Annotated in this window: 47 protein-coding genes (1 of these 47 running past the window's edge); 25 read left to right on the forward strand and 22 right to left on the reverse strand. The window is 72.1% G+C overall.

The window, feature by feature from the left end; translation table 11 throughout:
- Positions 1–448, forward strand: partial view of an alginate lyase family protein gene (locus ODJ79_RS33550; protein ID WP_263027656.1) — the end only. The gene continues 656 nt to the left of window position 1, outside the view; 448 of the gene's 1,104 nt are visible here — the last part of the coding sequence; its start codon lies off the left edge, out of view; the stop codon is at positions 446–448.
- Positions 449–462: 14 nt separating this feature from the next.
- On the forward strand, positions 463–2,634 hold the full coding sequence (locus ODJ79_RS33555; RefSeq protein ID WP_263027657.1) for an RICIN domain-containing protein: 2,172 nt from the start codon (positions 463–465) through the stop codon (positions 2,632–2,634).
- Here ODJ79_RS33555 and ODJ79_RS33560 read toward each other — a convergent pair.
- Positions 2,621–3,526, reverse strand: a complete 906-nt coding sequence (locus tag ODJ79_RS33560) for a zinc-binding alcohol dehydrogenase family protein (RefSeq protein ID WP_263027658.1) — start codon at positions 3,524–3,526, stop codon at positions 2,621–2,623. The two genes, ODJ79_RS33555 and ODJ79_RS33560, sit on opposite strands and share 14 nt — an antisense overlap.
- A gap of 74 nt (positions 3,527–3,600) precedes the next feature.
- On the opposite strand from ODJ79_RS33560, the gene ODJ79_RS33565 reads away from it, so the two are divergent.
- The 3 genes from ODJ79_RS33565 to ODJ79_RS33575 are packed head-to-tail and all read left to right on the forward strand — an operon-like array spanning position 3,601 to position 4,610.
- Positions 3,601–4,062, forward strand: a complete 462-nt coding sequence (locus ODJ79_RS33565) for a MarR family winged helix-turn-helix transcriptional regulator (protein ID WP_263027659.1) — start codon at positions 3,601–3,603, stop codon at positions 4,060–4,062.
- Positions 4,059–4,226, forward strand: coding sequence for a hypothetical protein (locus ODJ79_RS33570; RefSeq protein ID WP_263027660.1), 168 nt, complete (start codon positions 4,059–4,061; stop codon positions 4,224–4,226). The genes ODJ79_RS33565 and ODJ79_RS33570 overlap by 4 nt, the downstream gene beginning before the upstream one ends.
- 21 nt (positions 4,227–4,247) lie before the next feature.
- Positions 4,248–4,610 (forward strand): group I truncated hemoglobin, encoded by a 363-nt coding sequence (locus tag ODJ79_RS33575; protein WP_263027661.1) that lies wholly within the window; start codon positions 4,248–4,250, stop codon positions 4,608–4,610.
- Between the two features lie 275 nt (positions 4,611–4,885).
- Here ODJ79_RS33575 and ODJ79_RS33580 read toward each other — a convergent pair whose 3' ends face one another.
- Entirely contained in the window at positions 4,886–5,482 is a 597-nt protein-coding gene (locus ODJ79_RS33580; protein ID WP_263027662.1) for a TetR/AcrR family transcriptional regulator, read from the reverse strand.
- Between the two features lie 49 nt (positions 5,483–5,531).
- Between ODJ79_RS33580 and ODJ79_RS33585 the strand changes: the two genes are divergently transcribed.
- The gene (locus ODJ79_RS33585) at positions 5,532–7,202 is read left to right on the forward strand and encodes an FAD-binding dehydrogenase (protein ID WP_263027663.1); all 1,671 of its coding nucleotides are present in this window, start codon (positions 5,532–5,534) and stop codon (positions 7,200–7,202) included.
- A gap of 185 nt (positions 7,203–7,387) precedes the next feature.
- Here the strand turns inward: ODJ79_RS33585 and ODJ79_RS33590 are convergent, their stop codons facing one another.
- From ODJ79_RS33590 to ODJ79_RS47045, 3 genes are all read right to left on the reverse strand, one after another.
- Positions 7,388–8,323, reverse strand: a complete 936-nt coding sequence (locus ODJ79_RS33590) for an RICIN domain-containing protein (protein ID WP_263027664.1) — start codon at positions 8,321–8,323, stop codon at positions 7,388–7,390.
- A gap of 106 nt (positions 8,324–8,429) precedes the next feature.
- Positions 8,430–11,087 carry a VIT domain-containing protein gene (locus tag ODJ79_RS33595; protein WP_263027665.1) on the reverse strand — a complete coding sequence of 886 codons (2,658 nt, stop codon included), beginning with the start codon at positions 11,085–11,087 and terminating at the stop codon, positions 8,430–8,432.
- Positions 11,084–11,929, reverse strand: a complete 846-nt coding sequence (locus ODJ79_RS47045) for a MerR family transcriptional regulator (RefSeq protein WP_317620722.1) — start codon at positions 11,927–11,929, stop codon at positions 11,084–11,086. Before ODJ79_RS47045 ends, ODJ79_RS33595 begins: the two co-directional genes overlap by 4 nt.
- 117 nt (positions 11,930–12,046) lie before the next feature.
- On the opposite strand from ODJ79_RS47045, the gene ODJ79_RS33610 reads away from it, so the two are divergent.
- Positions 12,047–12,781, forward strand: a complete 735-nt coding sequence (locus ODJ79_RS33610) for a cyclase family protein (RefSeq protein ID WP_263027666.1) — start codon at positions 12,047–12,049, stop codon at positions 12,779–12,781.
- Positions 12,782–13,230: 449 nt separating this feature from the next.
- Here ODJ79_RS33610 and ODJ79_RS33615 read toward each other — a convergent pair whose 3' ends face one another.
- The 3 genes from ODJ79_RS33615 to ODJ79_RS33625 all read right to left on the reverse strand — a co-directional run bounded on the left by ODJ79_RS33615 (position 13,231) and on the right by ODJ79_RS33625 (position 16,914).
- On the reverse strand, positions 13,231–15,342 hold the full coding sequence (locus tag ODJ79_RS33615; RefSeq protein ID WP_263027667.1) for an immune inhibitor A: 2,112 nt from the start codon (positions 15,340–15,342) through the stop codon (positions 13,231–13,233).
- An 86-nt stretch (positions 15,343–15,428) separates the two neighbouring features.
- Complete coding sequence (locus tag ODJ79_RS33620; protein ID WP_263027668.1) at positions 15,429–15,698, reverse strand: hypothetical protein; 270 nt, start codon at positions 15,696–15,698, stop codon at positions 15,429–15,431.
- A 37-nt stretch (positions 15,699–15,735) separates the two neighbouring features.
- On the reverse strand, positions 15,736–16,914 hold the full coding sequence (locus ODJ79_RS33625) for a dipeptidase (protein ID WP_263027669.1): 1,179 nt from the start codon (positions 16,912–16,914) through the stop codon (positions 15,736–15,738).
- Between the two features lie 175 nt (positions 16,915–17,089).
- On the opposite strand from ODJ79_RS33625, the gene ODJ79_RS33630 reads away from it, so the two are divergent.
- The 5 genes from ODJ79_RS33630 (at position 17,090) to ODJ79_RS33650 (ending at position 22,577) form a co-directional block, all read left to right on the forward strand.
- Positions 17,090–19,636, forward strand: a complete 2,547-nt coding sequence (locus tag ODJ79_RS33630; RefSeq protein WP_263027670.1) for a putative bifunctional diguanylate cyclase/phosphodiesterase — start codon at positions 17,090–17,092, stop codon at positions 19,634–19,636.
- Positions 19,637–19,861: 225 nt separating this feature from the next.
- Positions 19,862–20,173, forward strand: coding sequence for a YciI family protein (locus ODJ79_RS33635; protein ID WP_263027671.1), 312 nt, complete (start codon positions 19,862–19,864; stop codon positions 20,171–20,173).
- A gap of 3 nt (positions 20,174–20,176) precedes the next feature.
- Positions 20,177–21,340, forward strand: coding sequence for an RNA polymerase sigma factor (locus tag ODJ79_RS33640; RefSeq protein WP_317620723.1), 1,164 nt, complete (start codon positions 20,177–20,179; stop codon positions 21,338–21,340).
- A 245-nt stretch (positions 21,341–21,585) separates the two neighbouring features.
- The gene (locus ODJ79_RS33645) at positions 21,586–22,185 is read left to right on the forward strand and encodes a hypothetical protein (protein WP_263027698.1); all 600 of its coding nucleotides are present in this window, start codon (positions 21,586–21,588) and stop codon (positions 22,183–22,185) included.
- Positions 22,182–22,577, forward strand: coding sequence for a MazG nucleotide pyrophosphohydrolase domain-containing protein (locus ODJ79_RS33650; RefSeq protein ID WP_317620724.1), 396 nt, complete (start codon positions 22,182–22,184; stop codon positions 22,575–22,577). The genes ODJ79_RS33645 and ODJ79_RS33650 overlap by 4 nt, the downstream gene beginning before the upstream one ends.
- A gap of 124 nt (positions 22,578–22,701) precedes the next feature.
- Here ODJ79_RS33650 and ODJ79_RS33655 read toward each other — a convergent pair whose 3' ends face one another.
- Both ODJ79_RS33655 and ODJ79_RS33660 read right to left on the reverse strand, forming a co-directional pair.
- Positions 22,702–23,913, reverse strand: a complete 1,212-nt coding sequence (locus ODJ79_RS33655) for a benzoate/H(+) symporter BenE family transporter (protein ID WP_263027672.1) — start codon at positions 23,911–23,913, stop codon at positions 22,702–22,704.
- A gap of 66 nt (positions 23,914–23,979) precedes the next feature.
- Positions 23,980–25,965 (reverse strand): glycosyltransferase family 39 protein, encoded by a 1,986-nt coding sequence (locus ODJ79_RS33660; RefSeq protein WP_263027673.1) that lies wholly within the window; start codon positions 25,963–25,965, stop codon positions 23,980–23,982.
- A gap of 137 nt (positions 25,966–26,102) precedes the next feature.
- On the opposite strand from ODJ79_RS33660, the gene pgi reads away from it, so the two are divergent.
- The 3 genes from pgi (at position 26,103) to ODJ79_RS33675 (ending at position 30,239) form a co-directional block, all read left to right on the forward strand.
- Positions 26,103–27,737, forward strand: a complete 1,635-nt coding sequence (gene pgi / locus ODJ79_RS33665; RefSeq protein ID WP_263027674.1) for a glucose-6-phosphate isomerase — start codon at positions 26,103–26,105, stop codon at positions 27,735–27,737.
- Positions 27,738–27,769: 32 nt separating this feature from the next.
- Positions 27,770–28,834, forward strand: coding sequence for a winged helix DNA-binding domain-containing protein (locus ODJ79_RS33670; RefSeq protein WP_263027675.1), 1,065 nt, complete (start codon positions 27,770–27,772; stop codon positions 28,832–28,834).
- Between the two features lie 67 nt (positions 28,835–28,901).
- Positions 28,902–30,239, forward strand: a complete 1,338-nt coding sequence (locus ODJ79_RS33675) for a carbohydrate-binding protein (RefSeq protein WP_263027676.1) — start codon at positions 28,902–28,904, stop codon at positions 30,237–30,239.
- Positions 30,240–30,362: 123 nt separating this feature from the next.
- Here ODJ79_RS33675 and ODJ79_RS33680 read toward each other — a convergent pair whose 3' ends face one another.
- The 3 genes from ODJ79_RS33680 to ODJ79_RS33690 form a co-directional block, all read right to left on the reverse strand.
- Positions 30,363–32,063, reverse strand: coding sequence for a SulP family inorganic anion transporter (locus tag ODJ79_RS33680; RefSeq protein WP_317620725.1), 1,701 nt, complete (start codon positions 32,061–32,063; stop codon positions 30,363–30,365).
- Entirely contained in the window at positions 32,060–32,425 is a 366-nt protein-coding gene (locus ODJ79_RS33685) for an ArsR/SmtB family transcription factor (protein WP_263027677.1), read from the reverse strand. Before ODJ79_RS33685 ends, ODJ79_RS33680 begins: the two co-directional genes overlap by 4 nt.
- 99 nt (positions 32,426–32,524) lie before the next feature.
- Positions 32,525–33,364, reverse strand: coding sequence for an alpha/beta fold hydrolase (locus tag ODJ79_RS33690; RefSeq protein ID WP_263027678.1), 840 nt, complete (start codon positions 33,362–33,364; stop codon positions 32,525–32,527).
- Between the two features lie 36 nt (positions 33,365–33,400).
- On the opposite strand from ODJ79_RS33690, the gene ODJ79_RS33695 reads away from it, so the two are divergent.
- Positions 33,401–33,937 carry a helix-turn-helix domain-containing protein gene (locus ODJ79_RS33695; RefSeq protein ID WP_263027679.1) on the forward strand — a complete coding sequence of 179 codons (537 nt, stop codon included), beginning with the start codon at positions 33,401–33,403 and terminating at the stop codon, positions 33,935–33,937.
- On the opposite strand, the gene ODJ79_RS33700 is transcribed toward ODJ79_RS33695, so the two are convergent.
- On the reverse strand, positions 33,923–34,885 hold the full coding sequence (locus tag ODJ79_RS33700; protein ID WP_263027680.1) for an FAD-dependent oxidoreductase: 963 nt from the start codon (positions 34,883–34,885) through the stop codon (positions 33,923–33,925). The genes ODJ79_RS33695 and ODJ79_RS33700 overlap by 15 nt on opposite strands.
- A 298-nt stretch (positions 34,886–35,183) precedes the next feature.
- On the opposite strand from ODJ79_RS33700, the gene ODJ79_RS33705 reads away from it, so the two are divergent.
- Positions 35,184–36,101: an SCO2521 family protein gene (locus ODJ79_RS33705; protein WP_263027681.1), complete on the forward strand. Its 918-nt coding sequence runs from the start codon at positions 35,184–35,186 to the stop codon at positions 36,099–36,101.
- Positions 36,098–37,048, forward strand: coding sequence for a DUF6879 family protein (locus tag ODJ79_RS33710; protein WP_263027682.1), 951 nt, complete (start codon positions 36,098–36,100; stop codon positions 37,046–37,048). Before ODJ79_RS33705 ends, ODJ79_RS33710 begins: the two co-directional genes overlap by 4 nt.
- On the opposite strand, the gene ODJ79_RS33715 is transcribed toward ODJ79_RS33710, so the two are convergent.
- Genes ODJ79_RS33715 through ODJ79_RS33730 form a run of 4 tightly spaced genes read right to left on the reverse strand, consistent with a single transcriptional unit; the run spans position 37,029 to position 41,582 of the window.
- Positions 37,029–37,976 (reverse strand): SCO2522 family protein, encoded by a 948-nt coding sequence (locus tag ODJ79_RS33715; protein WP_263027683.1) that lies wholly within the window; start codon positions 37,974–37,976, stop codon positions 37,029–37,031. The genes ODJ79_RS33710 and ODJ79_RS33715 overlap by 20 nt on opposite strands.
- Entirely contained in the window at positions 37,973–38,881 is a 909-nt protein-coding gene (locus tag ODJ79_RS33720; RefSeq protein ID WP_263027684.1) for an SCO2523 family variant P-loop protein, read from the reverse strand. Before ODJ79_RS33720 ends, ODJ79_RS33715 begins: the two co-directional genes overlap by 4 nt.
- 42 nt (positions 38,882–38,923) lie before the next feature.
- Complete coding sequence (locus ODJ79_RS33725) at positions 38,924–40,771, reverse strand: SCO2524 family protein (protein ID WP_263027685.1); 1,848 nt, start codon at positions 40,769–40,771, stop codon at positions 38,924–38,926.
- A gap of 34 nt (positions 40,772–40,805) precedes the next feature.
- Complete coding sequence (locus tag ODJ79_RS33730) at positions 40,806–41,582, reverse strand: SCO2525 family SAM-dependent methyltransferase (protein WP_263027686.1); 777 nt, start codon at positions 41,580–41,582, stop codon at positions 40,806–40,808.
- A 361-nt stretch (positions 41,583–41,943) separates the two neighbouring features.
- Here ODJ79_RS33730 and ODJ79_RS33735 point away from each other — a divergent pair, with 361 nt between their 5' ends.
- The gene (locus ODJ79_RS33735) at positions 41,944–43,023 is read left to right on the forward strand and encodes an LLM class flavin-dependent oxidoreductase (RefSeq protein WP_263027687.1); all 1,080 of its coding nucleotides are present in this window, start codon (positions 41,944–41,946) and stop codon (positions 43,021–43,023) included.
- Between the two features lie 85 nt (positions 43,024–43,108).
- On the forward strand, positions 43,109–43,744 hold the full coding sequence (locus ODJ79_RS33740) for a CE1759 family FMN reductase (RefSeq protein WP_263027688.1): 636 nt from the start codon (positions 43,109–43,111) through the stop codon (positions 43,742–43,744).
- A 106-nt stretch (positions 43,745–43,850) separates the two neighbouring features.
- On the opposite strand, the gene ODJ79_RS33745 is transcribed toward ODJ79_RS33740, so the two are convergent.
- From ODJ79_RS33745 to ODJ79_RS33755, 3 genes are all read right to left on the reverse strand, one after another.
- On the reverse strand, positions 43,851–44,333 hold the full coding sequence (locus ODJ79_RS33745; RefSeq protein ID WP_263027689.1) for a hypothetical protein: 483 nt from the start codon (positions 44,331–44,333) through the stop codon (positions 43,851–43,853).
- A gap of 196 nt (positions 44,334–44,529) precedes the next feature.
- Positions 44,530–45,912, reverse strand: a complete 1,383-nt coding sequence (locus tag ODJ79_RS33750) for an MFS transporter (protein ID WP_263027690.1) — start codon at positions 45,910–45,912, stop codon at positions 44,530–44,532.
- A gap of 27 nt (positions 45,913–45,939) precedes the next feature.
- Positions 45,940–46,503, reverse strand: coding sequence for a histidine phosphatase family protein (locus tag ODJ79_RS33755; protein WP_263027701.1), 564 nt, complete (start codon positions 46,501–46,503; stop codon positions 45,940–45,942).
- Between the two features lie 147 nt (positions 46,504–46,650).
- On the opposite strand from ODJ79_RS33755, the gene ODJ79_RS33760 reads away from it, so the two are divergent.
- Genes ODJ79_RS33760 through ODJ79_RS33770 form a run of 3 tightly spaced genes read left to right on the forward strand, consistent with a single transcriptional unit; the run spans position 46,651 to position 48,095 of the window.
- Positions 46,651–47,079, forward strand: a complete 429-nt coding sequence (locus ODJ79_RS33760) for a hypothetical protein (RefSeq protein ID WP_263027691.1) — start codon at positions 46,651–46,653, stop codon at positions 47,077–47,079.
- Positions 47,076–47,708: a class I SAM-dependent methyltransferase family protein gene (locus ODJ79_RS33765; protein WP_263027692.1), complete on the forward strand. Its 633-nt coding sequence runs from the start codon at positions 47,076–47,078 to the stop codon at positions 47,706–47,708. Before ODJ79_RS33760 ends, ODJ79_RS33765 begins: the two co-directional genes overlap by 4 nt.
- A gap of 24 nt (positions 47,709–47,732) precedes the next feature.
- Positions 47,733–48,095 (forward strand): Mth938-like domain-containing protein, encoded by a 363-nt coding sequence (locus ODJ79_RS33770; protein ID WP_263027693.1) that lies wholly within the window; start codon positions 47,733–47,735, stop codon positions 48,093–48,095.
- 17 nt (positions 48,096–48,112) lie between these two features.
- Here ODJ79_RS33770 and ODJ79_RS33775 read toward each other — a convergent pair whose 3' ends face one another.
- Positions 48,113–50,503 (reverse strand): beta-glucosidase family protein, encoded by a 2,391-nt coding sequence (locus ODJ79_RS33775; RefSeq protein WP_263027694.1) that lies wholly within the window; start codon positions 50,501–50,503, stop codon positions 48,113–48,115.
- Positions 50,504–50,539: 36 nt separating this feature from the next.
- Here ODJ79_RS33775 and ODJ79_RS33780 point away from each other — a divergent pair, with 36 nt between their 5' ends.
- Both ODJ79_RS33780 and ODJ79_RS33785 read left to right on the forward strand, forming a co-directional pair.
- Positions 50,540–51,544 carry a LacI family DNA-binding transcriptional regulator gene (locus ODJ79_RS33780; protein WP_263027695.1) on the forward strand — a complete coding sequence of 335 codons (1,005 nt, stop codon included), beginning with the start codon at positions 50,540–50,542 and terminating at the stop codon, positions 51,542–51,544.
- 110 nt (positions 51,545–51,654) lie between these two features.
- Positions 51,655–52,120 (forward strand): hypothetical protein (locus ODJ79_RS33785; protein WP_263027696.1); only part of this gene is annotated, 466 nt, incomplete at its 3' end.

A 52,120-nucleotide genomic window follows, 5' to 3' on the forward strand; every position in this document is an offset into this window, starting at 1 on the left:
GAAGTATCCGCCGGTCGGCAGCGTGGACACGCCGAGCGAGCTGATCAGCTACTGGCAGGGGCAGAGCACGTTCGTCGACGGACTGGCGCAGGAGACGTGCCGGGACTTCACGCACACCGGGTACGGGATCTCGGCGATCGGCCACGTCGCGGAGACCACCCGGATCCAGGGCGAGGACCTGTGGCCGTCGCTGCAGGAGCGGGTGCGGCAGGCGCTCGGCTTCCACACGAAGTTCGAGAACGGGACCGCGGTGCCGTCGAACATCTGCGGCGGCAAGGTCACCAAGGGCCTCGGGCCGGTCACCGAGGTGGCGTTCAACGCGCTGCACAACCGGCTCGGGATCGCGATGACCAACACCCAGCAGTACACCGAGTCGCACCGCCCGCAGGGCACGAACAACCTGTTCGTCGCCTGGGAGACCCTCACCCACGCCGGCAACCCGGCCTGATTCGGAGTCCTTTCATGAGATCTCGCAAGCTTCTGGCCGGCGCGGTGATGGCCGTGGTGATGGGCGCGCTCGGCTTCGTCGGCATCACCGACGCCCTCGCGGCCTCCTCCGGCACGCTCGTGTCGTCGCTGAACGGCAAGTGCCTGGACGTCACCAACGGATCGACCGCCAACGGCAACCAGCCGCAGATGTGGACGTGTACGTCGGGGAACGCGAACCAGCAGTGGACCCTCGCCGACAACGGTTCCGTGCAGGGCCGTGGGAAATGTCTGGATATCGCCAACAACTCGACGGCCAACGGCGCCGTCGTGCATTTGTGGGATTGTTACGACACGGTGGCCACACAGAAGTGGACCCTGGGTGCAGCCGGCGACCTGGTCAACAACGCCGCCGGGAAATGTCTCGATATAAAGGACAATAACGCGGCTGATGGGGCGAAGCTCCAGATCTGGGACTGTGCCGGGACGGCCAATCAGAAGTGGACGTTCTCCGGGGGCACGACCACGCCGCCAACTACCGTACCTACGAATCCGACAAATCCGGATCTGGGGCCTAACGTTACTGTCTTTGACCCGTCGATGGCGGCGAGCACGATCCAGAGCAAGCTGACCAGCGTCTTCAACGCGCAGGTCAGCAACCAGTTCGGCAACGCACGGTACGCCCTGCTGTTCAAGCCGGGAACCTACAACGTGGACGCCAACGTCGGCTTCTTCACCCAGGTCGCCGGCCTCGGCCTCACCCCCGACCAGGTGACCGTCAACGGCCACGTGCACGTCGAGGCCGACTGGTGGCCGGACGGCTCGCAGAACGCCACCCAGAACTTCTGGCGCTCGGCCGAGGGCCTGTCGGTCACGCCGGGCGACGGGCTCGACCGGTGGGCGGTCTCCCAAGCGGCCCCGTACCGCCGGATGCACCTGCGCGGCAACCTGGCGCTCTCGGACGGCGGCTGGTCGTCCGGCGGCTTCATCGCCGACTCCAAGGTCGACGGTCAGATCCAGTCCGGCACGCAGCAGCAGTTCCTCACCCGTAACACGCAGATGGGCAGCTGGAGCGGCTCGAACTGGAACCAGGTCTTCGTCGGCGACCCGGGCGCGCCGGCGCAGAGCTTCCCGTCCCCGCCGTACACCACGGTCGCCTCGGCCCCGGCCATCGCCGAGAAGCCCTACCTGTACGTCGACAGCACCGGTGCATACCAGGTCTTCGTTCCCGCCCTGCGGTCCAACGCGAGCGGCACGACCTGGGCGAGCGGCTCGCCGGCCGGCACTTCGCTGCCGATCGGCACGTTCTACGTGGTGAAGTCCGGCGACACCGCCGCGACGATCAACGCGGCCCTGGCGGCCGGTAAGAACCTGCTCGTCACGCCCGGCGTCTACCACCTCAACCAGACGCTCAACGTGACCCGGGCGGGCACCGTCGTGCTCGGACTGGGCCTGGCGACCTTCGTGCCGGACGGCGGGGTCGACGCGATGCACGTCGCCGACGTCGACGGCGTACGGCTGGCCGGGGTGCTCTTCGACGCCGGCACCACCAACTCGAACATCCTGCTGCAGGTCGGCCCGGCCGGGTCGGGCGCGTCGCACGCGGCCAACCCGACCGTGCTCTCCGACGTCTTCGTCCGGATCGGCGGCGCCATCGCCGGCAAGGCCACCGAGAGCGTCGAGATCAACAGCAACAACGTGATCGGCGACCACGCCTGGATCTGGCGGGCCGACCACGGCAACAGCGGCACTGTGGGCTGGACGATCAACACGGCCCGCAACGGCCTGATCGTGAACGGCCAGAACGTGACCTTCTACGGCCTGTTCGTCGAGCACTACCAGCAGTACCAGACGATCTGGAACGGCAACGGCGGGCGGACCTACTTCTACCAGAACGAGATGCCGTACGACCCGCCGAACCAGGCCGCCTACATGAACGGGTCGACCCAGGGCTGGGCGGCGTACAAGGTGGGCGACTCGGTCACCTCGCACGAGGCGTGGGGCCTGGGCAGCTACTGCTACTTCAACGTCAACTCGTCGGTGGTGAACGCCCGCGCCTTCGAGGTGCCGGTGAACTCCGGGGTCAAGTTCCACGACCTGGTGACGGTCTCGCTCGGCGGCACCGGCACGATCAGCCACGTCATCAACAACACCGGCGCGGCGGTGAACAGCGGCCACCAGGTGACCAGCATCGTCAGCGGCCCGTAACGAGGACCGTGCGCTCACCCGGTGCGTCCCGGTGCGCCCACGCGGTCTCGACCTCGGACAGCGGAGTGGGGCGGGGCACGATCGCGATCGTGCCCCGCCCGATCTCGTCGATCAGGGCCGGCAGCTCGGCGAGGTACGCCTTGGCGGAGACCGCGCCCTGCCCGTTGCCCTGGAGGCGGAAGTTCGCCGAGCGCAGCGCCACCGAGGGCAGCTGGATCGTCGGCCCGGCCACCGAGCCGATCTGCACCCAGTTCAGCTCGCGGCCGCGGTCGGACCGGGCGGTCAGGATCGCCATGATCGCCTGCTCGGCGGGCTCGCCCCACAGGTAGTCGAGGACCAGGTCGACGTGGCCGGCCCGGGCCACCTCATCCAGACCGAGGATGCCCTCGCCGGGACGACGGGCGGCGCCGAGCACCTCGCCCGCGCCCAGCAGCTTGGCGACCCGCATGGCCATCGAACCGGCGTTCCCGGCCGCGCCCAGCACCAGCACGCTCTGGCCGGGCCGGACCGGCACCCGGCGGCGCAGCGCGACCCAGGACGACATGGCCGGGTTCATCGCCGCGGCGATCCGGGCCGCGTCGACGTCGTCGGGCAGCTCGACCGTGCGGCGCGGGTCGACCGCCACCTGCTCGGCCATCGTGCCGAGCACGTCGTCGCCGCCGACGAAGTAGACCAGCCTGCCGTCGGCGCGGCGGCCCACGCCGTCGATGCCCGGGATCATCGGCAGCCGTCCGGTGCTCGTGTAGTGGTTGCCGGCCGCGCCGCTGCGGGTGCGGGGGTGCAGCCCGACGGCGACCACGTCGAGGGTGATCTCGCCGTCGCGCGGCCGGGGTGCCTCGAAGTCCCGGTAGTGCGGCGGCTCGGCGAACGAGGTGACGACGGCGGCTTTCACGGGTACCTCCATTTAGTTGGTGACACGAACTAAACTAGTTTGTGCCACGTACTAAATCAAGTAGGCTTTCCCGCATGCCCAGCCTCAGCCCCGTTGACGGCCTCGCCCAGCTGTCGTTCCTGGTCCTCGGCGCCCTCGAGCGCCGCGCCGCCGAGCACGACGTGTCGATCGTGCAGACCCGGCTGCTCGGCGTCCTCCGCGATCGCCGGCCCACCATGCAGGAGCTGGCCAGGCTGCTGGGGCAGGACAAGTCGAGCGTCTCCGGCCTGGTCGACCGGGCCGAGCGCCGGGGCCTGGTCGCCCGGGTCCCGTCCGCGGCCGACCGGCGCTCGGTACTGGTGAGCCTCACCGACCAGGGCCGGCGGCTGGCGGCGTCGGTCGAGGAGCAGTTCGAGGCCGACGTGACGGCGCTGCTGGCGCATCTGCCCGCGGCCGAGCGGGCGACACTGTCCCGGCTGGTCAGTGGCATGCTGGTCGCGCACGCCGCGGCGAACGGCGTGGACCTTTTCGACACCTTGCTGCCGTCGCCCGAGTGATCGAGACGACGACCAGCGACCATCGCCACCGGGCCGGCGACGAGTGCGGGTTCACCGCCGCCGACCTGCTGACCGCGGCGGACGCGGTCGACGCGGTGGCCGACGACGCCTGGCGCCGATTCGGATATCCTTCCGGGACAACGGCATCGGGGCCGGTCGGCTAGGTTGAGGGCCGGGAGGCCACTGTGGACGTGAACGTCAGCTTCTACGAGCGCATCGGCGGCGAGCCGGCCGTGAGCGAGGCCGTCGACCGCCTGTACCGCGTGATCCTGGCCGACGACCGGTTGTCGCCATACTTCGTCGACGTCGACATCGCCCAGCTCAAGGGCCACATGATCGCGTTGCTGAGCCAGGTGCTCGGCGGTCCCGAGGACTACTCGGGGCGGGAGCTGCGCGCCGCGCACACCGGCCTCGGCATCACCGCCGAGCACTACGACCTGGTCGGCGCCTACCTGGTCGGGGTGCTGGCCGGGCTGGGCGCGGACGACGAGATCCTCGCAGCCGTGCGCGGAGTGCTGGCCGCCGCGGCCGACGACGTCATCGCCTGACCGACCCACACCCGACCGGTCGTCGGCCGGTCGGCCCGTCGTCGCCCACCCGGCACGTCGGCCGCCCGGCCCGTCGTCGCCCACTCGGCCCGTCGGCCGCCCGGCCCGTCGCCGCCAGACTCCCGGCCCCGCAACGTGCGGGCCTGTCCCCAACGCCAGCCCTCCTATTTCTGGCTCAGCCACCGCGAAAGTGGGGAGTTCGTGCGCACTCCGAGCGGCGAACCTCCTCGATCTGGCGTCGGTGTGCCAAAGAGTGGGGAGTTTGTGCGCCCCGGTCAGCGGATGAGCAGGGCGGTCAGCAGCTGGGTCAGCCAGTCGCGGGCCGCCGGTAGGTCGTCGTCGAGCAGGAGTTGGACGGTCACTCCGTCGTAGGCGGCGACCACCGCGTGGGCGGCGGCGGGGACGTCGGCCACCCCGGCGGGCAGGCACAGCCGGCCCTGCACGGCGCGCAGCCGGGCCTCGATCGCGGTGCGCAGGTCGGCGCGGTGCGAGGCCAGGCGGGTCGCGACTTCGGGGCGCCGCGCGGCGTACAGCAAGAAGTCGGTTTTGACCAGGAGCCAGTCGCGGTCGAGCAGCAGCGTCGCGGCGGTCCGCGCGATGACCTCGTGGATCGAGGGCTCGATCGGCGTCGCGTGCTCCGCGGTCAGGGCGTCGGCCACTTGGCTCGCGATGAGGGCGGCGCGCTCGTCGTAGAGGGCGAAGAACAGCTCGTCGAGCGAGCCGAAGTTGGAGTAGAACGCGCCGCGGGTGTAGCCGGCCGCCTCGCAGATGTCGTCGATGCGTGCGGGGCCGAAGCCCTTGGCCGCGAAGACCCGGAACGCGGCGTCCAGCAGTCGCGCCCGCGTCTCCGCCCGCCGCTTGGTGACCCGCATGCGACCAACCCTACCCAATACGATCATGCATCCGATACATTTCTGTATCGTGAATGCGGACGTCATCGTCGTCGGCGCCGGCCTCGCCGGGCTTGCCGCCACCCATGAGCTCACCGCGGCCGGCAAGAAGGTCGCCCTCGTCGATCAGGAGAACGCGGCCAACCTCGGCGGGCAGGCGTTCTGGTCCTTCGGCGGCTTGTTCCTCGTCGACACGCCGGAGCAGCGACGGCTCGGCGTCCGCGACTCGTTCGAGCTCGCCTGGCAGGACTGGCTGGGCAGCGCCCAGTTCGACCGTCTTGCTGATGAAGATCAATGGGCGGCGAAATGGGCTCGCGCGTACGTCGAGTTCGCGGCGGGGGAGAAGCGCTCCTGGCTCTCGTCGCTCGGCATGAGCTGGCTGCCGACCGTGGGGTGGGCCGAGCGCGGCTCGCTGCGCGCCGACTCGCACGGCAACTCGGTGCCCCGCTTCCACGTCACCTGGGGCACCGGCACGGGCGTGGTCGCACCCTTCGTCGCGTCGGTCCAGCGGGCCGCCGAGGCCGGCCTGGTGACCTTCCATCACCGGCACCGGGTGGATGAGCTGGTCGTTTCGGCGGGGGCGGTTTCCGGCGTACGGGGAAAGGTGCTGGCGCCGGATGCCGGGGCGCGCGGGGTGTCCTCGAACCGCGACGAGGTCGCGGACTTCGAGCTCACGGCCCAGGCAGTCGTCGTCACCACGGGCGGTATCGGCGGCAACCATGACCTCGTGCGACGGTACTGGCCTTCCCGGCTCGGGTCACCGCCGCGGACCATGGTCACCGGGGTGCCCTCGTATGTCGACGGGCGGATGCTCGACATCGCCGACGCGGCCGGGGCACGCCTGGTCAACCGGGACCGGATGTGGCACTACACCGAGGGCATCCGCAACTGGGACCCGATCTGGCCCGGGCACGGCATCCGCATCCTGCCGGGCCCCTCGTCGATGTGGTTCGACGCGCTCGGTCGCCGGCTGCCCGACCCGTGCCTGCCCGGTTACGACACCCTGTCGACGCTGCGTCACCTGCGCACGACGCCGGACATCGCTTCCTTCGACCACTCCTGGTTCATCCTCACCCAGAAGATCATCCGCAAGGAGTTCGCGCTCTCCGGGTCGGAGCAGAACCCGGACATCACCGCGAAGGACCGGCGGGCGTTCCTCCGGTCGCGGATCCTCGGCAAGGCGGCGCCGGAGCCGGTCGAGGCGTTCAAGCGCAACGGCGCCGACTTCGTGGTGGCGGGCGACCTCGACGAGCTGGTGGCCGGGATGAACCGGCTGACCGATCAGCCGCTGCTCGACGCGGCCCGGATCCGGCAGCAGATCGAGGCGCGCGACCGGCAGGTCCGCAACCCGTACAGCAAGGACGCGCAGATCCAGGGCATCCACAACTCGCGGCGGTACCTGGGGGACCGGATCGGCCGGACGGTGGCGCCGCACCGCCTGCTGGGCCCGGCGGCGGGGCCGCTGATCGGGGTCAAGCTGCACACGCTGACCCGCAAGTCGCTCGGCGGCATCCAGACGGACCTGGAGTCACGGGCGCTGACGCCGGCCGGGGTCGTGCTGCCGGGCCTGTACGCGGCGGGCGAGGTGGCCGGGTTCGGGGGCGGCGGGGTGCACGGGTACAACGCGCTGGAGGGCACCTTCCTTGGGGGTTGCCTGCTCAGCGGGCGGGCGGCCGGGCGGTCGCTGGCCGCCTCCCTTTAGGGCACAGGGCAGCGGCCGGTGTCGGCTGGCTCCCAGCGGGCGCAGGGTCGGCGGTCGTCAGGTGGGGCACAGCGCAGCGGCCGGCGTCGGCCGCCGCTCGGCGGGCGCAGCGATCAGCGTCGGCCGCCTCTGGGTGAGGCACCGGCCGCGGCCGGCGTCGGCCACGTCCCGGAAGGGGTGTGCCGTCAGGGGAGGGACCAGCGCTGGCCGGCACTGCCGTCGCAGGTGGCGACCTTGACGGCGGTGCCGGACCGGTTGCCGCCGGACGGGTCGGCGAGGCATTCGCTGTCGGCGGCGTTGACCAGGAGTTGGCCGGACACGCGCCACTGGGCGGTGGTGCGCCCGTCGCAGGTGACGATCTGGACGGAGCCGTCACCCACGACCAGCGCGCACATGCCCTCGACGCGCAGCGTGCCGTCGGTGGCGAGGGTCCAGATCTGCGCGGCGGTGCTGTTGCAGTCGGCGACCTGGACGTGGTTGAAGTCGACCGCCACGCCGCCGTTGAGGTCGAGGCACAGGCCGTTCTGACCGCGGATCGTGCCGGTGCGCGCGGCAGGCGGCTTGGGTGCGATCGCGGCGGGCGGTGCGCTCGTCTTGCCGTTGACCGCCTGGGCGGACGCGGTGCCGGCCGGTTTACTGGTGCTCCCCGTGCTCCCCGTGCTCGCCGCGCTCGCCGCGGTCGAAGGGGGCGAGCGGCGGCCCGAGGCCCGGTGCGTCGGCGTCGCCGCGGCACTGGTCGGCGCCGCGGCCGGGGAAGCCGGGAGCGGCCCGGTCAGGGCCGGCACCGGGGCCCCCGGCTGCCCGGCCGCCGTGACCGCCGGCTGGGTGGCGCGCATCGCAGCGAACCCGGCGGCGGCCAAGCCGAGCAGGCCGACGGCACAGACGGCGAGCACCACGAGCAGGCGGCGCGGCACACGACGGCGGACCGCATCGGGTGGCACGATCGGGAAGATCGCGGTGGGGTCGTCGGCACCCTCGAGAGCGCGCTGCGAGCGGACCTCGCGGGTGGTGGCCGACGGCCAGGTCTGAGTGGACCGGTCGGCGGCGGGGGCCTCGGCGTCTTGGTGCAGGTAGGGACGGACGAGCAGAGGATCCTGCACCTCGCCGTGGTCGTCCGTCACGATTCACCCGCCGCCATCGAGCCGCCAAGAGACGATCGACCGTCCAAGCTACCCCGCCCCCGCGCGCGACACGCCGACCCCTGAAGATCCGACTTTCCGCGCGTTCTCAGCGTTTCCAGAACTGCTTGCGGCTGGGCCGTTGGTGCGCCGTCGGGGCGTCCCCGCCGCCGGCAGCCGCGGTATCGCCGCTGCCCGCAGCCGCGGTATCGCCGCCACCTGCAGCCGCGGTATCGCCGCCGCCCGCGGCCGTGGTAGCCCTGCCGGCCGCGGCCGGCCCGCCGGAGGCCGCCGTGTTAGCCCCGCCGGAGGCCGCCGTGGCAGCCCCGCCGGAGGCCGCCGTGGCAGCCCCGCCCGAGGCCGCCGCGGCGCCACCGCCGAACGCGGTCAGCGTGGCCAGGGCGGCCGCCCACTTCTCGTCCAGCGATCCGTCGCCGCCGAGCTTCGCGATCAGCTTGCGCAGCGGGGCGAACTCGTCGCCCGGCAGCGAGCCGAGCAGGACGGTGAGCCGGCTGGTCAGGTCGTCGAGCAGATCGCGCCGCTCGTAGCCGGGCAGGCCGGCCGCATCGCGCAGGCGCATCGCCTCGATCGCGGCGATCTCGCGCACCTGGTCGAGCGTCGGCACCGCGCCGCCCGGGACCATCGCCTTGCCGGCCCGCATCGCACCGGTCACCGCCGCGAACGGCATCGGCGCGGGGCGGGTGACCGCCGCGCCGCCGGCAGGAACGGCGTGCTCCCGGCCGCCGCCGGCGAGCCGGTCGAGCGCGGGGCCGCCGGCGTCGGCCCGCATTGGCGCGAACCCACCCCGGCCCGGCGCGGCCGGTGGGGCCGGTGCCGGTGCGATCGAGGCCAGCCGCACCATCGCAGGTGCGACGGCGACGCTGTCGGGGGAGAGCTCCCAGCCGGACGGCAGCTCGACCGGCTGAGTCACCCGCCGGGTCTCGCCGCCCTCGTTGACCACCCGGCTGTCCACGGCCACGAACGCGGTGAACCGGCACAGCACCCCGAACCGCAGCGAGGTCGCGACGATCCGCTGCTCCAGGCCGCGGTCGCCGGCCGCGTACGCGTCCTCGAGGTCACGCAGCCGGGCCCGGGCCCACTGGGCCGTGATCGCCGGCTCGGCACGCTCGCGCACCTCTACCGTGGTGCGGAACTCGCGGTCGTCCCGGGTGCGGCCGGTCACGGTGAGGCTGCCGCCGGGCTTGCCCACGAACCGGCCGGCCACCACGAGCGGGACGCCCGGGTAGAGGCCGGGCAGCCGGGCCGGGGTGCGCTCGTCGTCGAGCAGGCGCAGGCCGGAAGCGGTCACCGTCAAGTCGGTGACGACCGGCGCGCCGATCCGGCGGTGGATCTGCTCCATCGCGGCGTCCAGCCGGTCCTCGCTCTCGACCAGCTCGGCGCGGCCCGCGCCGAGCGCGGCCAGCCGGCCGAGGAAGCCGGCGTTGACCGCCCGGTCGATGCCGATGGTGTGCACGCGAGTCGACCCGATCATCGGGGTGACGTCGTGGACGATCTGGTCCTCGTTGCCCACCTGGCCGTCGGTGACCAGCACCAGCACCCGGTCGCGACCCTCGCCGGCCCGGCCGGTGCCGAGCAGCGAAAGCCCGGCGGTCAGCGGCGTGAGCAGCTCGGTGCCGCCCCGGGCGTCGGCGCGGGCCAGGTGCTCCACGGCGCGGAACCGGTTGCGGTCGGTGGCCTCGACGAGGCCCTCACCCAGGTCGGCCGGGCGCTCGATGACGTTGTCGAAGGTGAGCACGGCGAACCGGTCGGCCGTGGTGAGCGTGTCGATCACCCGGGCCGCGGCGCGGCGGGCGGCCACCATCTTCCAGCCGCCCATGCTGCCGGAGCGGTCGAGCAGCAGCACCACGTCCTTGGGGCGGGCGGTGGCGGTGTCGTCGTCGGGCGGGAGGACCACCAGCTGGTAGACGCCCTCGGGCTCGTCGGCGGACTCGTCGGGGACGGCGATCGCGGCCTGGCCGCCGCCCGCATACCCGATCCGGAGCACGAAGTCGCGGTCGGCCCGTTCGCCCGGCCGGATGCTGACCGTGCCCTCCTCGTCGGTGACCGTGTGCAGGCTGGAGTGCACCTCACCGAGGGTGAGGCCGGCCGGATCGATGTCGACGCCGATGGACAGCCGCAGCGGGTTGGGGAACCCGGGCAGCAGCACCGGCGGCGTGATGCGCGAGGCGTCCGGCACCGCGTCGGTGTCGGGGGTCTGTCCATCCCCGACATACGGCCCCGGCAGTGGAACGCCCGGAACGTAGCGGGGCGCGACGACGAGCGGGAAGCGGAAGGTGGCCGCCCCGTCCTCGAAGGGCAGCGGGCCGACCAGGCTCAGCTCGATCACCACGCGCTCGCCGGGCAGGATGTTGCCGACCCGCATGGTGAACACGTCGGGCCGCTCCTCCTCGGCGATCGAGGCGCGCCGGCCGGCGGCGACGGCCTCGTCGTACGCCTCCCGGGCCGCGCCGCGCTCCTGCAGCTCGGCCTCGACGGTGCGGCCGTCCGCGGTCATCGTCATCGCGGTGACGGCCGCCCGGTCGGGCAGCGGGAACACGTAGGTGGCCTCGAGGGCGTCGTCGTGCACGTTGAGGAACTCGGTGACCACAACGGTGCGGGCCACCACGCCGCTGATCCGGGCGCGGACGTCCAGCCGGTCGAGCGGCAGGTTGCCCCGGTCGGTGTGCAGGTTGCCGAAGCCGGCGTCGGGCAGGATGCGGACGCGGTCGAGCTCGCCCGGGCTCATCGGCGTGACGGAAAAGGTCATGGCGTTCTCCCATCGATCAGTCCACGGGACTCGAGCAGGCTCATCAGCGGTGCGGCGGCCGCGGCGATCTCGGCGCGGCCGGTGTCGGTAACGGGGCGGGGCAGGAGCAGGATGGCGCCGCCGCCGAGCGTGACGCCGTGCACGGCAGCGGCGGCGGGTGCGGCGGTGTGCCCGGCCGCGGCGGCGGGTGCGGCGGTGTGCCCGGCCGCGGCGGCGGGTGCGGCGGTGTGCCCGGCGGTGGCGGGTGCGGCGGTGTGCCCGGCCGCGGCGGTGGCTGTGACGCCGTGCCCGGCCGCAGCGGCGGGCGTGACGCCGTGCCCGGCCGCGGCGGCGTGCACGGCCGAGTCGCTGGCTGTGACGCCGTGCCCGGCCGCGGCGGCCGGCCCGGCGGCGGCGACCGTGGCGGTTGTTTCAGTCCCGTGCGGCGACGTTTCTCCCTGTGTCGTTGTCTCTCCCTTTGCCGGTGTGTCGGCCCAGAAACGTGGGCGGACAACCTCATCAGGGACCGCGGCGGGCGCGTCGTCCCCCAGCAGGTGCTGGGGGACGCGGGAGGCCTCGGTCAGGTCGCGCGGGGTGAGGAAGACGAAGTCGGCCTGGATCTGCGAGAGGCTGCGGCCCTGCGCCTGCCACCGCTTGATCGCCACCAGTTGCTGCAGGTGGCGTGGCCCGTAGAGCGCGGTGCGCCCGCGCATGCCGAGCGGGCGGTCGACCAGGCCGATCGTCGTATACCACCGGATGGCGCGGCGGTCGGGGACATCGCGGACACGGCCGTTGGGGGCGCCGGGATATTCCGCCGCCAGGGCCTCGCGCACTCGCTCGACCAACTCGTCCAACGTCCACATGCCAACCAGCTTGACACTGTCATCGTGACAGTGTCAAGGTTGAGCCCGGGAAAGTGGAACAAGGAAAATGGCCTGCGACGTGCGAGATCATGGCCGCGGCCGACGGGGGCGATATCGATGACCACGTACGACGGCATGCGGCTCGACCGGCTACGGCTGGTCAGCCTCTCCCACGTCAACGACCCGGCCACGACCAGCGTCTTCCCGGGCGACCCGCCGTTCGAGCTGGAGACCATCGCCACCGTCGAGCGCGACGGCTACCACCTGCAGTTCGTCCGCGAGGGCGAGCACACCGGCACGCATTGGGGCGCGCCCGGCCACTTCAACCAGGGCGAGCCGCTCGCCGATGCCCTCGACGTCGAGGACCTGTTCCGGCCCGCCGTGAAGATCGACGTGCGGCCGCGCTGCGCCGAGGACGCCGACTACCAGGTCACGATCGCCGACCTCCAGGCCTGGGAGCGCCGCCACGGCCGCATCCCGGACGAGTCCGTGGTGATCATCTGGACCGGCTGGGACGCGAGGTGGGGCACTGACGCTTACCTCAACCTCGACGCCACCGGCGCCATGCATCAGCCCGGCTTCGGCCTCGACGCGGTCCGGTGGCTGATCGACAGCGGCCGGCTGGGCCGGCGCGGCGGCACCGGCACCGACACGTTCGGCCCCGATGTCGCCACCGACACCACATACGCCGTCTCACGGCTGATCTACCAGCGGCACCGGATCAGCCTCGAGGCGCTCGCCAACCTGGCCGCCCTGCCGCCCACCGGCGCGCACGTGGTCTGCGGCGGCCACATCAACCGCGCGGGCGCCGGCTCGACGGCCCTGATCTACGGCATCATCCCGCCGGACTGACCTGTGGTGCGGCCGGGATCGGGAGCGACGGCCGGGGAGGTGGCGCCGCGGCGGTCCGGGGCGACGGCTGGGGAGGTGGCGCGGCCGGGGTCATGGGCGCCGGCGGGTGCGGTGGCGCGGTCGGGGTCGGGAGGGGCGGCGACCATGGCGGCGGGTGAGGAGGTGGCATGGCCGGGGTCATGGGCGGCGGCGGCCGCGCCGGCGGGTGCGGTGGCTCAGCCGGGTCTGGGAGCGGCGGCGGCCGTGGCGGTGGGTGAGGAGGTGGCGCGGCCGGGGTCCGGGGTGACGGCTGGGGAGGTGGCGCGGCCGGAGTCATGGGCGACGGCGGCTGGGCTGGCGGGTGCGGTCGGCGCGGCCGGAGTTATGGGCGACGGCGGCTGGGCTGGCGGGTGCGGTCGGCGCGGCCGGAGTTATGGGCGACGGCGGCCGCGCCGGCGGGTTGCGGTGGCTCAGCCGGGAGCGGTGGCGGCCGTGGCGGTGGGTGCGGTGGCGGTGGGTGCTGTGGCGGTGGGTGCTATGGCGGTGCCGCCGCCGGGCTGGAGCACGCCGTTGACCACCAGGCGGTAGCGGGCGTACTGGCGGTACTGCTCGGTCGGCTCGTCGTAGGCGACGATCGCCACCACCTTCGGGTATCCCGCGAGGTCGGCGAACTTGTCCACCGGCACCAGCCGCGCCCGCTTGCCGTCGATACCGACCAGCGACACGTGCCACGCGTGCACCCGGGTCGGCACGATCATCGTGGGCGAGCGCCAGCCCTTGAGGGTGGTGCCGTTGTTCACCACCCGGGTGCCGAGAGTGATCTTGTTGATGTGCCAGCCGCCGCTGCTCACCGAGCCGTCGGTGACGTAGCGCAGACCCAGCAGGACCTTCTTTCCCGCGTACGCCGAGAGGTCGTACTTCGCGGTGATGAGGGCGGCGGTGTCGCTGCCGCTCGTGCCGGTGAGGCCGGGGCCGAGCGGGCCGGTCTTGGTGTGGTCGCCGGCGACCATCTGGTACGACTTGCCGCCGTCGGTGGAGACCATCACGTACCCGAAGTCGTAGCCGTCCTCGATGGCGTAGGAGGTCTCCAGGCTCAGGGTCGCCGCCCCGGCGGCCGGCACGGTGACCCGCCGGACGGCCTGCGCGTCGAGGCTGTCCTCATCGCCGGAGAACAGCGTCCGGCCGGCCACGCTCCAGCCCATCGGCAGCGGCGGCAGCGTCTTCGCCCCGGTGAACTGGACCGAGGTGAGCGGCGTGGGCAGCGGTACGTAGTCGGCGCCGTTGGGCGCCGCGCCCGGCCAGTCGTAGTCGGCGGGGTTCTCCAGGTTGATCGTCGAGCGCAGGCTCGGCGCGGTGACCCGGTCGATCGGCACACCGATCATCTGGCCGCCGCCGTCCCCGACGATCTTGTCGACCAGTGTCATCGTCTGGTAGTCGTGCAGCACGTCGTAGAGGGCCGTCCCGACCGGCAGCGCGGCCTGCACGCCGGCCAGCCCCTGCCGCAGGCTGTCGCGGTGCAGTGTGGAGATCAGGCCGAGGCCGAACCGGTCGCGCAGGTAGATCATGAACTCGTACGCGTTGCCGTAGTCGGCGAGCACGTCGTCCGCCGCGCCCTCGTTCCACAGGTTCAGTGAGTTCTGCGGGCCGCCGCAGCTGCGCGGGTTGGGGTTGTACCTGGTCTTGACGTTGCCGAAGCCCTGAAAGCAGACGAGGTGGCTGTCGTTGCCGCGGTCCTCGACGCCGGCCCGCCCGTTGACGTAGCCGACCAGCGTCTGCGCGAAGTCGGACAGTCCCTCGTTGACCCAGGGCACTTCGTCCGGGTCGGCGTAGTACTCCAGCAGGTGCTGCCACTCGTGCGCGAACGTGGACTCGTACAGCCACGGGTGGGCGGGGCGGCTGGTGCACAGGTTGTCGGTGGGGTCGTCGGCCGGGTCGGCGCCGAGGCGATGCTTCCAGTCGTACCCGTCGATGGTCATGACGTTGCGGTCGAAGAGCTCGTTGAGCTGCGCCGAGAAGAACCCGGCTATGTACGTCTGCGCCGTCGGGAAGGTGTAGTAGTTGTCGTCGCGGACGTTGTCGACCAGGGTGACGGTCTTGTCCCCGTCGCCGGTGTAGTCGCCGGCCATCGTCGCGTCGGTCCCGTCGCGGTTCGGCGGGGTGCTGAAGGACGCCGTCTCCTTCGGGTAGATGTTGTCGTCGAACTGGTGGATCAGCTCGGCGATCTCGGGGTCGGTGACCTCGACGGGGTCCTTGCGGCAGTCGGCCTTGGGGAAGGCCAGATCGTCGGCGACCCACACCTCGATGTGCTTGCCGACGGCCCGCAGCTGGTAGGTCTTCGGGTAGTACCGGCCGGTCCGGTCGTCGAGGCCCAGCCACTTCCGCTGGGTGCCGATCGGCGGGGTGCCGGCCGAGGCCTCGCGCGACTGCGGGCGCCGGTGCGGACGGTAGCGCGGATGGTCGGGCAGGGCCTTGCCGCCGAGGGTGAAGTGCGTGCGATCGAGCTCGCGGACGTCGGAGGCGACACCCGGCCGCGCGGAGTGGGGGGCGGCGGAGGCCGGGACTGATATAAGCGACGTCGCCAAAGCGAATACCGCAAAAGCTGCGAAGCGGACGCGATCCATGAAAAGGGACGCTACCCGTCGGGCGGGCCGGGGGTAGCCAACACGCGCTATTCGAACAGCGAGTGGTGGCCCTGACCGCCCTCGGCGCGTTTACGGGCCCGCCGGCGCATCTGGACGACGACCATGTCGACGACGGCGACGGCAGCCCAGGCGAGCAGCAGCCAACCGGGCACGGTCCAGCCCATGTGGAACAGCCAGATCGCCAGCAGGGTGCAGACCACGAAGCCGAACGCGGCCAGGACCAGCCGCAGGTTCAGCGCGCTGTACGGCTCGCCGACCGTCCCGCGACGACCGGGCGGCTGAGCGCCGATGGGCATGACCGAGCGTACCCCGCGCAACAGGGCGGCAAACAGATCAGCGAGCCGGCGAGCACGGCCAGAGCGGCTCCTGAGCGAGCCGCTCGCACTCGCGCAGCACGCGCAGCACGTTCCGGCCGGCCAGCCGATCCAGATCGCCGTCGGACCAGCCGCGGGCGGAGAGCTCGGCCAGCAGCCGCGGGTATCCGGAGACGTCGGACAGTCCCTCGGGCAGATCGGTCGTGCCGTCGAAGTCGCCGCCGAGCCCGACGTGCTCCACCCCGGCCACGTCCCGGGCGTGGTCGACGTGGTCGGCCACCTGGGCGACGGTCACCGTCGGCCGGGGGTTCGCCGCCAGCCACGGGCGGAAGGCGGGCTCGGCCGCCGGGTCGATGCCCGGGCGCGGCGGGAGGGTGGCCGGGTCCTCGGCGGGGCGCGGGGCACGCGGGAAGGACGGGAACGGGTCGGGCAGGCCGAGGCGGGCCCACTCCGCGTCGGCGGCGGCCTGCCAGGCGCCGAACTCGGCGGAGACGAACGGGGCGACGAAGGTCAGCTGGAGGACGCCGCCGTTGTCCCGGAGGCGGTTCAGGACGTCGTCGGGGACGTTGCGCCGGTGGTCGTGGAGGGCCCGGGCACCGGAGTGGCTGAAGAGCACCGGAGCGAAGGCCGTGTCCAGGGCGGCGTGCATGGTGACCGGAGCCACGTGGGACAGGTCGACGAGCATGCCGATCCGCTGCATCTCGCGGACCACGGCGCGGCCGTCGTCGTTGAGGCCGCCGACCGCGGGCTCGGCGGCCGCCGAGTCGGCCCAGGACGTGTTGTGGTTGTGCGTCAGCGTCATGTACCGGACGCCGAGACGGGCGAAGGCGCGCAGCACCCCCAGCGAGGTGGCGATGCTGTGGCCGCCCTCGATGCCGATCAGCGAGGCGATCCGGCCCTCGCCGATGACCCGCTCGACGTCGTCCGCGCTGTACGCGACGGCGAGGTCGTCCGGGTACGCGGCGGCCATCCGGTACACGGCGTCGATCTGCTCCATCGTCGCCACGACCGCCTCGGGCTCGGGCAGGTCGGACGGCACGTAGACCGACCAGAACTGGCCGCCGACCCGGCCCGCGCGCAGCCGGGGGATGTCGGTCTGCAGCCCGGGGCGGGACTCGTCCAGCCCCTCGACCCGGTAGCCGTAGCGGGCGCGCAGCTGCAGGGGGAGGTCGTTGTGCCCGTCGATGATCAGCATCATGAAGACCTGGCTACCGCGCCCGGCGGGTCCTCGCAACCCGTTCGCCCGATTCCGGGCGGCCTGAGCTGATCACCGTCACCGCCGAATTTCTCAGGTGCCCAGGGCGCGACCCGATTCTCCTACTCGACGGCGCGTCAGGGGCGCGCTGCGCATCGCACCCCGGGGGAGGGAAGCCATGACCGTCAGGCGGCAGCTTCCCGCCGCGCTCGTGCCGGCCGCCGCGCCGGCGGCCGTCCTCGCGTTCGGGGCCACCGCCGTCGCCGTGGCCGTGGTCGCCGTGTGCGCGTCCGCGGCCTGCCTGGTGCGGGCCGGGCGACGCCGTGGCCGGATGCGCGTCGTCTGGGCCGCCTTCGGGCTCGCGGCGCTGGCCGGCGGCGTGCCCGGCGACCATGCCCTCGGCCACCTCGCGATGGCTCCGCTGGCCGCGGCCGGGATGCTCCTGGTGCCGATGCCGCGGCGGACCGGGCTCGAGACGATCCGGTCGATCATGGATACGGTGCTGATCGCGGCCGCGCTGATCCAGCTCGACTATCTGCTGCTGCTCGACCCGGCACTGCGGCACGCGCCGGTGCCGATCGCGCACCCGGTCGGCGACGTGGCCCTCGCCATCGTCGCCCTGGCCGGGATCTCCCGGCTGCGCCGCGGCGTGCTCGACCTGCCGGCCCTGGTGCTCGGCGGCGCCGCGCTGCTGACCGTCGCCGTGTCGAGCGGCTGCGCCGACGCCGGGTATCACCGGGTCGCCGACGCCGGGTCGCTGATCGGATTCGCGTTGCTCGGCCTGGCCGCCGCGCGCGGGCAGGCGGGCGCGGACGTCGAGGCCGAGCGGGACGAGCGCCACGAGGTGACCGTGCTCCTGCCGTACGCCGTCGTGGTTGTCGGTCTGGTCGCCGGTTTCCTGCGCCTGGCCGACGGCGGCACGCCCACCTCGCTCGGCAGCTGGGCTCGGTCGATCTGCGTCGTGCTGATCATCCTCCGGCACGCGCTGCTCATGCTGGAGACCCGGCGGCTGGCCCGCGACCTGGAGGACCGGGTCGCCGAGCGCCGCGCCGACCTGCGGGCCCGCGAGCAGCGGTTCCGCGCGCTGGTCAACCAGAGCACCGACTCGATGGCGATCCTCGAGGCCGACTCGACCGTGCGCTACCAGTCCGAGTCGGTCGAGCGGATCTTCGGCTACCCGGCGTCGGCGCTGCTCGGCCGGCGGTTCATCGAGGTGTCCGGGCGTAAGGTCGGCGAGCGGGTCGCGGCGGCGATCGACGAGGTCAAGAACGTGCCCGGCGCCACCACCACCTTCGAGATGATGATGTATCACGCGAACGGCCGGAGCCGGCTGGGCGAGATGACCATCACGAACCTGCTGGACGACCCGTACGTGCGGGGTCTGGTCTTCAACACCCGGGACATCGGCGACGCCGACGAGTTGCAGGAGAGCCTGCGTCACCGGGCCTATCACGACGCGCTGACCGGGCTGGCCAGCCGGGCCGGGTTCCGGGAGCGGCTGGCCGAGGCGATCGAGCGCGGCGCGCCGGAGCGGGTGGCGATCCTCTTCCTCGACCTGGACGGCTTCAAGGAGATCAACGACAGTCTCGGGCACGACGCCGGCGACCACCTGCTGCTGCAGGTCGCCGATCGGCTGCGCCGGCTGCTGCCCGCCCCGCACGTGGTGGCCCGCCAGGGCGGCGACGAGTTCGCGGTGATCATCGAGGCGGACAACGCCCGGGACCACGCCGAGATGGTCGCCATTCAGATCATCGGCGCGCTGGCCGAGCCGATCGAGGTGGACGACCGCGAGCTGCACGTGAGTGCCTCGATCGGGGTCGCCTCGGCGGCCGACGCCGGGGACATCGAGCAGCTGATGCGCGACGCGGATCTGGCGATGTACCGGGCGAAGGACACCGGCCGTAACGGCTATGCCACGTACGAGAAGAAGATGCACGACGCGGTGGTGCACCGCCTGGAGCTCGCCACCGACCTGCGCCTCGCCCTGGAGCGGGACGAGCTGCTGCTGCACTACCAGCCCAAGGTCGACCTGCGCACCGGCGAGATCATCGGCTTCGAGGCGCTGGTCCGCTGGCAGCATCCGACCCGCGGGATGGTGTCGCCGCTGGACTTCATCGGCGTCGCCGAGGCGACCGGGCTGATCGTGCCGCTCGGCCGCTGGGTGCTCACCGAGGCGTGCCGCCAGTCGGTCGCCTGGGGCCGCCCGCTGAAGATGGCCGTCAACCTCTCGGTCCGCCAGTTCGAGGCCGGCGACGTCGCCCGGATGGTCGCCGAGGTGCTCGCCGAGACCGGGATGCCGCCCGACCGGCTGGTGCTCGAGATGACCGAGAGCGTGCTGCTCACCGACACCGACGACAACCTGGCCCGGATCGTCAGCCTCAAGGCGCTCGGCGTGCAGCTGGCCATGGACGACTTCGGCACCGGCTATTCGTCGCTGGCCTACCTGCGCCGCTTCCCGATGGACGTGCTCAAGATCGATCGCTCCTTCGTGGACCGGCTCGGCGGCGAGTCCGAGGACGAGGCCCTGGTGCGCACGATCGTCCGGCTGGGCCAGCGGTTCGGCATGCAGACGGTCGCCGAGGGCATCGAGAACGAGACCCAGCTGGCGATCCTGCAGGAGATGGGCTGCGACTTCGCCCAGGGCTTCCTGCTGTCCCGCCCGCTGGCCACGCCCGACGCCACGGCGCTGCTGGAACGCGGCGTGCCGTTCTCCGTTCCTGCTTGAACCATTATTTCGTACGGTTGGGCCGAGTCCCCGATGCGGCGCGCCGCCTGAGTGCAACTCACCCTCCGCGCGCGGCCGCCGGGTTGTCCCGGCGGGCCGGCCTCTCCTTCCGGCCGGTATGCGACAGGGAATACCCCCGTTCCCTGTCGCTACGCTGAACCGACGCAGGGATGTCCGCACCACCACGACATCGCTTCGAAAGGCGGCCCCACCATGCGATTCCTGATGATTCAGAAGCCGACCGACGCCCACCCCGACGAGAAGCTGTTCGCCGAGATGGGCGCGTTCATCGAGGAGCTCACCGCGGCCGGCGTGCTGCTCGCCACCGGCGGCCTCGAGCCCGGCGGCGTGCTGCTCGCCTCGCGCGGCGACGAGATCACCGTGACCGACGGCCCGTTCGCCGAGGCGAAGGAGGCCGCGGCCGGCTTCGCCCTGATCGAGGTCGGCAGCAAGGAGGAGGCGATCGAGCTCGGCCGCCGCTTCCGCAAGATCGTCGGCGACGGCGAGAGCACGATCCAGCAGGTCTTCGGCGGCTGACCCGTGCCGCCCGAGCTTGACCTCCACCGCACGATCGACGCCGTCTGGAAGCTGGAGTCGGCGAAGATCGTCGGTGGGCTGGCCCGGCTCGTGCACGACGTCGGGCTGGCCGAGGAGCTCGCCCAGGATGCGCTGGTCGCCGCCCTCGAGCAGTGGCCGACGACGGGCATCCCCGACAACCCCGGCGCCTGGCTGACCACGGTCGCCCGGCGCCGGGCCGTCGACCACATCCGCCGCGAGCGGCGTGCCACCGGGCTCCCGGCCGCCGAGCAGGTCCCGGCCGAGCAGGACCAGGCGCAGGACGACGTCCTCCGGCTGGTCTTCGTCTGCTGCCATCCGGCGCTGCCCCGCGACGCCCGGGTGGCGCTCACCCTCCGGCTGGTCGCCGGGCTGACGGCGGCCGAGATCGCCCGCGCGTTCCTGCAGGACGAGCCGCGGGTGGTGCGCCGGATCGCCGCGGCCAAGCAGACCCTGGCGCGGGAGGGCGCCGGCTTCGCCCGGCCGTCCGATGCGGACCTTCCCGGACGCCTGACCTCGGTGCTCGAGGTCGTGTACCTGGTCTTCAACGAGGGCTACTCGGCGACCGAGGGCCAGGATCTGATCCGCGCCGACCTGTGCCGCGAGGCGCTGCGGCTGGGACGGATGCTGGCCACCCTGGCGCCGGACGAGGCCGAGGTGCACGGCCTGGTCGCCCTGATGGAGTTGCAGGCGTCCCGGGCGACGGCCCGGATCGGCCCGGCCGGTGAGCTGATCCTGCTGCACGAGCAGAACCGGGGACGCTGGGACCAGTTGCTCATCAAGCGGGGCTTCGCGGCGATGCTACGGGCCCGGGCGCTGGGCGCGCCGCCGGGACCGTACGTGTTGCAGGCGGCGATCGCGGTGTGTCACGCCCAGGCGCGGACGGCCGCCGACACGGACTGGGCCCGGATCGCGACGCTGTACGACGCGCTGGTTCGCCTGGTGCCGACCGCGGTGGTGCGGCTGAACCGGGCCGTCGCGATCGGGTTCGCGCAGGGCCGGCGTCCGGTCTGTCCGAGGTGGACGCGCTGCTGGCCGACCCGTCGCTGCGGGACTACCACCTGCTGCCGGCCGTTCGCGGCGACCTGCTGGCCCGGCTGTCCCGGCACGAGCAGGCGCGCCGGGAGTTCGAGCGGGCCGCCGGCCTGACCCGCAACCACGCCGAGCAGCAGTTCCTGCTCCGCCGGGCGGCGGAGGCGGGCGCCGCGGAGAGGGGCGCCGCCGAGAGCGGCGCCGCGGAGAGGGGCGCCGCCGAGACTGACGCCGCCGAGACCGGTGCCGCCGAAACGGGGGCGACCTTAGGGCGAGCGGTTGCCGCGTTCCTCGCCCGGGACGACCTGGACCGGTCCACCCTGCGGTCCTATCGGCAGACGTTCACCCGGCTGCGGCGAGCCCTGGGCGACAGCCTGCCCCTAGCCGAGCTCACCGCCGACCGGATCGCCACCGTGTGCACGACCGCGTGGGGGAGCGCCGCCGCCAAGACATGGAATCGACACCGGGCCACGGTGCGCTCGTTCGCGGCTTGGACCTCGCTGCCGGGTCTGGCCGACGCCCTGGATCGCCGCACCGAGACCCCCTCGCCCTCGTCCGGGCTCGCGCCCGCCGAGCTGGGCCGGATCCTCGACTCGCCCAGCCAGCCGTTGCGGGAGCGCGTCCTCTGGCGCCTGCTCCACGAGTCTGCGGCATCGGTGACCGCCGTCCTGGCCCTCAACGTCGAGGACCTCGACCTCGAGGACCGCCGCGCCCGCTCCGGGGGCCGGTGGGTGACCTGGCGCTCCGGCACCGCGCATCTGCTGCCCGACCTGGTGGCGGGGCGCACGTCGGGCCCGCTGTTCCTCACCGGGCGCCGGCCCGCACCGTCCGCCGGGGGTGACCGCTGTCCACACACCGGTCGGGCCCGCCTGTCGTACGAGCGCGCCGAGTATCTCTTCAAGCGGGCCACCGGCCACACCCTTCGCACCCTGCGCGCCGACGTCGGTAGGGTGCGGGCGTGACTGAGTCGCCGTGGCGGATGGTCCGCGAGTTCCACGAGGTGTTCGGCCTGGACTGTGCCGACCGGCCCACCCCGATCTCCGCCGAGCGGGCGGCCGCCCGGCAGCGCCTGCTCGACGAGGAGGTCGGCGAGGTGGCCGAGGCCTCCGCCGCCGCCCAGCTGGACCCGTCTCCGCGGCGGCTCGCCGAGCTGGCCCGCGAGCTCGCCGACGTGGTCTACGTCGCCTACGGCACGGCGATCACCCACGGCATCGACCTGGACGCGGTGATCGCCGAGGTCCACCGGGCCAACATGAGCAAGCTGGACGAGAACGGCCGCCCGGTGGTCCGCGACGGCAAGGTCCAGAAGGGGCCCAACTTCCGCCCGCCAGATCTGGCCGCGCTCTTCGATTGAGGGGCGCGCGGACCGGCTGAGGGGCGCGCGGACCGGCTGAGGGGCGCGCGGACCGGCTGAGGGGCGCGCGGACCGACTGAGGGGCGCGCGGACCGGCTGAGGGGCGCGCGGACGTCCGCTGTCGTCAGGTCGCGGCCGCCGGCTCCTCCGCGGGCTTGGCCTTCCGGAGCGGGATGGCCCCGGTGGCGACGGCCGTCAACAGCCCCGCGATCAGCCCCCAGAACGCGGACCCGATCCCCAGCAGCTTCAGCCCGGACGCCGTGGCCAGGAAGGTCACCACCGCCGCCTCGCGCCAGCGGTCGGTCAGCAGCGCCGACGTCAGGGAGCTGCTGATCGTGCCCAGCAGGCCGATCCCCGCGATGCCCAGCACCAGGGCCGTCGGCAGCGCGGTCAGCAGCGAGCCCACCGTGGCGCCGAGTAGGCCGATCGCCAGGTAGAAGATGCCGGCCCAGACGCCGGCCAGATATCGACGGCGGGGGTCGGGATGGGCCTGCGGGCCGGTGCAGATGGCCGCGGTGATGGCGGCCAGGTTGAGCCCGAAGGCGCCGAACGGGGCCAGCACCAGGTTGGTGGCGCCGGTCCAGCCGATCAGCGGGGACACCGGCACCCGGTCGTAGCCGTCGTTGCGGAGGACGGCCACGCCGGGGAGGTTCTGCGAGGCCATGGTGACCACGAACAGGGGCAGCGCGACGCCGAACGCGACCGGCACCGAGAACGCGGGGACGGTGAAGACCGGCTTGGCCAGGGCCAGCTGCACGCCGGTGAGGTGCAGGGTATGGGTCAGCGCGGCGACCAGGACACCGGCGGCCAGCGCGGCGAGGACGGCGTAGCGGGCAAGCAGCCGGCGGCACACCAGGTACGTGGCGAACATGGCGACGACCAGGGCGAAGCTGTGCTGCATCTGGGTGAACAGGCCGATGCCGAACTGCACCAGGACGCCGCCGAGCAGGGCCGCCGCCAGCGGAACCGGGACCCGGTTCATCACCCGGGCGAACCAGCCGGTAACGCCGGCCAGCGTGATCAGGGCCGCCGAGATGACGAAGGCGCCGATGGCCTCCCGCATGCTGACGCCGGTGAGGCCGGTGGCCAGCAGGGCGGCGCCGGGGGTGGACCAGGCGGTGACGATCGGGGCCCGGTAGCGCAGCGAGAGGCCGATGCAGGTGACCCCCATGCCGACGAACAGGGCGAGCATCCAGGAGGCCAGCTCGGCGTCGGTGGCGCCGGCCGCGCGGGCGGCGGCGAAGACGAGGGCGGCGGAGCTGGTCACGCCGATGACCAGGGCGAGCAGGCCGGCAGTCACGGCGGAGAGCGGGGTGGCCGAGCGTATCCAGGTCATGCGCCGCGATGCTAACGGACCGAGCCCCGCGCCTGGATGGCACGGGGCTCCGGGTAAGGCGGCCGATCAGCCGGTGGCGGCCTGGGTCAGGTCGTAGACCGTGGTGCTGCCGACCGTTGTGGACTTGTAGTTCGCGGCCACCCAGGCGGCGATCTGCGAGCTGTCGGTGGACGAGCCGCCCATGCCGCCGCCGCCCATGCCACCGCCGGCGATGTAGTAGTGGATCTGACCGGCCCGCACGTAGGCCTGGAACTCGGCGAGGGTGGGGCTCGGGTCGCTGCCGTTCCAGCCGCCGAGGGCGATGACCGAGGTGCCGCTGTCCAGCTCCAGCTCGGCGGCGGAGGTGGCGCCGCTGATCGCCGCGGACCACTTGGTGGTGCTCGCCTTGAGCAGGGCCGTCAGCTCGGCGTTGGCGGGACCGCCCGGAGACGAACCCGGCCCGGTGGACCCGGCCACACCGGCACGGGACGAGGACGAGGAACTGCCGGTCTCCGAGGAGCCGGCCGAGCCGGGTGCGGACCCGGACGGACTCCCGAAGGTGCCCGCGCCGCCCATGCGGTTGGCCGCGCCGCCGCGCGTACCGCCAAATTCGGACGACGGACCGGAAGAGGGAATCGAACCGGTATGGGCCACCGAGGCCGTCGATGCCGCGTAAGCGGCTCCCGAAGCACCGGCCGAGAGGATCGCCGCGACGAGCGCGACCACCGCGAACCTCCGCAGCCTGGTGGTGGGTGCGAGCAGGACCACCGCGGTGAGTACGCCGAGAGCGAGCGACGCCCAGCGGAGCACCGGCAGCCAGTCCGCGCGCCCCATCAGCACCGCGCCCCACACCGCGGTCGCCAGGACCATCGCGGCCAGCAGGGCGCGGGCCCACGGGCGGGAACGGCAGAGCCAGAGCACCCGGCCGCCGACGGCGACGAGCCCGGCGATCGCGGGAGCCAGCGCGACCGTGTAGTAGGGGTGGATCGTGCCGCTCATGTAGGAGAACGTGACGCCGGTGACCAGCAGCCAGCCGCCCCACATGAGGATCGCGGCGCGGGCCCGGTCGGTGCGCGGCGCGGTGAAGGTGATCGCGAGGACGGCGACCATGGCGATCAGCGCGGCCGGCAGCAGCCAGGAGATCTCGGTGCCCATCGATTGCCCGAAGAGGCGCCCGATGCCGGCCGCCCCACCGAAGCCGACATTTCCGGAATTTCCTCCGCCGCCGCCGTTCCCGTCGCCTCCGAAGATCCGGCCCAGGCCGTTGTAGCCCAGCGCGAGCTCCCAGAGGGTGTTGTTGGTCGAGCCGGCGATGTAGGGCCGGGACGAAGCCGGCCAAAGCGAGACCAGCGCGATGTACCAGCCCGCGGAGACGATCAACGCGAGACCCGCGATCAGGAGGTCGCGGATCCGCCTGCCGAGGCCGGTCGGCGCGGCGACCAGATAGACGAGGGCGAACGCCGGAAGGACCAGGAACGCCTGCATCATCTTGGTCAGGAAGCCGAGGCCGAGCAGCACCCCGGTCAGCGCCAGCCACTTCCAGGACGCCTTCTCGACCGCCCGGGTGGTGGCGTACCCGCCGGCCGTCAACAGCAGCGTGAGCAGCGCGTCCGGGTTGTCGTAGCGGAACATCAGCACGGCCACCGGGGTCAGCGCGAGGGCCGCGCCGGCCAGCAGCGCCGCGTTCCGGCCGAACCAGCGCTGCACGGTCAGGTACAGCAGGTAGACGCTCGCCACGCCGATCACCGCCTGCGGGGCGAGAATTGACCAGCTGTTCACCCCGAAGAGCCGGGCGGACAGGCCCATCACCCACATCGCGGCGGGCGGCTTGTCGACGGTGATGGCGTTGCCCGCGTCCAGCGAGCCGAACAGCCACGCCTTCCAGCTCTGCGCGCCGGCCTGCGCGGCCGCGGCATAGAAGCTGTTGCCCCAGCCGGAGGCGCTCAGGTCCCACAGGTAGAGCACCGCGGTCGCGGCGAGCAGAACCAGGACCGGCCACCGCCGCACTTTCTTCGAGGGCGGTGCCTGGTGTCTCGGCGCGGCCACCCGTGGGCGTTCCATCAACGTCGTCATGGCATTCACCTTCGGCGCGGCGACTACGGCCGGGTTGTGGCCGGCCTGTGCCGTCTCTATGAGTGCCGCGGCACGTCACGCTCCGATTCGTGCCAGGATGGCGACGAGAGTCCGGGTTCAAGGGAGAGACTGGGTCAATGAGCGAACACGTTTCCGCCAGCGCCGAGTGGCAGGCCCTGCAGGGGTACGCGGAGAAGTTCTCGGCCGTGCACCTTCGCGACCTGTTCGGCAGCGACCCCGGGCGCGGTTCACGGTTGACCGTGCGCGTGGCCGACCTGACCGTGGACTACAGCAAGAATCTGGTCACGGACGAAGTGCTTTCCGCGCTCCTTGCTCTGGGTGAGCGCGCCGGCCTGCGGTCTCGCATCGCCGCGATGTTCGCGGGCGAGCACATCAACGTGACCGAGGACCGGGCCGTGCTGCACACCGCGCTGCGCCTGCCGCGAAACGCCACGCTGGTCGTCGACGGCCAGGACGTGGTGGCCGAGGTGCACGAGGTGCTCGACCGGATGGGCGTGTTCAGCGACAGGGTGCGCTCCGGCGAGTGGACCGGGCACACCGGCCAGCGGATCAAGACCGTGGTGAACATCGGCATCGGCGGCTCGGACCTGGGCCCCGTGATGGCCTACGAGGCGCTCAAGGGCTACAAGACGCCGGAGATCGAGTGCCGGTTCGTCTCGAACATCGACCCGACCGACCTCTACCAGAAGACCCACGACCTGGACCCGGCGTCGACGCTGTTCATCATCGTCTCCAAGACCTTCGGTACGCAGGAGACGCTCACCAACGCCACCGAGGCCCGCAACTGGCTGCTCGCCGCCTTGAAGGACGACGCGGCGGTCGCCAAGCACTTCGTCGCGGTCTCGACGAACGCGAAGCGAGTCGCGGACTTCGGCATCGACACCGCCAACATGTTCGGCTTCTGGGACTGGGTGGGCGGCCGGTACTCGCTGCCCAGCGCCGTCGGCCTGTCGGTGATGGTGGCGATCGGCAAACAGCAGTTCGCCGACATGCTGGCCGGCTACCACGCGGTCGACGAGCACTTCCGCACCGAGCCGCTGGAGTCCAACGTGCCGGCCCTGCTCGGGCTGATCAACGTCTGGTACGACACGTTCCTCGGCGCCCAGTCGCACGCGATCCTGCCGTACTCCCAGTACCTGCACCGGTTCCCCGCCTACCTGCAGCAGCTGACCATGGAGAGCAACGGCAAGTCGGTGCGCCTGGACGGGTCGCCGGTGAGCTACCAGACCGGCGAGGTGTTCTGGGGCGAGCCCGGCACCAACGGCCAGCACGCCTTCTACCAGCTCCTCCACCAGGGCACCAAGCTGATCCCGGCGGACTTCATCGGGTTCGCCCAGCCCAACCACGACATCGGCGGCATGCACGACCTGTTCATGTCGAACTTCTTCGCGCAGACCGGGGCGCTCGCCTTCGGCCGCACGCTGGAGCAGGTGCTCGCCGAGGGCAGCAGCCCCGACGTGGCGCCGCACCGGGTGATGCAGGGCAACCACCCGACGACCACGATCCTCGCCGACAAGCTGACCCCGTCGGTCCTCGGGCAACTGATCGCGCTCTACGAGCACATCACGTTCACCGAGGGCACCTGCTGGGAGATCAACTCGTTCGACCAGTGGGGTGTGGAGCTGGGCAAGGTGATGGCCAACCAGCTCGCGCCGAAACTCACCGCGTCGTCGGCGCCGGCCGCGGACGACGACTCGTCGACGAACAACCTGATCCGCCTCTATCGCGCCGCGCGAGGCCGCCTCGCCTGAGTTTTGTCGTACCCACGCTCTAGGGTCGTCTCATGGATTCGCGGACGGCCCTGGGGCTCCGGCTTTCGAGCCTTCTCCTGCGTGGCGCACCCTCCTCGGTGGAGGAGATCGTGTCATGGTTCGGCGCGATGCAGGCGCAGGATGCAAACAGCGTCCTGTGGTCGCTGGGCGCGCGCCTGCCCGGCTGGAGTCTCGACGACGTGAATGCCGCGCTGGAGAAACGCGACGTCCTGCGCACCTGGCCGATGCGTGGCACGGTGCATCTGGTGCCCTCCGAGGACGCCCACTGGATGCTCGACCTGATGGGCTCGCGGCAGCTGGCCGGGGCGGAGAAACGGCGGGCCCAGATCGGGCTCGACGCGCAGACCGCCGAGCGCGCGGTCGACCTGCTCGGCTTCGCCCTGGCGGGCGGCCGGCGCCTGACGCGATCCGAGTGCATGGCCACCCTGACCGAGGGCGGCATCGACGTGAGCGGGCAGCGGGGTTACCACCTGCTTTGGTACGCGTCGCAGCGCGGCGTGTCGGCGATCGCCCCGCATGTCGGCAAGGAGCAGACCTTCGTGCTGCTCGACGACTGGGTGTCGGCGCCCCGCCGACCGTCCCGGGAGGAGGCGCTCGGGTTGATCGCGCTGCGCTACTTCCGCAGTCACGGGCCGGCGACACGCAAGGACTTCGCGGGCTGGACGGGCCTGCCGATGAGTGACTGCAAGGTCGGCGTCGCGGTGGCGGGGGATGCTCTGACGGTCGTCGACGTCGACGGCGTCGAGATGATCATGTCGGCGGAGGCTTCGGGTGGTGATGCCTCCGGCTGGCTCGCTCTGCCGGGCTTCGACGAATACCTGCTCGGCTACAAAGAGCGGTCGCTGATGGCGTCCGCCGACGATCTCGCCGCGATCATCCCCGGCGGCAACGGCGTGTTCCAGTCGACCCTGGTGCGAGACGGCCGGGTGGTGGCCACCTGGAAGCGGGTGCTGGGCGCCCGCGGGGTCACCGTGACCGTGCTGCCGCTCGCCAAGCTGCCCGCCGGCGCCGCGGAGAAAGCGCTTGCCCCGTTCGCCGCCTTCCTCGGAGTCCCGCTCACTGTTAAGAACCCTTGATATTTACGAATGTGAACGCCACGATATGGGGATCGTGGGACATGTTCGTCGATGAGAGGGGACTGCCATGGGCGTCCGTCGTCGGGTGTTAGCGCTGGTCGCAGGGGTGGCGGTGGCGGCCGGGGCGTTTGCCGTGGCCGTCGCGGGGGAGGGCACGTCGTTCGCGGCGGTGGCGTGCTCGGGCACCGTCTGGGCCGAGGGTGTTACATATACGGCCGGGCAGCAGGTGACCTACAACGGACACCTGTATCAGGCGCTCGTCACGCACACGGCCTACGTCGGCGCGGGCTGGAACCCGGCGGCGACCCCGTCGCTGTGGAAGGACCTCGGCGCCTGCACCGGCGGGACGACCACGCCCCCGACGACCGCGCCGACCACCGCACCCACCACGCCGCCGACCACCGCTCCCACCACCGCCCCCACCACCCCGCCGACGACGCAGCCGACCGGCTCCACCTGCGCGGTGAAATCCCGGCCGGCCGGGAAGGTCCTGCAGGGTTACTGGGAGAACTGGGACGGCGCGTCCAACGGGGTGCACCCCGGGCTCGGCTGGATCCCGATCAATGACAGCCGGATCCTGCAGCACGGCTACAACGTGATCGCCGCCGCGTTCCCGGTGATCCGCTCGGACGGCACGGTCCTGTGGGAGAACGGCATGGACGCCGGCGTGAAGGTGTCCACCCCGGCCGAGATGTGCGCGGCCAAGGCGTCCGGCGCCACCATCCTGATGTCGATCGGCGGCGCGGCGGCCGGCATCGACCTGTCCTCCAGCGCCGTCGCCGACCGGTTCGTCGCCACCGTCGTGCCGATCCTCAAGGCGTACAACTTCGACGGCATCGACATCGACATCGAGACCGGGCTGACCGGCAGCGGCAGCATCGGCACGCTCTCCACCTCGCAGGCCAACCTGATCCGGATCATCGACGGGGTGCTGGCCGCGATGCCGTCGAACTTCGGGCTCACCATGGCGCCGGAGACCGCGTACGTGACCGGCGGCAGCGTCACCTACGGCTCGATCTGGGGCTCGTACCTGCCGATCATCAAGAAGTACGTGGACAACGGCCGGCTGTGGTGGCTGAACATGCAGTACTACAACGGCTCGATGTACGGCTGCTCGGGCGACTCGTACTCGGCCGGGACCGTGCAGGGCTTCACCGTGCAGACCCAGTGCCTCAACAACGGGCTCACCATCCAGGGCACCACGATCCGGGTCCCGTACGACAAGCAGGTCCCCGGCCTGCCCGCGCAGTCCGGGGCGGGCGGCGGCTACATGACGCCGTCGCTGGTGTCGCAGGCGTACGGCAGCGTCAGCTCGATCAAGGGCCTGATGACCTGGTCGATCAACTGGGACGGCTCGAGGTCCTGGACCTTCGGCGACAACGTGAAGTCGCTCGAGGGCCGCTGACCCGAGCGGCGGCCGGCCGGCGCAACCGGCCGGCCGCCACCTCGGCTCGGTCACCTGAGCTCGCTCAACCGCCGATCCCACCGCACTTCCCGATGTCGTCGACGGCGAGGCGACCGTAGCCGCTCAGGTCGGTTGGGGTATGAGTCCGGTGTGGTGCAGGTGGGCGCGGGCGTAGGCGATGGCTTCGGGGGTGTTGGCGAAGAGCCGGCCGGTGTCGTGGAGCTCGTCCAGGACGCCGAGGGCGTTCATCCGGTGCAGGTGATCCTCGCGGATGCCGGAGACCAGGACGAGGGTGCCGCGGCGGGTGAGCTTGTCGATCGCGTCGCCGAGGACTTTCGCTCCGGAGGCGTCCAGGGCGGAGACGCGGGACAGCCGCAGGATGACCACTCGTACCTGTGCGGCCTCGGTGAGCTCGAGCAGGAAGCGGTGTGCGGCGGCGAACAGCAGTGGGCCGTCGATGCGGTAGGCGACGATGTGCTCGGCAAGGAGGGCTTGTTCTTCCTCGTGGTGGTCGGCGGGTGGCAGGTCCGCGTGCAGCGGCACCTGCTCGAGCCGGGCCGCCAGCGCGACCTGGCGCAGCGCCAGGACCCCGGCCGCGAGCAGGCCCACGGCGACCGCGTTGACCAGGGTGGAGGCCACGGTGACGATCGCGGTCAGGCCCATGATCAGAGCTTCGCCGCGGCCGGATCGGGCCAGCGCGGCCAGGGAGCCGACCTCGACCATGCGGATCGCGGTGGCGATCAGTACTCCGGCGAGCGCGGCGATCGGGATCCCGGCGACGAGGGGCGCGGCGGCGAACACGATCACCGCGAGGACGGCGGCGTGGATCAGGGCGGCCAGGCGGGACGCGGCTCCGGTACGCACATTGACGGCGGTACGGGCGATCGCGCCGGTCGCGGCGACGCCGCCGAACAGCGGGACGGCCAGGTTGGCCAGGCCCTGGCCGAACAGTTCCCGGTTCGAGTCGTGCCGCTCGCTGACGCTCATCGCGTCGGCCGCCGACGCGGACATGAGTGATTCCAGGGCGGCCAGCGCCGCGACCGCGAGGGCGGAGGGCAGCAGCGCGGCCACCTGCCCGGCCTGGAAGAACGACAGCGACGGGGCGGGCAGCCCGGCCGGTAGGGGCCCGATCGTGGCGACCGGGAGGTGCCCGGCGGCGGCCACGATGGTTGCCGCGGCGACGGCGACCAGGGAGAACGGGACACCGGGGCGCAGCCGCGTGCCGGCGAGCATCAGCGTTGCCACACCGGCCGCGACGCCGAGCGCGGCCCAGTGCGGATGGGCGGCGAAGTCGGCGACGGCGTGGGCCGCGACCACTGCCGGGTTGGCGCCGGCAGTGGCCGGCACGCCGAGCGCGGAAGGGATCTGCTGGAGTCCGATCACGGCAGCGATGCCGAGGGTGAAGCCTTCCACCACCGGGACCGGTACGTAGGCCATCCACCGGCCGGCGTGCAGCAGCGCCAGCCCGACGAGCAGCACGCCGGCCAGCAGGCCGACGGTGAGGACACCGTTCACGCCGTACGAGTGCACGATCGGCACGAGGACGACGGTCATCGCCCCGGTGGGACCGGTGACCTGGAGGTTGGAGCCGCCGAACGCGGCGGCGAGCGCGCCGGCGACCACGGCGGTGACCAGTCCGGCCGCGGCACCCGCGCCGGAGGAGATCCCGAAGCCGAGGGCGAGCGGCAGCGCGACGATCGCCACGGTCAGCCCGGCGAGCAGGTCCTTGCGGGGGCTGCGGCCGATCGTGGCGAGGGCGCGCCGGTCAGGCAGCACGGAGGCGGCCCGGGTCGCGAGGGCCCGGGCCAGGACGGCCGCCTTCACCCGGCCCGGCCGGTCTTCGCCGGCTGCGCCGGAAGCTCGTCGTCACGGAGCTCGGTCAGCAGGTCCTGCTGGCCGGCCAGCAGCTCGGTCAGGATCCGCCGCGCGGCGCGCATCAGCTCCGCGACGTCGGGCCCGGCGAGCTCGTACATGACGGTGTCGGCGGTGCGGGTGGCCGTGACGATGCCCGAGCGGCGCAGCACGGCGAGCTGCTGGGACAGGTTGGAGCGTTCCACGTCGATGGCGGCCAGCAGGTCACGCACCGCCATCGGCCCCTCCTGCAACAGCTCCAGAACCCTGATCCGCACCGGGTGGCCGAGCATCCGGAAGAACTCCGCCTTGAGCTGATACAGCGGCACCGGCACCGGCGTTCACCCCTCACGTTCGTAGCGCTCAGCCACCATAACATCAATTGAAAAATTCTTCAATTGACGTTCTGCTCACTCGGGCCACGTCCGCCGTGTCTAGAGCCGGGCGAGCAGGTCGCCCAGGGCGGCGTGCACCTCCTCCGGCTTCTCCAGGTGCAGGAACAGGTGGGTGGCGCCGTCGAGCACCCGGTGCTCGCCGCGGGTGAACGATGCGGCGATCTTTCCGTGCAGCTCGCGGATGCCGTCGAGGGCCTGCCGGACCAGTTCGGGGGAGCCGAAGGAGGACCAGGCCGGGTTTCCGGCGCCGGCCGAGAGCACGATCGTCGGCACGTCGGGGATCGGGCCGCCACCGCGGAGCTCGTCGTAGACCTCGCTCTCCAGGTTCGCCGACTCGGTCAGCCCGGTGCGCCAGTGCTCGACATGATGGGCGACGAGCTCGTCGCGTACGCCCTCGGGAAACGTTTTCAGGATTTCCGCCCAGGCCGCCGTGGCCGCGGCGCGCTGCTCGGCGGTCAGCTCGGGCAGCGCCGCAGGGTCGGGCTTCATCTGATCGTTGAGTGCCCGGGCCTCGGCCGGCAGATGCGCGAAGAGGTCCTCGTGACCGGGGTCGAGCAGCAGCAGCCCGGCCACCGACGACGGGAAGAGCTGCGCGAAGCGGCGCGCGTAGACCGCGCCCATCGAGTGACCGACCAGCACGTGCGGCCCGTCGCCGGCCACCCGGTGCAGCTCCGTCGCCACCTCGGCCGCGCTGCGCGGCAGCGGTACGGGATCGCTCCAGCCGGTGCCGCCCCGGTCGTAGAGCAGATGGGTGGCGCCCGGCGCCTCGGTCACGGTCAGGAAGTCGAGCCCGACCAGGCCCGCCCCCGGCAGATATAGAACACTCGGACCGCCCGTCCCTCGCGGGTAGGTGGCCACCCCGCCGACCATTGTTCTCATGGCTGCGAACATTATCAGGTGTGCGAAAATAGGGGAATGGACCCGGTCGAGCTTCTTCTCCATCCGGTACGGCTGCGGATCGTGCACGCCCTCTCCGGCGGCCGCACGGTCACGACGGCCGAGCTGTGCGCCCGCCTGCCCGACGTCTCGCAGGCCACGGTCTACCGGCACGTCGGCACGCTCGCCGACGCCGGCATCCTCGAGGTGGCGGGGGAGCAGCGGGTGCGCGGCTTCGTCGAGCGCAGTTACCGGCTGCGCCGCGAGCGGGCGGCGATCTCCGCCGAGAAGGCCGCGTCGGCCACCGTCGACGACCACCGGCGGGTGTTCGCCACCGCGATGGCGGTGCTGCTGGCCGAGTTCGGCTCCTATCTGGACGGCCCGGACGCCGACCCCGCCGCCGACCTGGTCGGGTATCGGCAGCACGCGATCTGGCTGACCGAGGACGAGCGGGCGAAGCTGATCGCCGGGCTGCGCGACGCGATCCTCCCGGTGCTGGGCAACGAGCCGGCCGAGGGCCGCACGCCCCACCTGCTCAGCCCGATCCTCTTTCCGACGGCGTCAGCGCCCGAGTAGCCGGCCCACGATCGCCGCGACGTCGTCGGCGCAGCCCCAGGACAGGCTCACCCCGGCCCCGCTGTGCCCGTAGTTGTGCACGATGTGCCGGTCGCCGAGATCCTCGTGCTCGAGCCGGATCATCGCGCGGGCGGGCCGGATGCCGCCCCGGTTCTCCAGGATCTCCGCGTGCCGGATCTCCGGGAAGATGTCGCCGCAGCGCTTGACGATCGCGTCGGCCACCAGCGGGTCGGGCGCGGGATCGTCGATGCCCTCCTCGGCGCTGCCGCCCAGCAGCAGCATGTCGCCCTGGGGCAGCAGGTAGATCATCTCGCCGAGCTCCTCGGTGTGCTCGGCGAAGAACTCCCGGTGCCCCGGGTTGCGGATCGCGACCAGCTGGCCCCGGATCGGCCGGACCGTGGGGTCGGGCACCAGCTCGCGGGCGCCCGGCCCGCTGCAGTTGACCACGATCGGCGCATCCGCGAAGCCCTCGGCCAGCGACGTCAGCCGGCGCCCGAAGTGCAGGTCGGCCCCGTACGCCCGGACCATCGCCTCGAGCGCCGCCAGGTACGGCGGCATGTCGATGATCGGGGCGGTGTAGTGCCAGCCGTGCACGAACCCGGGCGGCAGGTCGCCCGGGTCGCACTCGCGGAAGCCGGGCAGGCCACGTGCCCACTCCGGCGAGGTGATCGGCAGGCGGTCGGCCTCGACGCCGTCGACCAGCCGCACCCCCGGGAAGCCGTCGGCCACCATCCGGGTGAACACCTCGTAGCTGCGCTGGGCCCACTCCGGCACCCGCGGATGCTCGGCGTAGATGGGATCCCAGATGGCGCCGGCCGCGGCCGAGTTGGTGTCGGCGGGGGCATCCTGGGCCCGGATCCGGACGCGTACGCCGTGCTCGGCCAGTCGCAGACTCGTGGTCAGCCCGGAGACACCGGCGCCGACTACGAGCACATCGGGTCGGTTCATCACTCGAAGCTAACGGTGATCGACGCTCCACTGTGGGGGCTAGGCCACCTGAGAAACATGAATGTGCGGACGATGCGCATACGGGATCAGACGCCTTGAATCACCCCCGCGTTGATGGTATGCGCACCCACCGCGCTGGATCGATCACGGACTGTTGCATTCCGCGGGTTCTTGGGGTCCAATCGAACGGCTGGCGTCATGCGGGCGGGGACGCGCCGCTGGGGCGCGCAGACGGTCATCGATGACCAGCATTCCTCATCGCCGCCCCAGGTCCCCGCGCCGCCGAGAATGGGGGGCCATGGTGCTCGTCGTGGGTGAGGTCGACACCGGACTGCTGCGCGGGCGCGATCCGTCGTCGAGCGACGACGACGGGCGGAGCCTGGTCGAGCTGGTCGCCGGCGAGCGGGTGCTGGTCCACACGCGCCCACGGTCCTATGTGCGCTCCCCGGAACGGCCGGTCGGGGTGGACTGCGCGCTCGGCCCGGTCCGCGGGATCGGCACGGCGTTGCAGCGCGCGGCGATCACCGACAACGAGGTGGTGCAGGGCTCCGCGTACGCGACGATCGTCCCGTCCGCGCACACCGCCCGCCGCCCCTGGTCGCACTACCTGGCCCAGCCCGGCCGGATCGAGACGCTCGGCAAACCCCGGTGGGACGCGATCGCCGACGCGCTCGGCAGCCCCGACCGGGCGCCGGCCGCCCTCGACCTCGGCGCGGTCGCCCAGCGCGCCACCAACGAGGTGCAGAGCGCCACCCGAGGCGGCCCCGAGGACTCCTTTCGTGCGGCCCGCTCCCGGCTGCGCTGGGTGGCGCGGCCCGGCCGGTCGCTCTCCGGTGTCCACTTCGAGGTGCACGACCGGCGGCTGCGGCTGCTGCGCTTCACCGCCGGCGAGTGCGACGCCGACCGGCTGGCCGCCGCCTGCGAGGACATCGCCCTGCACGACTGGCTGCTGTCCACGCTCATCGAGAGCGTCCGCAAGTCCGCGGCCGGCCTGCGGCCGCGGGCGGACACCCTGCGCCGGCTCGGCCCGGCCGTCGACCATTTGCTGCACCTGTGGATGCCGGCGGCCCGCGCCGACGAGCTCACCGAGGCGATGTGGACCGTCCTGGAGCGCCGGGCCGGCTTCACCCGGCAGTGGACCACGCTGGCCACCCGCATCCGCGACCAGTTCTCGGTGATGCTGGCCGAGTCCCTGTCCTCGGCGACCCGCTCGTGACCGCCGAGATGCGGGAGCGGATGGCCCGCGACAGCGTCCTCAAAACCGCTCTGCTGACCGTCGCCAGCGGCGGCGTGACCTTCCTGGTGACCAACGGGCTGGACCAGCCGCAGGCGATCTGCATCATCCTGTCGATCCTGATCGGCGGCATCGCGCTGATGGTCCGCTTCCTGGTGGATTTCGAGAACCGGCTGGCCGCCGTCGAGCAGCTGGAGCGGGACGGGATGGCGGACATGAAGCAACTGATCGGCGACGCGTTCTCGGAGATCAGCGAGGCGACCGCGCTGTTCGGGCTGATCGAGGCGTCGGCGCTCCAGACCGACCTGGTCACCCAGCTGGTCCGCAACTCGACGCAGATCTCCCCGGACTCGCCGCCGATCGTCTACCGCTTCGTGCAGGCGAAGATCGCGGAGATGTCCGCCTTCCTCAAACAGCTCGCCGAGGGCGGCACGGTCACCTACTACGGCGAGGACCGGGACTGGCTGCTCGGCCTGACCCGTACCGCCACCACCAGCATCGACGCGATCAGCCTGGCCGCGGTCGACCACGACCTGTGGCAGAGCGAGATCGGCCAGCGCTATCTGGACGCACAGCGGCGGGCGGCCCGCGACGGCAAGCGGGTGCGGCGGATCTTCGTGCTCGACACGCCGTCGATGGCCGACGACCCGGTGCTGCGCCGGGCGTACGAGGAACAGCGCGAGATGATGATCGAGGTGCGGCTGCTGGACCGGCGGGCGGTGCCGACCCCGCTGCAGGTCCAGGTGCGCGACCTCATCCTGTTCGACAACATCCTCGCGTACGAGACGACGCCGACCACCACCGATCCCAGCCAGGCGCAGGTCGCCGAGACCCGCCTGGTGCTCACCGACTCGCGGGTGAAGGAGTGCTCGCAGCTGTTCCGGGAGCTGTGGGAGGTCTCCCGCGAGCTCAGTCGAACACGTAGCTGATCCGCTCGACCGGCTCGGCCGGCAGGTCCAGCCCCTCGGCGGCGGCCCGGTCGAGCACCTGGACGGCCACCCGCGGGTTGACCGCGATCTGGCCGAGGATCGTGCGGACCGCGTGCTCGATCGTCAGGAACCGCCGGTCCAGCACGCTGAACGTGCGGTAGGCGCGGAACGGCTGCGCCTTCGGGTTGAGCCGGACGACGGCCGGCATCGCGTCCCAGTCGGCCGGCAACGCCTCCGGGGCGGCGACCGGCACCGGCTCGGCGACCGGCTCGCCGCGGTGCCGCAGCAGCCCGAGCCGCTGGAGCTGCCAGACCGCGGCCAGGAACGGGCAGGACCAGAGCCGGACGCCGTCCTCCTCGCTCCACAGCTCGACGTCGACGAAGATCGAGTGATTCCGTACGGCGTTCTCCCGCGGCGGCAACCACTCCCGCGGCGCGGACATCGCGGCGGCGGCCGTCGCCGGCGACCGCTCGCCGTTGGTCAGCCAGCCGGACACGCTGGTCGGCGGCCGGCCGCCGGTGGCGCCCGCGGGCGGCTCGTCCACGATGTGCGCCTGCACGACCGCCGCGAGGTCCAGGTCGCCGACCCGCGCGCAACCCGACTCCCGGGCCACGTAGTCGATCGTCAGGCCGTGCTCGGCGGCCGCGTCCACGAGCGCGGGCACCACCTCGCAGGGCGTGGAGAACCGGGTGAAGTAGTCGTCGATCAGGAAGCAGGTGCTGACCCGGGGCCGGGCCGCCGCCAGCCGGCCGAGGGCCGGGGGCAGCCACGGCGCGACCCGCCGGAAGTGCTCCCGCAGCCGCTCCGGCCCCTGGACGAAGTCGTCCATGTAGAGGTGGCCGAGCTCGACGGACAGGTGCGACAGGGCGACGGCCCGGACCGACGGCTGGGCGCTCTCCTCGGTGAACACGTCGTCGGACGTGGTCACAGACTCTCCCACGCGCTCTCGTCCACGATCTTCTTGGCCAGCTCCTCGAGGGCGTTGACCGTGCGCTCGTTGGCGGTGCGGTACATCCACACGTCGTCGTTGGACAGCAGCTGCTCCTGCCATTGCAGCACCGGGTCCAGCGGCACCTCGCCGAGCAGTTTCGCCTGTCCGACCCCGCTGCGGGCGGCCAGCTCCTGCAACCGGCGGTTGCAGACGTCGAGCCAGGCCAGCTGCTCGGGGCGCAGTCCGTTCTGCTCGGGGGCGGAGGGGTCGAGCACGGCCGTACGCACGAAGCGGATGCGCTCGGCCAGCTCGGCCTTGCGGTGGCCCTTCTGCTCGCCGGTCTCGAGGATGCCCTGCGGCCCCTGCACCAGGTTGCTGGCGGCGATGATGTGCTGCCGGGTCCAGCGGTGGAAGACGATCCAGCGGGCGTTGATCTCGGCCGAGGCGGTCGCCTCCAGCACGATCTCGGTGGCGTACGAGCGGCCGGCGCTCAGGTCGACCAGCACCAGGTCGTACTCCTCGTCCAGCCGCAGCAGCAGCTCGGCGCAGCGCTCGACGATGCCCGGCCCGGAACTGAACTCGCCGCGGCCCCGGTCGCCCGGGAGCAGGGTGAGCTCGCCCGCGCCGCCCGGCCGCTTGCGCAGCGCCTCCCGCTGCGACGCGGCCCAGACGTTGATCGTGCGGGGCTCGGTCTCGCCGTCGATCAGATAGCTGTGCAGCCCGCCGCCCGCGACGCCGGACAGCGCCTCCGGCAGGTCGAAGATCGCGCCGGCCGTCGGGGAGCCGAAGTCGAAGTCCAGGTAGCAGGCGTCCTTGCCCTGCAGGGCGTGCCGGTACGCCAGGTTGCAGCTGGTCACCGACCGCCCGGTGCCGCCCTTGTCGGAGGTCGCGAAGATCAGCATCCGCTCACCCGGCCTTCGGAGGTCGCCAACATCAGCATCAGCTCACCCCGCCTCCGCGCGCCGGGCCGCCGACAGCCGATCCAGCCGGCGCAGCACGTCCTCGGTGAGCGCGACCGCCACCCCCGGGCGCCCCGGCCGCACCGTGCGGGCCCGGCGCAGCTCGGTGCCGATCCGCTCCAGCTCGACCTTCAACGCCTCGCCGCGGGTGGTGGTGCCGTTGAGCAGCTCCCGGTCGTAGAGGTACTCCGCCTCGTTGAGCAGGTCCTCGGCGATCTGGCCGAGCAGGTCGCTGGCCGGCGCCGTCTCCTGGATCAGCTCGGCCGCGGCGACCAGGCAGTCGACCACGCGCTTGGTGTAGTACCACGACGCCTCGCCCGGGCCGTCGTCCTCCCGGGCCAGGTAGGAGTACGCGCCGGCCGGGCGGTCCCACAGGTCGCGGTCGTCGCCGTCGACGATCATCCGGGAGTGCAGGTGGTCCCAGATCGAGTTGGACAGCTCGATCAGCCGGCTGCGACCCTCGTTGTCGGTCAGCGTGCGGGCCAGGTCGAGCGTGCGACGGAGCAGGGTCGGCGCGTAGTCGGCGACCGTCCAGGCCAAGGTGGGGCCGCCGACGTCCTCGCTGCCCTCGAGCGGGAAGCGGACGCCCGGGTAGTGCACCGCGATCGCGGTCTCCGGCTTGGTCGAGCGCAACGTGATCCGGCTGCGACTGGCCAGCTTGTCCAGCACCTCGGCGACTCGCCGGCGATCGGTGTCCGAGGTGCGGGTGGAGAGCATGTTCTGCATGACCATGCCGCTGACCAGCAGGCTGAAGTAGTCGGACTCGATGCCGTCGGTGGTACGCCAGGGGAGGTCCTCCAGGGGCCAGCGCCCGGCGCCGAAGGTCGCGATCGTGGCCCAGTACGACCGGGTCAGCTCGAAGCGCAGCTGCAGCGACTGGGCGAGCCGGGCCTGTTCCGGGTCGAGCAGGCCGAGCAGCCGGGTGCGCTCCGAGGAGAGCGCCTGGATCGCGTCCAGCGCGACGGTGGTGAAATACAGGTAGGGCGCGTTCTGTGCCACGCCGGGCTTCTGCTGGAAATCGCCGGTCTCGGGCGCCGTCTGGATCTCCGGCGCCTCGCGCACCACACCCCACGACCAGCCGCACTCGAAGAGCCGGTTCGGGTTGTCCAGCTCGGTGCCCTCGGCGGAGCCGGACCCGATGGTGACGTCGTCCCGCAACCGGGCGTTGATCTCTCGCAGGGCCCGGCGCAGCTCGTCGACCACCTGGGGGATCGGGCGCCGTTCCTGGTTGACGGTGCGGATCAGCTCGTCGCCGAAGTCGCTGTCGGCGGAGAAGACGTTGACGGCGAAGCTGCGCAGCAGCCCGATCATCGCCGCGGACAGGCGCCGGTTCGCCATCCGCTCGAGGCTCTCGACGTCCTCGATCAGGGCCGGCCGGCTGATCACCTGCCGGAAGATCTTGGTGAAACCGATGATCGCCAGCATCAGCGTCACCGAGATCGAGAACGAGTCCACCACGTCCAGATCCCGCTGCGCCTGCTTGACGTCCTCACCCTCCACATCGGAGCGGAAGTAGCCGCCGCCGGAGAAGATCGGGGTGCCGTCGGGCGCGGTGTACTGGGTGAGGTACCCGGTGAGCGCCTTGATCAGCTGTACCGGGATCTCCCGGTTGTCGCCGAGGGCCCGCAGCTTGTCCTGCACGTCCGCGGCGACCTCGTCGGGCTGGTCGAGCCGGAACAGCGGGATCCCGGTGGCCGGCGCCATGATGCAGAGCAGCTGTTCGGCGTCGCTGATCGAGTTGAGGCCGTCAGGGACCCATTGCTTGTCCCGGAAGGACACCCGGGCGGTGGCTTGCCAGATGTCGAGCAACCGTTGACGCGGCTGGATCTGCATAGGTGTGCCGTCACCTACCCATCCGTGGGCTGTGCTACCTCTTCCATCCGGTCGCCACGATCATCCCGCTGTAGCCGGCGCGGAGGTCCTCGCTCGCGACTTTCTCAATTTGGCTTATCCGCGCGATATCGGCAAGGCACATCTCCACGTCGGTGATGTCGATCGAGTGTGCCGGGAAGAACGTCGAGCCCACGAAGTAGCCCTCGGAACGGCACATGAAGGCCGCGGCGAACGGCGAGCCCGGCTTGAGCGAGTCGACGAAGTTCAGTGTCGCGCGGCGGAACTCGTCGTCCCGGGTGGTGATCGACTCGGCCACGAAGAACATCGTGCCGAGGTCGTACTTGTCGTCGGCGCCCAGCGCGAAGACGTTGCCCTTGGTCACCCAGGCCCGCATCGCCAGCACCTCCAGCGGTTTGCGGATCCGCTGGTACGTCGGCCGGCCGGCGGCGACCGCCTTCCAGAACTCGTCCCACGACCCCTGCGGCTCGTTCAGCGCGTCGATCAGCCATTGGCGGTTGGCGGGCGAGCGCTCGAAGAGGGTCACCCGGGACGCGAACGGCAGCATGGTCATCGCCGGGTAGAGGTTGGTCCCGGAGCCGACGTCGATGGCGTTCGCCAGGTTGCGCGGCCGGTCGCGGTCGAAGCAGTGCACGAAGAAGTCGGCGACGATGTCGATGATCTGCTTGTCGTCGGCGCGGAGATGGCCGTAGTTGTGCCAGAAGTAGCTGTCGGAGTCGAAGTAATCCCAGGGTGCATCCTCATTGGAGACTTCGTCCAACGTCTCCGCGATGGTTGGACCGCTATCACCCACAGGAACTCCTCCAGCGCCATCGGAAACACGCTCACGCGGTCGAAGCTGGGGAGCGCCAGGGTCGGCCTAACCCGACAGAGATTAGATCCTCCCTAGTCACGGCGCAACCGTCCGCGAGGAACGACGTGCACGGTAGGCCATTTTCCTCTTCTCTGCGATCCACTACACGGCGATTCGGTGGAAAACTCGCCACCAGTCAGAGGATCACCCACCTGTCCGGGGGACATGCGAACTGGGTGTTTCGTGCCGGTTGCCGATGTGACCCCCGCCGCAGCGTGAGTTCTTTAGTTTTGAAATACTTCGGTCCTCGGCGGCGTTGTGGCGGCCGTAAGCACCACCCCACCCACCTCAGGAGCGGGTCATGCAGTTCGGGATCTTCAGCGTCAGTGACATCACCACCGACCCGACCACCGGGCAGACGCCGTCCGAGGGCGAGCGCATCAAGAACATCGTCACCATCGCCCGGCACGCCGAGGAGGTCGGCCTCGACGTCTTCGCGCTCGGCGAGCACCACAACGAGCCCTTCTTCTCCTCGTCCCCGACGACGACCCTCGCGTTCATCGCCGCGCAGACCGAGAAGCTGCTGCTCAGCACCGCCACCACGCTGATCACCACGAACGATCCGGTGAAGATCGCCGAGGACTTCGCGATGCTGCAGCACCTCGCGGACGGGCGGGTCGACCTGATGCTCGGCCGCGGCAACACCGGTCCGGTGTACCCGTGGTTCGGCAAGGACATCCGGGCCGGCATTCCGCTCGCGATCGAGAACTACGCGCTGCTGCACCAGCTGTGGCGCGAGCAGGTCGTCGACTGGCAGGGCAAGTTCCGCACCCCGCTGCAGAGCTTCACCTCGACGCCGCGGCCGCTCGACGACGTGCCGCCGTTCGTCTGGCACGGCTCGATCCGGTCGCCGGAGATCGCCGAGCAGGCGGCGCACTACGGCGACGGCTTCTTCGCCAACCACATCTTCTGGCCGGCCTCGCACACGCAGCGAATGGTCGCGCTGTACCGGGAGCGCTTCGCCCACTACGGCCACGGCGACCCCGACCAGGCCATCGTCGGCCTCGGCGGCCAGGTCTTCATGCGCAAGAACAGCCAGGACGCGGTCAACGAGTTCCGGCCGTACTTCGACAACGCCCCGGTCTACGGCCACGGCCCGTCGCTGGAGGACTTCAGCCGGGAGACGCCGCTGACCGTCGGCAGCCCGCAGCAGGTCATCGACCGCACGCTCGGCTTCCGCGACTACGTCGGCGACTACCAGCGCCAGCTGTTCCTGCTCGACCACGCCGGCCTGCCGCTGAAGACCGTCCTCGAGCAGCTCGACCTGCTCGGCGGCGAGGTGGTCCCGGTGCTGCGCAAGGAGTTCGCCGCGCTCAAGCCCGCCCACGTCCCGGACGCGCCCACCCACGCCTCCCTGCTCGCGAAGAAGGTGTCTGCATGACCGCCTGCACCGAGCGGCACCCAGCGGAACTTACGGACGGCCTCGCAGGCGAGGGCCAGAAGGGCATGCAAAAGGAGGGCACAGCATGAACCAGCGTTCCCTGGTAGTGATCTCGGCGGGTCTGAGCCAGCCGTCCTCGACCCGGCTCCTGGCCGATCAGCTGTCCGCGGCGGCCGTCGGTGCCGCCGCGTCGAAAGGCATCGATCTGACGGTTAAGGTCATCGAGCTGCGCGACCTCGCCCACGACATCGCGAACAACCTGCTCACCGGCTTCCCGCCGGCCGCGCTCAAGGAGGCCACCGACGCGGTGGCCGCCGCCGACGCGCTGATCGCGGTCACCCCGATCTTCACGGCGAGCTACAGCGGCCTGTTCAAGTCGTTCGTGGACGTGCTGGAGAAGGACACCCTGGCCGGCAAGCCGGTCCTGATCGCCGCGACGGCCGGCACCGCCCGGCACTCGCTCGCGCTCGAGCACGCGCTGCGGCCGCTCTTCGCGTACCTGCACGCCGTGGTCCTGCCGACCGCCGTCTTCGCCGCCACCGACGACTTCGGCGCGGCCGGCGGCGATTCCGGCGCCGACTCCGCCGCCGGCCCGCTGCGCTCGCGCATCACCCGCGCGGCCGGCGAGCTGGCCGACGAGCTCGAGCGCCGCGATCCGGTCACGGTGCTCGACCCGTTCGCCCTGACCACCAACTTCGAGGACCTTTTGAAAACCATGTGATCGTACGGCGAGGCCGAGTCCCCGGTGAGCCGGCGGCCTGGTTGCCACACCGGGCCGTAGCGCCGCCGCCGGGCGAGGTGGGTGGTCCATCCCCGTGGTCCCCGCGTCACCTCCTGGTGGGCGGCGCAGCGGCGAAGTGCCGGGGCCCGTCCGCGTGCCGGCCGAACCGGGAGTTGTTCATCCCCGGCCAGCGCGCCGGAGCGGGGAACTCCTCGGCGGGCGGCCGGGCCGTGCGAGTCGCGGGCGGCAGAACGGCGCGCAACGCGGGCGGCTCGACCGCGGGTGCCGTGGGCGTGACCGAGCGTGCCCCGGGCGGCCCGACCTCGGGCGCCTCGGGCCTGACCGACCGGACCCCGGGCGGCCCGACCTCGGGCGCCGTGGGCTTGACGGCCGGCGTCCCGGGCAGCTCGACCGTAGGTTCCGCGGGCGGCTCGACCACCTTCGCCGTGGCGCGCGGTGCGGCCGGTTCGCCGCCGGCCCGTTCCCGGCGGCGCCGGCCGGCCCGGACGACCACCACGGTGACCACTACGAACAGGACGCAGAGCGCGATGACGACACCGCGGCCGGGAACGCTTGCGTAGAAAATCATGGGTCGGTCCTCCTCGTCGCCGGTAGTGGAAAGAACATAAGCCATTTTGCTTCTTTCGCCCATCCCGCCTGGGCGGTAGCCGGAACGGCCCAGTTCCCGTTACGGAGTCCTTCCCGTAGAGGAGAACCTCGCGTTCCGGCCCCTTTCCGGCAAGTGGTGCCCGACCGGTCCACCCGGGCGTGGTACCACGGGCGGGCTACCCGCCGGCCCGGCCTGCCACGACGTTGCCGGCCGTGCGCGGCAGCCGGAACGCCTCCACCGCCGGCACCACCAGCAGCACGGCCAGCACCACGAACGCGAACCGGAACGCCGCGTCCCCGTGCGCGCCGACCCCGCCGCCCAGCCGCACCAGCAGCGCGCCGACCGCGACGCCGAGCCCGCCGCCCAACTCCTGGACCGTGGACATCAGCGTGTTCGCGCTGGTCATCCGGGGCGACGGCACGTCCGCGAAGGCGACCGTGTGGTACGTGGTGAACCCGGTCGAGCGGAAGATCCCGCTCAGCAGCAGAAGCCCGAGCAGCAGCGGCAGGGGAGTGGCCGGCTCGAGCAGCGCGATCCCGGCCAGGCACGCCGCCGAGGCCAGCACCGAGCCGAGCATCACCGTCCGGATGCCGAACCGGCGCATCAGCGGCGTGGTGGCCGGCTTGATCCCGACGTTGCCGGCGAACAGCGCGATCACCACGAGGCCGGCCCGCGCGGCGCTCCACCCGAAGCCCAGCTGGAAGAAGAGCGGCAGCAGGAACGGGATGGCGGTGATGACCGCCCGGAACGCCGAGCCGCCCAGCGCCGTCACCCGATACGTCTTCAGCGACAGGATCCGCAGGTCGACCAGGGGCCGGTCGGCGTGCAGCAGATGCCGGACCGTGCCGGCCAGCGCGAGCAGGGCGAACGCCAGCGCGCCGACGGCCACCGCCCAGCGTGGCCGCTCCGCCGCGACCCCCTCCAGCCCGAACACCAGCGCCGCGATGCCGCCGGCCGCCAGCAGGAAACCGCGGGTGTCCAGCCGCCCCGGGTCGTCCGCCCGCACGTCCGGCACCAGCACCCGGGCCGCCACCAGCGCCGCCAGGCCGAGCGGAACGTTGACCAGGAAGATCCACCGCCATGACGCGTACGTGCTGAGCACGCCGCCGAGCGCGGGTGCCACCAGCGGCGCGACCAGCGCGGGCCAGGTCAGGTAGGCGATCGCGCGGACCAGGTCGGTCTTCGCCGTCGTCCGGATCACCACGAGCCGGCCGACCGGCACCATCATCGCGCCGCCCACGCCCTGCAGAACCCGGGTCGCCACCAGCATCGGCAGGCTGGTGGCCGCCGCGCACCCGGCCGACGCGAGCGTGAACAGGGCCACCGCGAAGGTGAAGATCCGGCGCGCGCCGAACTTTTCGGTGAGCCATCCGCTGATCGGGATCAGGACGGCCAGCGTCAGCACGTACGCGGTGATCGCGACATTGATCGAAACGGCCGTGACGTGCAGATCCTCGGCGATGTGCGGCGCCGCCGGCGCGATCACGGTGGCGTCCAGGATCTCCATGAAGAACGCGCCCGCCACCAGCAGGGCCAGCCGGCGCGCGCCTCGGGTCATCGGTAGATCATCATGCACCCGGCGCGGTCAGGCATTCCACGAGTCGATCACCTGGTTGCCATGCTCGAAGCCGAGCGTGGACAGCGTCGCGGTGCCCAGCCTGAGCTTGCCCCCGCCACTGGCCGGCAGGCCGATCCACCGCGCGCCCACGACCCGTAGCGAGTGACCGTGCGCGACCAGCGCGACGTCGCCCTCGGCCAGCAGCCCGCCGGCACGAGCCAGCACCCGGTCGATCCGCGCCGCGACCTCGCCGGGCGTCTCGCCGCCCGGCGCCCCGTCGGTCCACAGCGACCAGGACGGATGCGACTCCCGGATGGTGGCGGTGGTGATGCCCTCGTATTCGCCGTAGTTCCACTCGGCGAGGTCCTCGGTCATCTCGGTGACCTCCAGGCCGGCCAGCTCGGCGGTCCGCAGCGCCCGCTTGCGCGGGCTGCAGAACACCGCGGCGAACGCGCGCCCGGCGAGCCGGTCACCGGCGGCGCGGGCCTGTTGCTCACCCTCCGCGGTCAGGTCCAGATCGGTGTACGAGGTGTGACGCCCGGCCGCGCTCCACTCCGTCTGCCCATGCCGGATCAGCACGATCTCCGCCATGCCCTCCTTTCTACCCGCCATCCGGCTCTCCCGCCCGCCGCCGAGCGCACCCTCGTACCCAAGATCGTGGTAGGAATCCGTTGCGCGCGGGCATCGCATCTGATTTCGTCGATCTAATCCGTTCTTCCGCCGGGATCGGGGGTCGGCATGGCTGTGCAATGGGAAAAATCCTTCGACACCGAGGTCGCGAAGGCTTTCCGCTTCCTGGTGGCCGAGCTCGGCCTGTCCGGTCCGTCGACCGGCGGCCCGTCCGCGGTCGTCTACACCGGCGGCGACGTGTGGTACCAGGTCTTCCTCGACCCGGCAACGCGCACGGTGACCACCCGGGTGACCAAGGCGCTCGGCACGGCCCGCTTCACGGCCGAGCTACCCGCGCTCGTCGTCGGCGCCGCGCTGGGCACGGCCGACCACGTCCGATGCGGCGCCCGGACCCTCGCCGAGCTCCGCAACACGGTCCTGAACCAGGCCGACTACGTGCGGCGCCTCCAGCCGTACCTGACCCCGCTGAACGTGTTGCCGCTGATGCGGGCGGCCAACGCCCGGGAACAGCCCCTGATTCAGGTCAGCCCGGAATGACCCGGGACTGGGTCGACTGGCACGAGGGCTACGACGTCGCGGAGTCCTCTTTGGCGCGACGGCTGGTCGTCGTGCGGCGCTACCTGAGCGAGGCCCTGGCCGCGGCCCCACCACCGGTCCGCCTGCTCAGCATCTGCGCCGGCGACGGCCGGGACGTCCTGCCCGTCCTCGCCTCCTACCCCGCCGGCCGAGAGGTGCACGCCGTGCTGGTCGAGCTCACCCCGGAGCTGGCGGACCGCGCCCGCGCCGCCGCCGCCGACCTGGACCTGCCGGCCGTCGAGGTCCGCACCGCCGACGCCGGCGCGACCGCCACCTACGCCGCCCTCGAACCCGCCGACATCCTGCTGGCCTGCGGCGTCTTCGGCAACGTCACCCACGAGGACATGTGCCGGACGGTCGCCGCCCTGCCCGCGCTGACCACCCCGGGCGCCACCGTGATCTGGACCCGGGGCCGCCGCCCCGACGCCGACCCCAGCCAGGAGGTCCGCGCCCAGTTCCGCGCCGAGGGCTTCACCGAGCTGGCCTTCACCGCCCCCGGCGACGCCCGATTCCGGGTCGGGATGTCCCGCCGCCCACCGAACGGCGGCACAGCCCTCCCGTCCGAGCCGCGCCTGTTCACCTTCCGCTGACGGCCGGCCGGGTAGGTTGACCGGGTGACGTCACCGGAGATTCTGGCGGTTTCCTGGGGCCGGCTCGAGGTCGAAGGGCTCGGCGTGGTCAAGGACGTGAAAGTGTGGCCCGGCGGTGGCCGCGAGTGGGACTGGACCGAGACCGGCACCGGCCACTCGCCGGGTATCCAGCCCGCCGACATCGAGGAGCTGCTTGCCGCCGGCGCGGTGGCGGTCGTGCTGTCGCAGGGCATGGAGAAGCGACTCGAGGTACCGCCGTCGACGGTGGAGTGGCTGGCGGCACGCGAGGTGACCGTGCACGTGGCGGAGACGACCGAGGCGGTCGGCTTGTACAACCGGCTGCGCGCGACCACGGCCGTGGCCGGGTTGTTCCACTCGACCTGCTGAGCCGCCCGCGGGCGGAACTAGCCGACGGTGGCCCGGATGTCGCCCAGCCCCCGGGCCACCAGGAACGTGCCGCCCTCCGACAGGCGACCCCACGACCCGGTCGCCTCGTCCCACCTGCGCCACAGCCGCGGGTCCGTCCGGACGGTCACCCGGGCCGACTGTCCCGGGTCGACCGTCACCGCCGACCAGCCGACCAGCCGGATCGGCTCGTCCGGCTCGACCGGGCGCAGGTAGACCTGTACCACCTCGCGGCTGCGCCGTCCGCCGACGTTCTCGACGGTCGCCGTGATCGCCGGCTCGTCGCCGGTGACCAGGCGCACGTCCGAATACTCCCACCTGCCGTACCCGAGACCGTGCCCCATCCAGAAGGCCGGCTCCGGAGCCCGGCCCGCGTAGTGCCCGCGGTACCCGATGAACGTGCCCTCGGCATACGGCAGCTTCCCGTCGACCGGGGTCACCGACCAGGCCGGCGCTGCCCCGTCCGCGGCGGGGAAGGTGGTGACCAGCCGGCCCGCCGGCTCGACGTCGCCGAGCAGGGCCGCCGCGATCGCGTGCCCGCCCTCCTGGCCGGGCAGGCCGGCCCACAGCACCGCGTCCACCCGGGACAGCCACGGCATCAGCACCGGGGTGGCCGCGTTGACCACCACCACCGTGCGCCGGGCCGCGCCCGCCACCGCCTCGACCAGCGCGTCCTGGGCGCCGGGCAGCCGCAGCGTGGACTTGTCGACCGACTCGGTCTCCTGTTCCTCGGTCAGCCCGACCACCACCACGGCCACGTCCGCGGCGGCCGCCGCCCGCACCGCGTCGTCGATCACGTCGACCGTGGCCCGCGGGGCGTTGTGCCCGATCAGCCCGAACAGCCCCATCGGCGTGGTCAGCGTGACCGTCGCCTCGAACAGGGCGCCGGGCGCCACCGTGAAGCGGTCGGTCCGCAGCGGCGGCGTCAGCACCTCTTCGCCGAAGCCGTTCCCGGCGGCCTGCAACGGGAACGTCAGCGGCGAAGCGCCGTCCACCCTGACCGTCCACTCGCCGACGCCGAGGACGCCCAGTTCCACCGGTCCTTCGGCGCCGACCCGTCCGGACAGCCGAGCCGAGGCGACCGGCCCGGCGAAGTCGTCGTCCATCCCGACCATGGTCTTCGACTGCGGGCAGAGCCGGTCCTCCAGCACCGACCCCGCGGCGTCGTACAAGGTTGCCCGGATGCCCTGCGCGCCGGAGACCGGGTCGGTGAGGAAGCGGGACGGGACCGGGCGGGTCCGCACCTCCACCCCGTCGACGATCGACACCGCCGGCGCGCCGAGCAGCGCGGTCAGGCCGGTGGCCACGCTGACCTGGTGAGGCGGGTTGACCTGGGCCGAGCCGCCGCCCATGTCGATCGTCTCGACCGCGTGCCGGCCGATCAGCGCGACCCGGCCGGCACGGTCCAGGGGCAGGACGTCGCCCTCGTTCTTCAGGACGGTCATCCCGGCCGCGGCGAGCCGGGTGAGCTGCTCCCGGCGTACGGCCGAATCGGGGTTTGGCAGCGACGACGGCCAGGAACGCGGATCTGCCAGCGCGCCCACCCGCCGGGCCAGCAGGAGCAGGCGGGACAGGTGGTCGTCGATGACGGCCTTGGCGACCAGTCCGTCGTGGACGGCGGCGACCAGCGCCTCGCCCCAGGGCCCGGCCGGGCCGGGCATGACCAGGTCGAGGCCGCCGTTGGCCGCGGGTGCGGCGCTCTTGGTGGCGAACCAGTCGGACATGACCAGGCCGGAGTAGCCCCACTCGCCCTTCACGACCTCGTTGATCACGTGGTTCTGTTCGGTGGCGGCGACGCCGTTGACATCGTTGTAGGCGGCCATCATCGACCAGGCCTCGCCCTCCAGCGCGGCGATCTCGAACGGCAGCAGGTACAGCTCGCGCAGCGTCGCCTCGTCGACCACGCTGTCCACGGTGTTGCGGTCGGTCTCGGACTCGTTGGCCACCAGGTGCTTGAGGCAGGCCGCGATGCCGTTGTCCTGCAGGCCGCGCACGTACGCGGCGGCCAGCCGTCCGGTCAACAGCGGATCTTCCGAGTACGCCTCGAACAGCCGCCCGCCGAGCGCGGTGCGATGCAGGTTGATCGTCGGTCCGAGGACCACGTGGATCTGCTGGGCCATCGCCTCCTCGGCCAGCAGCGTGCCGACCTCGTACAGCACGTTCGGGTCCCAGGAGGAGGCGAGCAGCGTCGCGTTGGGGAACAGCGACACCACCCGGCCGCCGGCGAACTTGAGCCCGCGCACGCCGGTCGGGCCGTCGGAGAAGCGCAGCTCGCCGAGGCCGACGGCGGGCTCGGGGTGCAGGGTGAAGGCGGAGGCGCCGGTGAGCAGCCGCACCTTGGCGGGCAGATCCAGCGACTTGGCGAGGGAGGCGAGGTCGTCGGGGGACATCGCACCATGGTTACACGTGTAAGTAAGCTTGTCACCGTGACCGACCACAACCCGCGCCGGGTGACCAGTGCCGACGTCGCGCGGCTGGCCGGGGTCTCCCGAGCCACGGTCAGCTACGTGCTCAACCAGACGCCGGGCCAGACGATCTCCACCGAGACCCGGGCGCGGGTGCTCGACGCCGCCGCCCGCCTGGGCTACGCGCCGAGCGCCGCCGCCCGTGCGCTGCGGACCGGGCGCTCCGAAGTGGTGCTCTGCCTGCTGCCGGACTGGCCGATCGGCCCCGAGGTGGGCTCGATGCTCGGCAACCTGTCCACCGCGCTGGCCCGGCACGGGCTGACGCTGGTCGCGCACCCGGGCAACCGGGAGGACCGCCCGATCACCGAGATATGGAAGGCGATCACCCCGGCCGCGGTGATCGCCTTCGCCGACTTCTCCGAGGGCGAGGTCGCGGCCATGCACGCGGCCGGGGTCGAGCTGGTGGTGGCGCTGTTCGGCCGGGGACCGCAGCGCGGCCGGCGCGAGCTGGAGGTGCCACAGCAGCTGGTCGGCCGTCGGCAGACCGCGCACCTGGTCGCCGCCGGTCACACCCGGATCGGGTACGCCTACCCGGACGACGACCGGCTGCGCATCTTCGCCGAGCCGCGGCTGGCCGGCGTGCGCGCCGAGTGCCGGGACCGGCGGGTCGACGGTCCGGCGATCGAGACGGTTCCGCTGGATGCGGCGCAGGCTGCGGATTGTGTACGCCGCTGGCAAGCCGCCGGAGTCACCGCCGTCTGCGCCTACAACGACGAGGTCGCCCTGGCGGTGCTCGCCGGCGTACGCACCTGCGGTCTTGAGGTTCCGGGGGACCTGGCGGTGATCGGCGTGGACGACATCCCGCCGGCGCGGCTGGCCGACCCCCCGCTGACCACGGTGACCACCGACCAGCCGACGATGGCCGCCTACCTCTCGGCGACGGTGGTCGCCGCGATCGGCGGCAAGCCCGGACCGGCCGTCCCGGCCGAGACGCTGATCCAGCTCGTCCGCCGGGAGAGCGCCTAGATCACCGGCATACATGAAACCCACAGGTACGGCACATGGGTGCCAAAGGCTGAAGGCGAATGGTGAAGGTGACTTAAGAAAACGAACCGTACGCACAGGGGGAAAGCGCCATGCTTGTGCAGCTCAACCGCAACTTCGATGCCCGCGACTTCAGCGCCACCGCGATCGGCCTCCCGCTGAACCCGGCGAGTCTGCCGGCCACCGCGGGCCCGCGGCCGGTGGTCGCGGTGCTCGGTCCGGCCGCCCGGGTCGCCGGCCTCGCCCAGCACCTGCCGGCCGGGTGGTCGGTGCGCAGCGCCGCCGATCTCGACGAGGTGCACCCCGGCGAGCTGCTGCTCTTCGTCGGCCACGCGGTCCGCGACGTCGCGCTCGCCCGCCGGCTGCTGCCGCACCGCACCCAGCTGGTCGCCCTGGTCGACGACTCCGCCACGGCCGAGACGGTGGCCGCGGTGCTCACCGCCGGCGCCGACGCGTGCGTGCGGGGCGGGCAGCCGGCCATCCTGGCCAGCCACCTGGTCGCCTGCCGCCGCCGTCAGCTGGCCGGCCGCTGGGCGCAGCTCAACCGGCAGGACCGGG

Source organism: Actinoplanes sp. KI2 (assembly GCF_025630775.1).
Taxonomy (GTDB): Bacteria; Actinomycetota; Actinomycetes; order Mycobacteriales; family Micromonosporaceae; genus Actinoplanes.

What these genes read in the sequence shown, in the direction of transcription:
- ODJ79_RS33720 (WP_263027684.1), bottom strand. Translation starts at nt 38,881, where the DNA reads ATGCTGATCTTCGCGACCTCCGACAAGGGCGGCACCGGGCGGTCGGTG.
- ODJ79_RS33755 (WP_263027701.1), bottom strand. Translation starts at nt 46,503, where the DNA reads ATGGCGGAGATCGTGCTGATCCGGCATGGGCAGACGGAGTGGAGCGCG.
- ODJ79_RS47045 (WP_317620722.1), bottom strand. Translation starts at nt 11,929, where the DNA reads ATGTGGACGTTGGACGAGTTGGTCGAGCGAGTGCGCGAGGCCCTGGCG.
- ODJ79_RS33580 (WP_263027662.1), bottom strand. Translation starts at nt 5,482, where the DNA reads ATGCGGGTCACCAAGCGGCGGGCGGAGACGCGGGCGCGACTGCTGGAC.
- ODJ79_RS33735 (WP_263027687.1), top strand. Translation starts at nt 41,944, where the DNA reads ATGCAGTTCGGGATCTTCAGCGTCAGTGACATCACCACCGACCCGACC.
- ODJ79_RS33660 (WP_263027673.1), bottom strand. Translation starts at nt 25,965, where the DNA reads ATGACGACGTTGATGGAACGCCCACGGGTGGCCGCGCCGAGACACCAG.
- ODJ79_RS33655 (WP_263027672.1), bottom strand. Translation starts at nt 23,913, where the DNA reads ATGACCTGGATACGCTCGGCCACCCCGCTCTCCGCCGTGACTGCCGGC.
- ODJ79_RS33675 (WP_263027676.1), top strand. Translation starts at nt 28,902, where the DNA reads ATGGGCGTCCGTCGTCGGGTGTTAGCGCTGGTCGCAGGGGTGGCGGTG.
- ODJ79_RS33705 (WP_263027681.1), top strand. Translation starts at nt 35,184, where the DNA reads ATGGTGCTCGTCGTGGGTGAGGTCGACACCGGACTGCTGCGCGGGCGC.
- ODJ79_RS33765 (WP_263027692.1), top strand. Translation starts at nt 47,076, where the DNA reads ATGACCCGGGACTGGGTCGACTGGCACGAGGGCTACGACGTCGCGGAG.
- ODJ79_RS33740 (WP_263027688.1), top strand. Translation starts at nt 43,109, where the DNA reads ATGAACCAGCGTTCCCTGGTAGTGATCTCGGCGGGTCTGAGCCAGCCG.
- ODJ79_RS33595 (WP_263027665.1), bottom strand. Translation starts at nt 11,087, where the DNA reads ATGACCTTTTCCGTCACGCCGATGAGCCCGGGCGAGCTCGACCGCGTC.
- ODJ79_RS33610 (WP_263027666.1), top strand. Translation starts at nt 12,047, where the DNA reads ATGACCACGTACGACGGCATGCGGCTCGACCGGCTACGGCTGGTCAGC.
- pgi (WP_263027674.1), top strand. Translation starts at nt 26,103, where the DNA reads ATGAGCGAACACGTTTCCGCCAGCGCCGAGTGGCAGGCCCTGCAGGGG.
- ODJ79_RS33690 (WP_263027678.1), bottom strand. Translation starts at nt 33,364, where the DNA reads ATGAGAACAATGGTCGGCGGGGTGGCCACCTACCCGCGAGGGACGGGC.
- ODJ79_RS33725 (WP_263027685.1), bottom strand. Translation starts at nt 40,771, where the DNA reads ATGCAGATCCAGCCGCGTCAACGGTTGCTCGACATCTGGCAAGCCACC.
- ODJ79_RS33760 (WP_263027691.1), top strand. Translation starts at nt 46,651, where the DNA reads ATGGCTGTGCAATGGGAAAAATCCTTCGACACCGAGGTCGCGAAGGCT.
- ODJ79_RS33565 (WP_263027659.1), top strand. Translation starts at nt 3,601, where the DNA reads ATGCCCAGCCTCAGCCCCGTTGACGGCCTCGCCCAGCTGTCGTTCCTG.
- ODJ79_RS33625 (WP_263027669.1), bottom strand. Translation starts at nt 16,914, where the DNA reads ATGATGCTGATCATCGACGGGCACAACGACCTCCCCCTGCAGCTGCGC.
- ODJ79_RS33750 (WP_263027690.1), bottom strand. Translation starts at nt 45,912, where the DNA reads ATGACCCGAGGCGCGCGCCGGCTGGCCCTGCTGGTGGCGGGCGCGTTC.
- ODJ79_RS33775 (WP_263027694.1), bottom strand. Translation starts at nt 50,503, where the DNA reads ATGTCCCCCGACGACCTCGCCTCCCTCGCCAAGTCGCTGGATCTGCCC.
- ODJ79_RS33620 (WP_263027668.1), bottom strand. Translation starts at nt 15,698, where the DNA reads ATGCCCATCGGCGCTCAGCCGCCCGGTCGTCGCGGGACGGTCGGCGAG.
- ODJ79_RS33695 (WP_263027679.1), top strand. Translation starts at nt 33,401, where the DNA reads ATGGACCCGGTCGAGCTTCTTCTCCATCCGGTACGGCTGCGGATCGTG.
- ODJ79_RS33700 (WP_263027680.1), bottom strand. Translation starts at nt 34,885, where the DNA reads ATGAACCGACCCGATGTGCTCGTAGTCGGCGCCGGTGTCTCCGGGCTG.
- ODJ79_RS33630 (WP_263027670.1), top strand. Translation starts at nt 17,090, where the DNA reads ATGACCGTCAGGCGGCAGCTTCCCGCCGCGCTCGTGCCGGCCGCCGCG.
- ODJ79_RS33635 (WP_263027671.1), top strand. Translation starts at nt 19,862, where the DNA reads ATGATTCAGAAGCCGACCGACGCCCACCCCGACGAGAAGCTGTTCGCC.
- ODJ79_RS33555 (WP_263027657.1), top strand. Translation starts at nt 463, where the DNA reads ATGAGATCTCGCAAGCTTCTGGCCGGCGCGGTGATGGCCGTGGTGATG.
- ODJ79_RS33745 (WP_263027689.1), bottom strand. Translation starts at nt 44,333, where the DNA reads ATGATTTTCTACGCAAGCGTTCCCGGCCGCGGTGTCGTCATCGCGCTC.
- ODJ79_RS33670 (WP_263027675.1), top strand. Translation starts at nt 27,770, where the DNA reads ATGGATTCGCGGACGGCCCTGGGGCTCCGGCTTTCGAGCCTTCTCCTG.